This window comes from Pseudomonas sp. NUPR-002, assembly GCF_056322725.1.
In genome coordinates, this window is record NZ_CM150476.1 from 3,529,611 (window position 1) to 3,586,939 (window position 57,329).

The 57,329-nt window shown below is 60.4% G+C and carries 48 protein-coding genes and 2 pseudogenes (2 of these 50 cut by a window edge); 23 read left to right on the forward strand and 27 right to left on the reverse strand.

Annotated elements, in window-relative coordinates; genetic code table 11:
- On the reverse strand, positions 1-2,519 hold the 5' portion of the coding sequence (locus tag ACVWSC_RS15850; RefSeq protein WP_442107642.1) for a non-ribosomal peptide synthetase. The gene continues 298 nt to the left of window position 1, outside the view; only the first 2,519 of its 2,817 coding nucleotides appear in the window; it begins with the start codon at positions 2,517-2,519; its stop codon lies beyond the left edge, outside the window.
- 272 nt (positions 2,520-2,791) lie between these two features.
- Here ACVWSC_RS15850 and mexE point away from each other — a divergent pair, with 272 nt between their 5' ends.
- The 7 genes from mexE (at position 2,792) to ACVWSC_RS15885 (ending at position 13,089) form a co-directional block, all read left to right on the forward strand.
- Positions 2,792-4,033 (forward strand): multidrug efflux RND transporter periplasmic adaptor subunit MexE, encoded by a 1,242-nt coding sequence (gene mexE / locus ACVWSC_RS15855; protein ID WP_442107644.1) that lies wholly within the window; start codon positions 2,792-2,794, stop codon positions 4,031-4,033.
- A gap of 12 nt (positions 4,034-4,045) precedes the next feature.
- Complete coding sequence (locus tag ACVWSC_RS15860) at positions 4,046-7,225, forward strand: efflux RND transporter permease subunit (RefSeq protein ID WP_442107646.1); 3,180 nt, start codon at positions 4,046-4,048, stop codon at positions 7,223-7,225.
- Entirely contained in the window at positions 7,222-8,625 is a 1,404-nt protein-coding gene (locus ACVWSC_RS15865; RefSeq protein ID WP_442107648.1) for an efflux transporter outer membrane subunit, read from the forward strand. The genes ACVWSC_RS15860 and ACVWSC_RS15865 overlap by 4 nt, the downstream gene beginning before the upstream one ends.
- Positions 8,626-8,932: 307 nt before the next feature.
- Positions 8,933-9,988: a tetratricopeptide repeat protein gene (locus ACVWSC_RS15870; RefSeq protein WP_442107650.1), complete on the forward strand. Its 1,056-nt coding sequence runs from the start codon at positions 8,933-8,935 to the stop codon at positions 9,986-9,988.
- Between the two features lie 121 nt (positions 9,989-10,109).
- A complete protein-coding gene (locus tag ACVWSC_RS15875) occupies positions 10,110-10,931 on the forward strand; it encodes an endonuclease/exonuclease/phosphatase family protein (RefSeq protein ID WP_442107652.1) in 822 nt (273 codons plus the stop codon).
- Positions 10,928-12,139 (forward strand): cardiolipin synthase ClsB, encoded by a 1,212-nt coding sequence (gene clsB, locus ACVWSC_RS15880; RefSeq protein ID WP_442107654.1) that lies wholly within the window; start codon positions 10,928-10,930, stop codon positions 12,137-12,139. Before ACVWSC_RS15875 ends, clsB begins: the two co-directional genes overlap by 4 nt.
- Positions 12,136-13,089 carry a lysylphosphatidylglycerol synthase transmembrane domain-containing protein gene (locus ACVWSC_RS15885; RefSeq protein WP_442107656.1) on the forward strand — a complete coding sequence of 318 codons (954 nt, stop codon included), beginning with the start codon at positions 12,136-12,138 and terminating at the stop codon, positions 13,087-13,089. Before clsB ends, ACVWSC_RS15885 begins: the two co-directional genes overlap by 4 nt.
- Here the strand turns inward: ACVWSC_RS15885 and ACVWSC_RS15890 are convergent.
- Positions 13,080-13,541, reverse strand: a complete 462-nt coding sequence (locus ACVWSC_RS15890) for a nucleoside deaminase (protein WP_442107658.1) — start codon at positions 13,539-13,541, stop codon at positions 13,080-13,082. The two genes, ACVWSC_RS15885 and ACVWSC_RS15890, sit on opposite strands and share 10 nt — an antisense overlap.
- A gap of 152 nt (positions 13,542-13,693) precedes the next feature.
- Between ACVWSC_RS15890 and ACVWSC_RS15895 the strand changes: the two genes are divergently transcribed.
- Both ACVWSC_RS15895 and ACVWSC_RS15900 read left to right on the forward strand, forming a co-directional pair.
- Positions 13,694-14,398: a type 1 glutamine amidotransferase domain-containing protein gene (locus ACVWSC_RS15895; RefSeq protein WP_442107660.1), complete on the forward strand. Its 705-nt coding sequence runs from the start codon at positions 13,694-13,696 to the stop codon at positions 14,396-14,398.
- Between the two features lie 171 nt (positions 14,399-14,569).
- The gene (locus tag ACVWSC_RS15900; RefSeq protein ID WP_442107662.1) at positions 14,570-15,319 is read left to right on the forward strand and encodes a CSS-motif domain-containing protein; all 750 of its coding nucleotides are present in this window, start codon (positions 14,570-14,572) and stop codon (positions 15,317-15,319) included.
- Positions 15,320-15,835: 516 nt separating this feature from the next.
- On the opposite strand, the gene hppD is transcribed toward ACVWSC_RS15900, so the two are convergent.
- Positions 15,836-16,912: a 4-hydroxyphenylpyruvate dioxygenase gene (gene hppD / locus ACVWSC_RS15905; protein WP_442107664.1), complete on the reverse strand. Its 1,077-nt coding sequence runs from the start codon at positions 16,910-16,912 to the stop codon at positions 15,836-15,838.
- Between the two features lie 308 nt (positions 16,913-17,220).
- On the opposite strand from hppD, the gene ACVWSC_RS15910 reads away from it, so the two are divergent.
- Both ACVWSC_RS15910 and rarD read left to right on the forward strand, forming a co-directional pair.
- Positions 17,221-18,801, forward strand: a complete 1,581-nt coding sequence (locus ACVWSC_RS15910; RefSeq protein WP_442107666.1) for an EAL domain-containing protein — start codon at positions 17,221-17,223, stop codon at positions 18,799-18,801.
- Between the two features lie 32 nt (positions 18,802-18,833).
- Entirely contained in the window at positions 18,834-19,721 is an 888-nt protein-coding gene (gene rarD, locus ACVWSC_RS15915) for an EamA family transporter RarD (protein WP_442107668.1), read from the forward strand.
- Here the strand turns inward: rarD and ACVWSC_RS15920 are convergent.
- On the reverse strand, positions 19,684-21,255 hold the full coding sequence (locus ACVWSC_RS15920; protein WP_442107670.1) for a TerC family protein: 1,572 nt from the start codon (positions 21,253-21,255) through the stop codon (positions 19,684-19,686). The genes rarD and ACVWSC_RS15920 overlap by 38 nt on opposite strands.
- 285 nt (positions 21,256-21,540) lie before the next feature.
- Between ACVWSC_RS15920 and ACVWSC_RS15925 the strand changes: the two genes are divergently transcribed.
- The gene (locus ACVWSC_RS15925) at positions 21,541-22,128 is read left to right on the forward strand and encodes a LysE family translocator (protein ID WP_442107672.1); all 588 of its coding nucleotides are present in this window, start codon (positions 21,541-21,543) and stop codon (positions 22,126-22,128) included.
- On the opposite strand, the gene ACVWSC_RS15930 is transcribed toward ACVWSC_RS15925, so the two are convergent.
- Positions 22,117-22,902, reverse strand: a complete 786-nt coding sequence (locus tag ACVWSC_RS15930) for an AraC family transcriptional regulator (protein WP_442107674.1) — start codon at positions 22,900-22,902, stop codon at positions 22,117-22,119. The two genes, ACVWSC_RS15925 and ACVWSC_RS15930, sit on opposite strands and share 12 nt — an antisense overlap.
- 5 nt (positions 22,903-22,907) lie before the next feature.
- Positions 22,908-23,450, reverse strand: coding sequence for a helix-turn-helix domain-containing protein (locus tag ACVWSC_RS15935; RefSeq protein ID WP_442107676.1), 543 nt, complete (start codon positions 23,448-23,450; stop codon positions 22,908-22,910).
- A 159-nt stretch (positions 23,451-23,609) separates the two neighbouring features.
- Between ACVWSC_RS15935 and ACVWSC_RS15940 the strand changes: the two genes are divergently transcribed.
- From ACVWSC_RS15940 to ACVWSC_RS15950, 3 genes are all read left to right on the forward strand, one after another.
- A complete protein-coding gene (locus ACVWSC_RS15940; protein WP_442107678.1) occupies positions 23,610-24,392 on the forward strand; it encodes an aldolase in 783 nt (260 codons plus the stop codon).
- A gap of 38 nt (positions 24,393-24,430) precedes the next feature.
- Complete coding sequence (locus tag ACVWSC_RS15945) at positions 24,431-25,315, forward strand: dihydrodipicolinate synthase family protein (RefSeq protein WP_442107680.1); 885 nt, start codon at positions 24,431-24,433, stop codon at positions 25,313-25,315.
- Between the two features lie 224 nt (positions 25,316-25,539).
- Positions 25,540-27,015, forward strand: a complete 1,476-nt coding sequence (locus ACVWSC_RS15950; protein ID WP_442114313.1) for a catalase — start codon at positions 25,540-25,542, stop codon at positions 27,013-27,015.
- Positions 27,016-27,018: 3 nt separating this feature from the next.
- On the opposite strand, the gene ACVWSC_RS15955 is transcribed toward ACVWSC_RS15950, so the two are convergent.
- Positions 27,019-28,038: an AraC family transcriptional regulator gene (locus ACVWSC_RS15955; RefSeq protein ID WP_442107682.1), complete on the reverse strand. Its 1,020-nt coding sequence runs from the start codon at positions 28,036-28,038 to the stop codon at positions 27,019-27,021.
- Between the two features lie 168 nt (positions 28,039-28,206).
- Between ACVWSC_RS15955 and ACVWSC_RS15960 the strand changes: the two genes are divergently transcribed.
- The 3 genes from ACVWSC_RS15960 to ACVWSC_RS15970 are packed head-to-tail and all read left to right on the forward strand — an operon-like array spanning position 28,207 to position 30,862.
- Positions 28,207-29,391 carry an acetyl-CoA C-acyltransferase family protein gene (locus tag ACVWSC_RS15960; RefSeq protein WP_442107684.1) on the forward strand — a complete coding sequence of 395 codons (1,185 nt, stop codon included), beginning with the start codon at positions 28,207-28,209 and terminating at the stop codon, positions 29,389-29,391.
- Positions 29,392-29,408: 17 nt separating this feature from the next.
- Positions 29,409-30,257, forward strand: coding sequence for a 3-hydroxybutyryl-CoA dehydrogenase (locus tag ACVWSC_RS15965; protein WP_442107686.1), 849 nt, complete (start codon positions 29,409-29,411; stop codon positions 30,255-30,257).
- A gap of 11 nt (positions 30,258-30,268) precedes the next feature.
- Complete coding sequence (locus ACVWSC_RS15970) at positions 30,269-30,862, forward strand: TetR/AcrR family transcriptional regulator (RefSeq protein WP_442107688.1); 594 nt, start codon at positions 30,269-30,271, stop codon at positions 30,860-30,862.
- Positions 30,863-30,942: 80 nt separating this feature from the next.
- Here the strand turns inward: ACVWSC_RS15970 and ACVWSC_RS15975 are convergent, their stop codons facing one another.
- The 4 genes from ACVWSC_RS15975 to ACVWSC_RS15990 are packed head-to-tail and all read right to left on the reverse strand — an operon-like array spanning position 30,943 to position 36,990.
- The gene (locus ACVWSC_RS15975; protein WP_442107690.1) at positions 30,943-32,133 is read right to left on the reverse strand and encodes a hybrid sensor histidine kinase/response regulator; all 1,191 of its coding nucleotides are present in this window, start codon (positions 32,131-32,133) and stop codon (positions 30,943-30,945) included.
- Positions 32,127-32,702, reverse strand: a complete 576-nt coding sequence (locus tag ACVWSC_RS15980) for a chemotaxis protein CheB (RefSeq protein ID WP_442107692.1) — start codon at positions 32,700-32,702, stop codon at positions 32,127-32,129. Before ACVWSC_RS15980 ends, ACVWSC_RS15975 begins: the two co-directional genes overlap by 7 nt.
- Entirely contained in the window at positions 32,699-33,520 is an 822-nt protein-coding gene (locus tag ACVWSC_RS15985; protein WP_442107694.1) for a CheR family methyltransferase, read from the reverse strand. Before ACVWSC_RS15985 ends, ACVWSC_RS15980 begins: the two co-directional genes overlap by 4 nt.
- Positions 33,517-36,990, reverse strand: coding sequence for a response regulator (locus ACVWSC_RS15990; RefSeq protein ID WP_442107696.1), 3,474 nt, complete (start codon positions 36,988-36,990; stop codon positions 33,517-33,519). The genes ACVWSC_RS15985 and ACVWSC_RS15990 overlap by 4 nt, the downstream gene beginning before the upstream one ends.
- Positions 36,991-37,270: 280 nt before the next feature.
- On the opposite strand from ACVWSC_RS15990, the gene ACVWSC_RS15995 reads away from it, so the two are divergent.
- Together ACVWSC_RS15995 and ACVWSC_RS16000 are read left to right on the forward strand one after the other, a co-directional pair.
- Positions 37,271-37,660 (forward strand): response regulator, encoded by a 390-nt coding sequence (locus tag ACVWSC_RS15995; protein WP_442107698.1) that lies wholly within the window; start codon positions 37,271-37,273, stop codon positions 37,658-37,660.
- Positions 37,661-37,750: 90 nt separating this feature from the next.
- Positions 37,751-39,070: a glycosyltransferase gene (locus ACVWSC_RS16000; RefSeq protein WP_442107700.1), complete on the forward strand. Its 1,320-nt coding sequence runs from the start codon at positions 37,751-37,753 to the stop codon at positions 39,068-39,070.
- Here the strand turns inward: ACVWSC_RS16000 and cobF are convergent.
- On the reverse strand, positions 39,036-39,785 hold the full coding sequence (gene cobF / locus ACVWSC_RS16005) for a precorrin-6A synthase (deacetylating) (protein ID WP_442107702.1): 750 nt from the start codon (positions 39,783-39,785) through the stop codon (positions 39,036-39,038). The genes ACVWSC_RS16000 and cobF overlap by 35 nt on opposite strands.
- Before the next feature lie 68 nt (positions 39,786-39,853).
- Positions 39,854-41,143, reverse strand: coding sequence for an OprD family porin (locus ACVWSC_RS16010; RefSeq protein ID WP_442107704.1), 1,290 nt, complete (start codon positions 41,141-41,143; stop codon positions 39,854-39,856).
- Between the two features lie 363 nt (positions 41,144-41,506).
- Here ACVWSC_RS16010 and ACVWSC_RS16015 point away from each other — a divergent pair, with 363 nt between their 5' ends.
- From ACVWSC_RS16015 to ACVWSC_RS16025, 3 genes are all read left to right on the forward strand, one after another.
- Positions 41,507-41,866 (forward strand): histone-like nucleoid-structuring protein, MvaT/MvaU family, encoded by a 360-nt coding sequence (locus tag ACVWSC_RS16015; protein WP_442107706.1) that lies wholly within the window; start codon positions 41,507-41,509, stop codon positions 41,864-41,866.
- 218 nt (positions 41,867-42,084) lie between these two features.
- Positions 42,085-42,606 (forward strand): lactoylglutathione lyase, encoded by a 522-nt coding sequence (gene gloA, locus ACVWSC_RS16020; protein WP_442107708.1) that lies wholly within the window; start codon positions 42,085-42,087, stop codon positions 42,604-42,606.
- Positions 42,607-42,732: 126 nt separating this feature from the next.
- Complete coding sequence (locus ACVWSC_RS16025) at positions 42,733-42,981, forward strand: hypothetical protein (RefSeq protein WP_442107710.1); 249 nt, start codon at positions 42,733-42,735, stop codon at positions 42,979-42,981.
- A 9-nt stretch (positions 42,982-42,990) separates the two neighbouring features.
- Here the strand turns inward: ACVWSC_RS16025 and ACVWSC_RS16030 are convergent, their stop codons facing one another.
- The 14 genes and pseudogenes from ACVWSC_RS16030 to tssK all read right to left on the reverse strand — a co-directional run.
- On the reverse strand, positions 42,991-43,203 hold the full coding sequence (locus ACVWSC_RS16030; RefSeq protein ID WP_442107712.1) for a DUF3079 domain-containing protein: 213 nt from the start codon (positions 43,201-43,203) through the stop codon (positions 42,991-42,993).
- 70 nt (positions 43,204-43,273) lie between these two features.
- A complete protein-coding gene (locus tag ACVWSC_RS16035) occupies positions 43,274-43,969 on the reverse strand; it encodes an anaerobic ribonucleoside-triphosphate reductase activating protein (RefSeq protein WP_442107714.1) in 696 nt (231 codons plus the stop codon).
- Positions 43,966-44,130 carry an anaerobic ribonucleoside-triphosphate reductase gene (gene nrdD / locus ACVWSC_RS16040; protein ID WP_476461701.1) on the reverse strand — a complete coding sequence of 55 codons (165 nt, stop codon included), beginning with the start codon at positions 44,128-44,130 and terminating at the stop codon, positions 43,966-43,968. Before nrdD ends, ACVWSC_RS16035 begins: the two co-directional genes overlap by 4 nt.
- A 33-nt stretch (positions 44,131-44,163) precedes the next feature.
- Positions 44,164-45,879: pseudogene (locus ACVWSC_RS16045) on the reverse strand (ribonucleoside triphosphate reductase); the annotation flags it as partial.
- Between the two features lie 152 nt (positions 45,880-46,031).
- Positions 46,032-46,718 carry a DUF3592 domain-containing protein gene (locus tag ACVWSC_RS16050; RefSeq protein WP_476461702.1) on the reverse strand — a complete coding sequence of 229 codons (687 nt, stop codon included), beginning with the start codon at positions 46,716-46,718 and terminating at the stop codon, positions 46,032-46,034.
- Positions 46,719-46,860: 142 nt separating this feature from the next.
- The gene (locus ACVWSC_RS16055) at positions 46,861-47,298 is read right to left on the reverse strand and encodes a CopD family copper resistance protein (RefSeq protein ID WP_442107718.1); all 438 of its coding nucleotides are present in this window, start codon (positions 47,296-47,298) and stop codon (positions 46,861-46,863) included.
- A gap of 25 nt (positions 47,299-47,323) precedes the next feature.
- Positions 47,324-48,514 carry an NnrS family protein gene (locus ACVWSC_RS16060; protein WP_476461703.1) on the reverse strand — a complete coding sequence of 397 codons (1,191 nt, stop codon included), beginning with the start codon at positions 48,512-48,514 and terminating at the stop codon, positions 47,324-47,326.
- A gap of 44 nt (positions 48,515-48,558) precedes the next feature.
- Positions 48,559-49,584: pseudogene (locus ACVWSC_RS16065) on the reverse strand (oxygen-independent coproporphyrinogen III oxidase); the annotation flags it as partial.
- Between the two features lie 80 nt (positions 49,585-49,664).
- Entirely contained in the window at positions 49,665-50,108 is a 444-nt protein-coding gene (locus ACVWSC_RS16070; protein ID WP_442107722.1) for a CopD family copper resistance protein, read from the reverse strand.
- Between the two features lie 104 nt (positions 50,109-50,212).
- Positions 50,213-51,265 carry a serine/threonine-protein kinase gene (locus tag ACVWSC_RS16075; RefSeq protein WP_442107724.1) on the reverse strand — a complete coding sequence of 351 codons (1,053 nt, stop codon included), beginning with the start codon at positions 51,263-51,265 and terminating at the stop codon, positions 50,213-50,215.
- The gene (locus ACVWSC_RS16080) at positions 51,262-51,990 is read right to left on the reverse strand and encodes a PP2C family protein-serine/threonine phosphatase (protein ID WP_442107726.1); all 729 of its coding nucleotides are present in this window, start codon (positions 51,988-51,990) and stop codon (positions 51,262-51,264) included. The genes ACVWSC_RS16075 and ACVWSC_RS16080 overlap by 4 nt, the downstream gene beginning before the upstream one ends.
- Complete coding sequence (gene tssM / locus ACVWSC_RS16085) at positions 51,990-55,496, reverse strand: type VI secretion system membrane subunit TssM (RefSeq protein WP_442107728.1); 3,507 nt, start codon at positions 55,494-55,496, stop codon at positions 51,990-51,992. The genes ACVWSC_RS16080 and tssM overlap by 1 nt, the downstream gene beginning before the upstream one ends.
- 14 nt (positions 55,497-55,510) lie before the next feature.
- On the reverse strand, positions 55,511-56,380 hold the full coding sequence (gene icmH / locus ACVWSC_RS16090) for a type IVB secretion system protein IcmH/DotU (RefSeq protein ID WP_442107730.1): 870 nt from the start codon (positions 56,378-56,380) through the stop codon (positions 55,511-55,513).
- 5 nt (positions 56,381-56,385) lie between these two features.
- Positions 56,386-57,329, reverse strand: partial view of a type VI secretion system baseplate subunit TssK gene (gene tssK, locus ACVWSC_RS16095; protein WP_442107732.1) — the 3' portion only. It continues 388 nt past the right edge of the window; 944 of the gene's 1,332 nt are visible here — the last part of the coding sequence; the start codon falls outside the window, past its right edge — the gene reads right to left on this strand; its stop codon occupies positions 56,386-56,388.

The window sequence follows — 57,329 nt, forward strand, 5'->3', positions numbered from 1 at the left end:
TCGATGTAGCCGCGCAGTGTCGCCACCTGCAAGTGGTAACCAGCGATAGCGACGTAATCCAGCTCGCCGATCACCAACACCGCCACCGCGCTGGCCACCCATTTCTGCGCCGAGGAATGGGCGAAGTGAATCGCCATACCGAGTACCGTGATCGCCAGGAAGTGTTGCGGCACCCGGTTGTACAGGTGCGTGGCGTCGAACACCAAGCGGTTGAGGGCAATATCCAGCACCACCAGTGCGCAGGAAGCCAGCACCAGGCGCCGGAATGGATCGGCCATGATCAGTCTGCGCACGCGCTCGACCGACACCACCAAGCCGATGATCACGATCATCTGCAGCAGCACTTCGACGTACCAGGCATTGAAATGGCCGACCAGGTGCGGAGGGAACCAGTTGGAAATCAGCAACAGCGATTGCCAGTGCAGCTTGTCGAACAGTATCTGGGTCAACACCGTGTACAGAATGGTCGGCACGGCGATCGTAGCGATCGACTTCAGCAGCACACGCGCATCACCGCGCTCCTCGATGGCCTGGAACTGAAACCTGGCCAGGCTCAGGCCGGAGATCAGAAACAATAACGAAGTCTCACCTGCAACCATCCAGTTGGAAAACACACTGAAGTGGCCGATGACGATGAGGATGATCGCGATCACCCGCAGGCACACCGGCATTTCCATGGCCCGCAGTGACCACCTCGATACCTTGCCCGGCGACCCTTGGGCGGCGAGCTCGGCCAACTGGCGTACTGGGGTCAATTCCCAGCGCTCGGGTAACTGGCCGACCAGCTGTTCCAGCACCATAGACGCCTGAACAAACGACAGTGAATCGCCACCCAGTTCCACGAAGGTCAGGTTGGCGTCGACGCGCGGCACCTGAAGGATGCGCGCCCAGGCTTCACTAAGCTGTTGCGCGACCGGTGACAGCGGCTGGCTGTCACCGCTAGTGTGCACTGCCGGGCTGTCGAACGCCGGTGGCAGCGCGCGCTTGTCGATCTTGCCATTGGGCGTGAGTGGAATCGCGTCGAGGAAAACGAACAGCGCTGGCACCATGTAGTCCGGCAACTGGGCGGCGACTTCCTCGCGCAGTTGCGCCGCAGGCACTGGCTGTGATGCCACGCAGTAGGCCACCAGCCTGAGCATCGCGCTGTCCTGGTTGGCCAGCACCACGCATTGTTTGATCTGCGGGTGCCGGGCAATCGCAGCTTCGATCTCGGCCAGTTCGATACGATGGCCGCGTATTTTCACCTGACTGTCAGCACGCCCGAGAAAACTGACGTCGCCGCCAGGCAGATAGGTGCCAAGGTCGCCAGTGCGGTAGCACAGGTCACCTGCAATGCCCGTAAACGGATTGACCACGAACTTTTCCGCGGTCAGCGCAGCGTCGCCCCAATAGCCCAGCGACAGATAGGGGCTGCGGATCAGAATTTCCCCCACCTCGCCTTCGCCGACCTGTTGACTGGCCTCATTGACCACCAACAACTGTGCACCCTCGATACCAGTCCCCAAAGGAATTTTGCCGCTGTCGGCGAGTGGGTCAATTTCGTGGAACGCCATGGCTTGCGGCGTTTCCGTCGTGCCATAGAAGTTCACTTGAGCGGCCATGGGGGCGACCGCACACATCTGCTCGTGCAACAGCGGGCTAAGGGCATCGCCACCCCAGAACAGGTAGCGCACGCGATTGAGCACTTGCCCGTTAAGCCTCGCGCCGGTTTCGATCAGCTTGCCCAGCGGTGGTGTCAGGTGAATGACCGACACCTGCTGATGGTGCATCCACGCAGCCAGCACCGCCGGATTGATCAGGGTCGATTGCGCCGGGCAGACGATCGTTGCGCCGATCGACAGCGGGGTAAACACATCCCGGTACACCGGGTCATGACCCAGCCCCGACAGCAGCGAAAAGCGCTCATCACGGGTAAAACCATGGCGCCGCACATGCCATTCAATGAAGTGAACAAGGGGCGCGTGATGGGTCACGATGCCCTTGGGCTCACCGGTGCTGCCGGAGGTGAAGGTGATATAGGCTGGCTGGCCGGGATCAACCTCAGGCAGCGGCGTTTGTGGGCAGGCAAACTGCGCCAGCGATGCAGCGACTGCCTCAGGCACGCGGACGACCTGCGGCGGGCGTTCAACGTCGAGTTCGAGCTGAGCCTCACCGCACAGCAACACCACGCTTGGCTCGAGCGTACGGATGATCTGCGCGATACGCGCCGGTGGATAGGCCGCGTCGGCAATGCTGAAGGTCAGACCGGCACGCAGCGCACCGAGCATGGCGTACACAAGGCCTGCACAGCGGCTCGCCACAATCACCACGCGGTCGGAGCGGCCGCCTGCCTTTTCGCGCAGGCCGAACGCTATACCCCGGCTGATCTGCTCAAGCTGGCGATAGCTGCAGGTTTCATCATGCGCAATGATGGCCGGGGCGTCAGGCGTATCGACCGCCTGTTGCAGAAAATCCTCGAAAATCGGGCGCTCGGCACGGTAGTGCAAGCGCTGTGTCGGGTCTGGACGAAGATCCGGCATGTATTTTTCTGCTCCGCATGGTCGGTGCACGCCAGAGCACTGATAGCACCTGGCCGATGGGCTGAACGTTAGTGCACGCCACGGCTCGGCGCCAATGTGTTTGGGCAGTTGCATGCGCTGGAACCCCGTGCCCCGTGAAACGACCGGCGGGATCGACCCAATTGCGGGCGTCCTATCATTCCCAGTGATAGTTATCTTCGCCCCGTTCGATTCGTTGTTAATAGTTACAAATCGCAAAATCCGCCCACTCTCAATAAATTGGCGGATTTCCCATGGAACAGTCACTCAAACCTTTGCGTTACCCCTTGGCGTTACTGGCAGTACTGGTGATGAGTGCCTGCGGTCGTACCCCGGAAGCCGTGCAGGCGCCGGCCGCGACCAAGGTGAGTGTGGCCAAGGTACTGGAACAACCGATCAACGAATGGGACGAGTTCACCGGGCGCCTGGAAGCGCCGGAAACCGTGGAAGTACGCCCGCGGGTTTCCGGGCAGATCGACCAGGTAGCTTTCACCGAAGGCGCGCAAGTCAAGAAAGGCGATCTGCTGTTCCAGATCGACCCGCGCCCATTCCAGGCTGAAGTCCGCCGTCTGGAGGCACAACTGCAGCAAGCCCGCGCTACTGCTGCACGCAGCGATAACGAAGCCCGCCGTGGCGAGCGCCTGCGCAGCAGCAACGCCATCTCCGCAGAGCTGGCCGAGTCGCGCAGCAGTGCCGCCGCCGAAGCCCGCGCCGGTGTCGCCGCGATCCAGGCGCAACTGGACCTGGCGCGCCTGAACCTGAGCTTCACCCGCGTCACCGCCCCCATCAGCGGGCAGGTCAGCCGCGCTCAGTTCACGGCCGGCAACATTGTCAGCGCCGATGTCACCCCGCTGACCAGCGTGGTCTCGACCGACAAGGTGTACGCCTACTTCGACGCCGACGAGCGTGTGTACCTCAAGTACACCCAACTGGCCCGTGACGGCCAGCGCGGGCAAAGCACTCCGGTTTACCTGGGCTTGTCCAACGAAACCGGCAATCCGCACCTGGGTCAGATGAACTTTGTCGACAACCAGGTCAACCCAAAGACCGGCACCATCCGTGGCCGCGCTGTGTTCGATAACAGCAACGGGCAGTTCACTCCGGGCCTGTACGCACGCCTGAAACTGGTAGGCAGCGCCACGTATTCAGCGGTGTTGATCAATGACGAAGCGGTCGGTACCGATCTGGGCAAAAAATTCGTGCTGGTGATGGACAAAGACAACACCGCAGCTTATCGCGCCGTCGAACTGGGGCCCAAGCTTGAAGGCCTGCGTATCGTGCGCAGCGGCCTGAGCAAGGATGACCGCATTGTGGTCAAGGGCCTGCAGCGGGTGCGTCCGGGTTCGCCAGTCGATCCGCAAGACACGCCAATGGCCAGCGAGGCAACCATCGCCGCCCTCGCCCAGCAACGCCAGGCGCTGGAAGCCAGCACCCAAGGCAAACCTGCCGCCACTGCCAGCGTAAAACTTGCCAGTGCCTCGGCCCCCCGTAGCTAAGGAATCGGTCCGATGAATTTTTCCAAGTTCTTTATTACCCGGCCGATTTTCGCTGCCGTGTTATCGCTGCTGATCCTGATTGCCGGCAGCATCTCGCTGTTCCAGCTGCCGATCAGCGAATACCCTGAAGTCGTGCCGCCGACCGTGGTGGTGCGCGCCAACTTCCCCGGTGCCAACCCCAAGGTGATCGGTGAAACCGTGGCCGCGCCCCTGGAGCAGGCCATCACCGGCGTCGAGAACATGCTGTACATGTCCTCGCAATCGACTGCCGACGGCAAGCTGACCCTGACCATCACCTTTGCCCTGGGCACCGACCTGGACAACGCCCAGGTGCAGGTGCAAAACCGGGTAACCCGCACGCAGCCCAAGCTGCCTGAGGAAGTGACCCGCATCGGTATCACCGTCGACAAGGCCTCGCCCGACCTGACCATGGTTGTGCACCTGACCTCGCCAGACAACCGATACGACATGCTCTACCTGTCGAACTACGCCATCCTCAACATCAAGGATGAGCTGGCACGCCTGGGCGGTGTCGGCGATGTGCAACTGTTCGGCATGGGCGACTACTCGCTGCGGGTCTGGCTTGATCCGAACAAGACCGCTTCGCGCAACCTCACCGCCAGCGATGTGGTTGCCGCCATTCGCGAACAGAACCGCCAGGTGGCCGCAGGTCAGCTGGGGGCACCACCGGCGCCGGGCAGCACCAGTTTTCAACTGTCGGTCAACACTCAAGGGCGTCTGGTCACTGAAGAAGAGTTCGAGAACATCATCATTCGCTCCGGCGCCAATGGTGAAATCACCCGCCTCAAAGACATCGCCCGGATTGAACTGGGTTCCAGCCAGTACGCCCTGCGCTCGCTGCTGAACAACCAGCCGGCCGTCGCCATCCCGATTTTCCAGCGCCCAGGCTCTAACGCCATCGAGATCTCCGATGAAGTGCGCTCGAAAATGGCTGAGCTGAAGAAAGACTTCCCGCAAGGAATGGACTACAGCATCGTCTACGACCCAACCGTGTTCGTCCGTGGCTCCATTGAAGCGGTGGTCCACACCCTGTTCGAAGCCCTGGTGCTGGTGGTACTGGTGGTGATCCTGTTCTTGCAGACCTGGCGCGCCTCGATCATTCCACTGGTGGCCGTACCGGTTTCGCTGATCGGTACCTTTGCGGTCATGCACCTGTTCGGCTTCTCGCTCAATGCGCTGTCGCTGTTCGGCCTGGTGCTGGCCATCGGTATCGTGGTGGACGACGCCATCGTCGTGGTGGAAAACGTTGAACGTAACATCGGCCTGGGCCTCAAGCCGCTGGAAGCCACGCAAAAGGCCATGGGTGAAGTCACCGGCCCGATCATCGCCACCGCCCTGGTACTGTGCGCAGTGTTTGTGCCGGCGGCGTTCATTTCCGGGCTCACCGGGCAGTTCTACAAGCAATTTGCCCTGACCATTGCGATTTCCACAGTGATCTCGGCGTTCAACTCGCTGACCTTGTCGCCCGCATTGGCTGCCGTGTTGCTGCAGGAACACCACGCGCCGAAAGACCGCTTCTCGCGTGTGCTGGAACGCCTGTTCGGCGGCTGGTTGTTTGGCCCCTTCAACCGCTTCTTTGATCGCGCCAGCCACAGCTACGTCGGCACCGTTGGCCGGGTCATCCGCAGCAGTGGTATCGCCCTGTTCGTCTATGCCGGCCTGATTGGCATGACCTGGCTGGGCTTCTCGTCCACTCCGACCGGCTTCGTCCCGGCCCAGGACAAGCAGTACCTGGTGGCCTTTGCCCAACTGCCAGACGCCGCCAGCCTTGACCGCACCGAAGCGGTGATCAAGAAGATGAGCGAGATCGCCCTCAAGCAACCCGGCGTTGCCGACTCTGTGGCGTTCCCGGGGCTGTCGATCAACGGTTTCACCAACAGCCCGAACAGCGGCATTGTGTTCACCCCGCTCAAGCCCTTTGATGAGCGCAAAGACCCAAGCCAGTCGGCTGAAGCCATCGCCGCCGCGCTGAACGCCCAGTTTGCTGACATTGAAGACGCCTACATCGCGATTTTCCCACCGCCGCCGGTTCAGGGGCTGGGGACCATCGGTGGTTTCCGTCTGCAAATTGAGGACCGTGGCAACCTGGGCTACGAGGCGCTGTACAAGGAAACCCAGAACATCATCGCCAAAAGCCACAACGTGCCGGAACTGGCCGGGCTGTTCACCAGCTATCAGGTCAACGTCCCGCAAGTGGATGCCGCGATTGACCGGGAAAAAGCCAAGACCCACGGCGTGGCCATCAGCGACATCTTCGATACCCTGCAGATCTACCTGGGCTCGCTGTATGCCAACGACTTCAACCGCTTTGGCCGCACCTATCAGGTCAACGTCCAGGCTGAACAACAGTTCCGTCTTGAAGCTGAACAGATTGGCCAGCTCAAAGTGCGCAACAATCAGGGCGAAATGATTCCGCTGGCTACCTTCATCAACGTCAGCGAAACCTCCGGGCCTGACCGGGTCATGCATTACAACGGTTTCATCACTGCAGAAATCAACGGTAATGCGGCCCCCGGCTACAGTTCTGGCCAGGCGGAAAAGGCCATCGAGAAACTGCTCAAGGAAGAATTGCCCAACGGCATGACCTTTGAGTGGACCGAGCTGACCTACCAGCAGATTCTTGCCGGTAACACCGCGCTGTTCGTCTTCCCGCTGTGCGTGCTGCTGGCCTTCCTGGTACTGGCCGCCCAGTACGAAAGCTGGAGCTTGCCACTGGCGGTGATCCTGATCGTACCGATGACTCTGCTCTCGGCAATCACCGGGGTGATTCTGTCGGGCGGTGACAACAACATCTTCACCCAGATCGGCTTGATCGTACTGGTGGGGCTGGCGTGCAAAAACGCCATCCTGATCGTCGAATTTGCCAAAGACAAACAGGCTGAAGGGCTCAACCCGCTGGCCGCCGTACTGGAAGCCTGCCGTCTGCGTCTGCGGCCGATCCTGATGACCTCGATTGCCTTCATCATGGGCGTGGTGCCACTGGTGTTCTCCTCCGGTGCCGGTGCCGAAATGCGCCATGCCATGGGTGTGGCGGTGTTCTCCGGAATGATCGGGGTGACCTTCTTCGGCTTGCTGCTGACGCCGGTGTTCTTTGTCTTGATCCGTCGCTATGTCGAGCGCCAACAGGCCCGCAAGGCCGAGCGTGCACTGAAGCTGGAGAGCCATGCATGAACCGTTTGAAACAATGGGCACCCAGCCTGCTGGTGCTGGCCTTGTCCGCCTGCGCGGTGGGGCCGGATTACCAGGCCCCGGACACTGCGGCTGCGCAACTGAGCGCCGCCAACGACCCGGCAGCCAAGGGCACGTTTGACCGCAGCCACTTTGAAAGCATCTGGTGGAAGCAGTTCGACGACCCGATCCTCAACCAACTGGTCAGCCAGTCGCTGCAAGGCAACCGCGAGTTGCGCGTGGCCTTCGCCCGCCTCAAGGCCGCGCGGGCAATCCGCGACGACGTCAGCAATGATGCCCTGCCGACGGTTACCAGTCGGGTCAGCAGTGACCTTGGCAAAGGACAGATCCCGGGGCAGACCGAAGACCGGGTCAACAGCGAGCGTTACGACCTGGGCCTGGACATGGCCTGGGAGCTGGACTTGTTCGGGCGCATCCAGCGCCAACTGGAAGCCAGCGAGGCGCAGCAGGACCAGGCCCAGGCCGACCTGCAACAACTGCAGGTCAGCCTGATTGCCGAACTGGTCGATGCCTACGGCCAGCTGCGAGGTGCGCAGTTGCGCGAGAAGATCGCCCTGGCCAACCTCAAGACCCAACAGGACTCGCGGGGTATCACCGAAACCCTGCGTGATGCCGGGGTCGGCAATGACCTTGATGTGGTGCGCGCCGACGCGCGCCTGGCGCAGGTAGAAGCCACGGTGCCGCAGTTGCAAGCCGAACAGGTGCGGGCGCGCAATCGCATCGCCACCTTGCTCGGCCAACGTCCCGATGCCTTGAGCGTTGACCTGTCACCTGCGCAACTGCCGGCCATTGCCAAGGCCCTGCCGGTGGGCGACCCGGGCGAACTGCTCAAGCGCCGCCCGGACATCCGCAGTGCCGAACGGCAACTGGCCGCCGCCACCGCCAACATTGGCGTGGCGACCGCTGATCTGTTCCCGCGGGTCAGCCTCAGCGGTTTCCTTGGCTTTACCGCAGCGCGTGGCTCGCAGCTGGGTTCATCGGCGGCGCAAGCCTGGGCCCTGGGCCCGAGCATCACCTGGGCAGCGTTCGATCTGGGCAGCGTCCGTGCGCGTCTGCGCGGTGCCAATGCCGATGCCGAAGGCGCCCTGGCCACCTATGAACAGCAAGTGCTGCTAGCGCTGGAAGAGTCGGAAAACGCCTTCAGTGACTACAGCAAGCGTCAACAACGCCTGCTGGCACTGCTGCGCCAAAGCGAAGCCAGTCGCAAGGCGGCAGAGCTGGCTTCGGTTCGCTATCGCGAAGGAACCGTGGACTATCTGGTGCTGCTCGACGCCGAACGCGAACGCCTGAGCGCCGAGGACGCTCAGGCCCAGGGTGAAGTCGACTTGTACCGGGGTATCGTTGCCATCTACAAAGCGCTGGGTGGCGGCTGGCAAGCCTGACGTGCTGTTGTAGGAGCGGGCTTGCCCCGCGATAGCGGTCCAACTGTCACACCGCATCGCGGGGCAAGCCCGCTCCCACCGGTAGGGCCAGCACAGCCACCACACTGATGGATAAGCCCACATTCGCACACACAAAGCCAATCTCCCCCGCCAAAAAAACGCCGCGACCTCATCAGGGTCGCGGCGTTCCTCTTAATTGCACTGCATTACGGCAGATACCGGGCTTTATATACGGTCAGCATTTGACGCAAGACCCTCGCCTGTCCCAAGCTGATACTCTTGCCTGCCGTATGCCCCGGATCCACCCATGTCGAAACAACGCCAATTCACCCTTATCAGCCTGACCCTGCTAATCATTCTGGGCCTTGGCGGGTACTTTTGGCGCGATGACAGCCCGGCACCGACACCGGCACTCAAACACTCTTACTCCAAGGCACTGGCCATGGCCCATAACGGTCAGCCGGGTGCCGCCAGGGTGCTGTATCAGCAACTGGCACGCACTGATCTTTCCGCCATTCGCCGTGCCAGCCTGTACGAAGAACTGCCTAACTACCCCTCGCCACTAGCCTTGAAACTGGCCAGCGCTGACCTGCAGCACGCCGATCCGCTGGTGCGCCGGGCAGCAATCAGCGCTATTGCGGCGATGTTGCCCGACGCCCAGCGCAGCCTGGTACTCGGCCCGCTGCTCGAGGATGAAGAACAGCGTGTGCGCTTTGCCGTGGTCGATGCCTTGCTGGGACTGCGCCCCGACGATATCGGTCTGTACTTCGGCCCGTTCCAGCACACGCTGGAGCAGTATCAACAAGCGCTGGCACAACAAACCGACGACCTCGCGGCGCAACTGCACCTGGCCCAGCTGTACCTGCACGAGAACAGCCTAAAGGAAGCCGCTGAAGCCGTTGAAACGGTCTTGAAGCTGGACCCGGACAACCTTGAAGCCCTGGCCGTGCAGGTGCAGATACTGGAACGCCAGGGCCAGACCGACGCCTCGCGTCAGGTTCTGGCCACCGCCCTGCAGCAACGCCCGGACTCTGCGTTCCTGCAGCATGAACTGGGGCGCTGGCTGTTGCGCCACGATCAGGACGAATACGCACTGCTGGCGTTCGCCCGGGCTCTGGAGCTTGAGCCGGACAACAACGAATACCGCTACACCCTGGCAACCAGCCTGCATCAGCTGGAGCAAGTGGAACCGGCGCAAAAACAGCTGGAAGCGCTGCTCTCACGCGATCCGGCCAACCGCAAGGCGCGGGTATTGCTGATCGAGTACTGGAAAGAAACCGGGCAGATGCAGAACGTGCAAGTGCTGCTGGCTCAGCTTGAGCAGCTCAACCCCGACGATCCTCTGGTGCAGCAAGGGCTGTAGCGCTCTGCTGACCGTTGGGCACAAGGCATGAACCTGCGCCTCGATGCCGTGGTCCAGTGATAGTGCAGCAACAGTAACCGCCTCTGGCGAACACTGCCTGCCCTACCACAGGAGACTCCAGGTGAGCGACTCGTCACACGCCCGACAGCGCGACACGGCCACGCACCAGGCACAACCGGCAGACGCCCTGGCCAAAGCCGCTACGGTATCCCATCTACGTATTCTGACGGTCAACGCTCACAAGGGCTTCAGCCCGCTAAACCGCCACTATGTGCTGCCCGAACTGCGCGAAGCAGTGCGCAGTGAAGACGCTGATCTGGTGTTCCTTCAGGAAGTGCTCGGCAACCACCGCCGTCACGGTGCACGTCACCGCAACTGGTCGGATGTGCCTCAGTATGAGTTTCTTGCCGACAGCCTCTGGCCAGTGTTCGCCTACGGCCGCAATGCGGTGTACCCCGATGGTGAGCACGGCAACGCGCTGCTGTCCAAGTACCCGATCGTGCGTTACGACAACCTCGATATCAGTGTCAAAGGCCGCGAACAGCGCGGCCTGCTGCATTCAGTGTTGGCACTGCCGCATGCGCAGGAGCTGCATGCCATCTGCGTTCATCTGGGCTTGGACGAGCGCCAGCGTCAGCAGCAGATTCAGCTGCTATGTGCAGTGCTCGACAGCCTGCCTGATACCGCACCGGTTGTTGTCGCTGGCGACTTCAATGACTGGCGCCAGCGCGCAGATGCGCAATTAGAGCAGTGCGGGCTGCACGAGGTATTCAGCCGGGCCTATGGCCGCCCGGCGCGAAGCTTTCCGGCGCGCTGGCCGCTGCTGTGCCTGGACCGCATTTACCTGCGCAACGCTCAGGCCCACGCCCCCAAAGTCATGTCACGCAGGCCCTGGACGCATTTGTCCGACCACTTGCCGTTGACCGTGGAGGTGCGGCTGTGAACGCGCAATGGCGGGCCGACAATCAGGTGCAGTTGCTGATCAACGGCGAGGCGTATTTCCCCAGCGTTTTCGCCGCTATCGAACAGGCGCGCGAAGAGATTCTTCTGGAAACCTTCATCATTTACGAAGACAAGGTCGGTCGCCAGCTGCAGCAACTGTTGATCAGTGCCGCACAGCGTGGCGTGCGCGTGGAAATGCTGGTGGATGGCTATGGCACCGCTGACCTCAGCGCCAACTACATCAAGGCACTCAGTGACGCTGGCGTGCATCTGCAAGCCTTCGACCCGAGCCCCAAACGCCTGGGCATGCGCACCAATCTGTTTCGCCGCTTGCACCGCAAGATTCTGGTAGTGGATGGCGAAATCGGTTTTGTCGGTGGCATCAACTTCAGCGCCGACCATCTGAATGACTTCGGCCCGATGGCCAAACAGGACTACGCCGTGCACGTGCGCGGGCCGATCGTCACTGACCTGCGCAACGCTACCCTGGCACTCCTTGAGCAATGTACCCGGCTGCAACAACGCAGCCGCCGCTGGTGGCAGCGGGCATTGCCACTGGCAGCCGACAGCGATCAGGCCAGCATGATCCTGTGCATTCGCGACAACCAGGACCACCCCAACGACATCGAACGCCATTACCTCAAGGCGCTGGACGCGGCCCGTGAACGCATCACCATTGCCAATGCCTATTTCTTTCCGGGCTATCGCCTGCTGCGCACCCTGCGCAATGCCGCGCGCCGTGGCGTCAAAGTGACCCTGGTGCTGCAAGGCAGGCCGGACATGCCGTGGGTACGTCTGTGTTCACGCTTGCTCTACAACTACCTGCTGCGCGACGGCGTGCGCATCTTCGAATACTGCGAACGGCCGCTGCACGGCAAGGTCGCCTTGGTTGACCATCACTGGTCAACCGTGGGCTCAAGCAACCTCGACCCCTTGAGCCTGGCGCTGAACCTTGAAGCCAATCTGGTGATTCACGATGTGTCGTTCAACGCATGCCTGCATGAGCACCTTCAGGCGCTTTGCGTACAGCGCTGCAAGCCGGTAAGCCTGCAACGCGCGCTGCGTGGCCACTGGTGGCGCGCACCGCTGATTTTTCTGACCTTTCACTTCATTCGTCACTTCCCGGCCATGGTTGGCTGGCTACCGGCACACATACCGCGCCTGCAACCGTTGCTCCGCGAACAGCAACCAACCGGCAAGGCCACATGAACGCGCACGACGGACACTGGCATCGAGCCAGACAGTTGCTCACCCTGGGGTTCTTCGTTCTGGTACCGGTGCTGTTGTACAGCTTGCTGAAGGACCTGGACTGGCAAGAGCTTCGCCATGCATTGACCGCCTATCGCTGGCAAACGCTGGCGCTGGCCGCCCTGATCAGCGCCTGCAGCTTTGCACTATTCAGCAGCTTCGACCTGATCGGCCGACGCTACAGCGGACATCACTTGCCTGCGACTCAGGTACTCCCACTTGCCTTCGTATGCTACGCCTTCAACCTCAACCTGAGCGCCTGGGTCGGTGCCATTGCCCTGCGCTATCGCCTTTACAGCCGCCTTGGCCTGCCGGTGGCAACCATCACAAAGATTCTCAGCCTGGGCCTGCTGACCAACTGGACCGGCTACCTTTGCCTGGCAGGCACCTTGTTCCTTTGTGGATTGCCGCACCTACCGCCAGGCCTTGAGATGGGTAGCAGCGGGTTGCACCTGATCGGCTTGCTGCTGGTGTTGATGGTGCTGGGTTATCTGCTGGCCTGCCGCTTCGCCCGGCGCCGGGCCTGGCAACTGCGCCAGCATGAAATCACCCTACCCAGTTTGCCCATGGCAACACTGCAGCTACTGATGGGGGCCAGTAACTGGGCACTGATGGCGTTGGTGGTCTATACCCTGCTTCCGGACAAGGTCGGTTACCCGACGATACTGGCCGTGTTGATGATCAGCAGCATCGCCGGGGTCATCACCCACATACCGGCGGGCGTGGGTGTGCTGGAAACCGTGTTTCTCACCTTGCTCCACGGCCATTACAGCCAAGGTACGCTGTTAGCGGCGCTGATCGGCTATCGAACGGTGTATTTTCTCATGCCGTTGCTGGTCGCCGGTGTGGTCTATCTGCTGCTGGAGCGCCTGGCCAGTCAGCGCAGCGGTGCTGCGTCCAGTCACTCCTGACCGATGTCTTCGTTCCACAGTTCCGGCCGTGCGGCAATGAAATCGTTCATCATGCTGACACAGGCGGCATTGTGCTGAACCTCAAGTGCCACACCGCGCGACTTGAGCAACGCTTCTTCGCCCATAAAGGTCTGGTTTTCACCGACGATCACCCGCTTGATCCCGTACAGCAGAATCGCCCCACTGCACATCGCACAAGGGGACAAGGTGGTGTACAGCGTCGACTCGGCGTAAGTCCTCGCAGGCTGGCGGCCGGCATTTTCCAGCGCGTCCATCTCGCCATGCAAAATAGCGCTGCCTTGCTGCACCCGCCGGTTGTGCCCGCGCCCGATAATCTGCCCACGGTGCACCAGCACCGAACCAATTGGAATGCCCCCTTCACTCAGGCCCTTACGCGCCTCGTCGATGGCGGCCTGCATGAACTCATCCGTATGCGTTGTGCTACTGCTCATAGGGCGTTTGACTCCGATGTCAGCTTCAAGGTTACGACAAGGCTAGCACAGCGCTCGACGGCAATGGCAACCCGGCCAGGCACAACTATGCTGTAGGGGTTTACCTTGGCGATCCGGACAGGCCGGGTTCGCCCCATCAAGGGAGCCTGATGATGAGCAAGAAGATGCTGGTGGTGCTGACCAATACGGCCAAATACCCGACACTCAAGCGCGCCACCGGGCTTTGGCTGGGTGAGGCGGTGCATTTCGTCAATAAAGTTCAGGAAGCGGGCTACACCGTCGACTACGTCAGTCCAACGGGGGGCTATGTACCCATCGACCCCCACAGCCTGAGCATGGCCCAAGACATCGACTGGCAATGGTACAACGACAAGGCCTTCATGAATCGCCTAGGCACCACTTTCAGCCCGGGACAGGTCAAGGCTCAAGACTACGTCGCGATCTATTATGCTGGCGGACACGGCGTGATCTGGGATTTCCCTGACAATGCCGGCCTGCAAGACCTGGCTCGCCGTATTTTCGAAGCCGGTGGCGTTGTCGCCTCGGTGTGCCACGGCGCCGTCGGGCTGCTCAATATCAAGCTCAGCGACAACACCCTGCTGGTCAAGGACCGAGAAGTCACCGGTTTCTCCAACGTCGAAGAACAGCTGGCCGAACTGGACAAGGTCGTGCCGTACCTGACCGAGAACGAGCTTGGAGCCCGGGGTGGGCTGTACCTTAAAGCAGAGAATCCTTGGGAAGCCTTTGCTGTCGCCGATCAGAAAGAAGGCCGTTTGGTCACTGGCCAGAACCCCGCCTCCGGAGCCGCGGTTGCCGAACTGGTCATCAAGGCCCTGTCTACGGGCAAGCGCGCTTGACCTTGCCATCACGCTGAAGGGTACTACAACGGCTGAAAATAGCGCCTACAGGCGCCTAAGATCCAGTTCTCTATGCTGATCCTCCGTTCAGCATAGAGGCATCCCTACATGGTCCCACACTCCCACGCCGGGCGTAGCCTGATCGAGTTTCTGGTTACGCTTCTGATCGGAATGGCGCCGATCGCCTGCGGCCTGTTTGTACTGACGTTGCAAGTCGACCGTAAGCAAGAAGAAACCATTGACGTGACCGCACGCGAAGCCGTGTACATCATCGACAGGGTGATCGAGACCCTGCAAACCACTGGCACACAGGCCATGCGGCTGACCGGCCAGGCGTGCGACTCAATTTTGCCGCACCTGCGCGAAGAGGCGGTCAGGCAGCCAAACGTACGCTCGCTGGCGCTGGAGAAAGAAGGTCGAATCTACTGCAGCACCCTGTATGGCAGCACCGATATCTCGATCGACCCCAGTAGCTACGTCAATGGACGCCTGCGCATCTTTACCGGCGACCGTGCGACCCCTGGTTCTGCGATCTTGTTGTACCGGATGCAAGCAAGTGGCTATGCCACAGTCACCTCGGCAAACTTGCGTGCCCTGCAGGCCGAACTGCTGGGTTTTCAGAACGCTGTAGTGTTGAGCCTGGACTTTGGCGGGCATCACGTTTGGGCCACCGGCAACGGCGAGCGTTATCAAATACCCGATCACGCCGAAAACACGACGCAACTTACCTCGCAGCGATATGGCTATACGGTCACTGCGGGCTATCCCGCCGGTGAATCCTGGGATGTCATCAAGCAGTCGATGAAGGCCGTCATGCCCTCTCTGCTGTTGGTTGGAATCATGACCTCTGCCGCCGCCTATTGGGGGTTGTTCAGGAGAAACAAACCTCGCGCTCATCCGCGACCAGAAACACTTCGCTGAGATGCCTGGTAGGATTGGCCTGAGGGCTGCGGGCTTATCCAATTGCTGTGGTGGCACCATTGGCCCCTTCCGCCCTTACGGCGGCCTACTTTGCTCTTGGGCAAAGTAGGCAAAGCCGCTGGCTCCTGCATCTGGCCCTACGCTGCGCTTCGGGTTCCTTCCTTCCGGCATTGCTCCCGCGAGGACTGCCCGTCACCTCACTACGCAAAACCTCCACTCAGCCTCCTGAAGTCGCAAACTGTGTCGCCTGATCCACCGCAGAGGTGCCTTTAGGGCTTGACCCGGTAGGAGCGGGCTTGCCCCGCGATCTGGCGCGATACAGCAAATCGCGGGGCAAGCCCGCTCCCACCGGCAGGGCCGGATGCAGGGGCCAGTGGTGCCACCACAGCAAATGGATAAGCCCGCAGCCCTCGAAGCCAAAGCCAAAGCCAACCCGTCCCCCGACAATCCGTGAAGCACCAAAAAAAAGGCCACTGAGGAAACCCTCAATGGCCTTTTGCCGACTGCTGAACAGAATTACTCGACGTTCAGCACACCACGGCGCACCTGGTCACGTTCAATCGATTCGAACAGGGCCTTGAAGTTACCCTCGCCGAAGCCATCGTCACCCTTGCGCTGGATGAATTCGAAGAACACCGGCCCCATCAGGGTTTCCGAGAAGATCTGCAGCAGCAGACGCTTGTCGCCCGGCTGCGAAGAACCATCCAGCAGAATACCGCGCGCCTGCAGTTCGCCCACCGGCTCACCGTGGCCAGGCAAGCGACCTTCAAGCATCTCGTAGTAGGTTTCTGGCGGCGCGGTCATAAAGCGCATGCCCAGCTTCTTCAAGGCATCCCAGCTCTGCAGCAGGTCATCGCTGAGGAAGGCCACGTGCTGGATGCCTTCACCGTTGAACTGCATCAGGAACTCTTCGATCTGCCCGGCGCCCTTGGACGACTCTTCGTTCAACGGGATACGGATCATGCCATCGGGTGCAGTCATGGCCTTGGAGGTCAGGCCGGTGTACTCACCCTTGATGTCGAAGTAACGGATTTCGCGGAAGTTGAACAGCTTCTCGTAGAACGCCGCCCAATAGGCCATGCGCCCACGGTAAACGTTGTGCGTCAGGTGATCGATGATCTTCAGGCCGGCACCGACCGGGTGGCGGTCTACGCCTTCAATGAAGTTGAAGTCGATGTCATAGATCGAGCTGCCTTCTTCGAAACGGTCGATCAGGTACAGCGGCGCGCCACCGATACCCTTGATCGCCGGCAAGCGCAGTTCCATCGGGCCGGTCTCGATTTCCACTGGCTGAGCACCCAGTTCCAGGGCGCGGGCGTACGCCTCATGGGCATTGCGCACACGGAAGGCCATACCGCAGACCGAAGGGCCGTGTTCGGCAGCAAAGTAGGAGGCGATGCTTTTCGGTTCGTTGTTCAAAATCAGGTTGATGCCACCCTGGCGATACAGGTGCACATCTTTGGAGCGGTGGGTTGCCACCTTGGTGAAACCCATGATCTGGAAAATCGGTTCCAGGGCGCCTGGGGTTGGCGATGCGAATTCGATGAATTCGAAGCCCATCAGGCCCATCGGGTTTTCAAAAATGTCGGCCATGTTCATTACCTCATCATCAAAGCGCTAAAAACAGAAATTACTTGCTATCGATGTCGAGCGAAGATGGCGGCGCGCAGGAGATGCCCCTCACACTGCGTGCGAGGTAGTCACCATAAATCAGCTTGAACCCATGACACTTCATATGGACCCATTCTCGGCGGGTTGATTCTTCAATGGCGAAGAACCTTATTATTGTATGCGTAAGGTGATTCTACAGTGCGTAATAGATTTTGTCGCACTTTAAGTTCAAGCACGATCCCGACGTACGGCTATCCTCTGCACAGTGTGGTTCTTTCAGGTTAGTCGCTATGCCCTTCTCGGTAAAACGCAGGCCCACGCGTCTGTGGCGTACAGTCTTGCCCTGGCTGGTAGGCGCCTTGCCTATGGCGTTTGGCTTGTTGATCATGCACTGGCAAGCCGAGCGCGAGCTGCAAAGCCGCAGCGAGGCCAGTACACGGCAAGTGGTCGCGCAGATCGAGCACATCCTCGACAACATCTCCGACGCCGCCAAAGCACTGCTGCCAATCGCCGGGCAACCCTGTTCCGAGCAATCACTTGCGCTGCGCGAGCAGGTGGTTCGCCATGCCTATGTACGCTCTACCAACCTTGAATACCGCGGCGAGCTGTATTGCAGCTCACTGTTCGGTGACTACAGCGAGCCCGTCAACAGCAGCGACTACTACCACGGCCAGCTCTGGCTGATGGACGGTAATTCGGTAACCCCGGGCCATCCGTTGCTGGTGTACCGCACGTCTGCCAGCGATCGCGGTGCTATCAGCACTGCCGACGGTGAACATCTGGTTGGCGCGCTGCACCTGCTCGACGACGATACCCGGCTGATTCTGCAAGTCGGCCCGAACTGGATGAACCAGCGTGGTGAGGTTCACAAAGGCCCCAAACCTGAACCGCAAGTGGCCCTCAACGAGCTCAGCTCCTTGCGCTACCCCTTTTCGATCCACGGTGGATACGACCAGGGCAAGGTCGGCAAGCTGATGCGCAGCGAGTACCCGGCCTTGTTCGGCTTGCTGATTCTGCTCGGCGCCATGGCTGCCGTTACCTGCTACTGGCAACTGCGCCGGGCCAGTTCGCCGCGCGTCGAACTGCAGCGCGCCCTTGAGGCCGACGAGTTCGTGCCCTACTTCCAGCCGGTGGTGCGCAAGGGCGACTATCAATGGGCCGGTGTCGAGGTGCTGATGCGCTGGCAGCATCCACGCGAAGGTCTGGTCAGCCCGGACCTGTTCATTCCCTATGCCGAACATAGCGGCCAGATCGTGCCCATGACGCGTCAGCTCATGGAGCGTACTGCCCACGTACTGGCACCCTGCGTCGAACATATGGACAACGGCTTTCATATCGCCATCAACATTACTGCCGACCATTGCCAGGACCTGGCGTTGCTGGACGACTGCCGGGCATTTCTGGCGGCCTTTCCAGCCAATCGGGTAAAACTGACCCTGGAGCTGACCGAACGCAAACTCATCTCTCCCAGCGCGCTGACCCACTCGTTGTTCGCCGGGCTGCATGAACTGGGCGTGCTGATTGCCCTGGACGATTTCGGTACCGGGCAATCCAGTTTGGCGTACCTGCGCCAGTTTCAGGTGGACTACCTGAAGATCGACCAGAGCTTTGTCGCTATGATTGGCGGTGACGCCCTGTCCTTGCACATTCTCGACAGCATCATCGAGCTATCGAGCAAGCTGGGCCTGGGCATCGTTGCCGAAGGGGTCGAGACTGAAGCCCAACGTGACTATCTGGCTCGGCACAACGTCGATTTCCAGCAAGGCTACCTGTTCGCCCGGCCGATGTCGGCTGAGGCGTTTGTCGAGGCGCTGCAGGTACAAGGTCTGACGTCGGCACCTGATCAACCGGCGCTGATCAACAGTGGCTGAGCGCCGTTCTTTTTCCTGCTATAGAGGCCCTCGTGTCCAAAGGCATCATTTCATCGGTCACAGCGTCCTGCCTGTTTGCCGTCATGTATTTCTACACCTCGCTGCTGACCCCGCTGGACGGTGAAGAAGTGTTCGGTTGGCGCACCCTGCTGACCCTGCCCTGCCTGACCCTGTTCATGCTGCTGAGCAAAGACTGGCCACTGGTGACCGGCTTGCTCAAGCGCATTCGGCAAACACCGGTGTTGTTGCTGGGACAGATCGGCACCTCATCGTTGCTGGGTGTGCAACTCTGGCTGTTTCTCTGGGCGCCGTTGCACGGCCGTAGCCTGGAAGTGTCGCTGGGCTATTTCCTGTTGCCGCTGGCCATGGTGCTGACCGGCCGTGTGGTTTACGGCGAGCGCCTGTCACGCCTGCAGACCATTGCCGTGGCCTGTGCGGCGACCGGCGTCGGGCACGAGCTGTATCAGCACGGCAGCTTTGCCTGGGAGACCCTGGTGGTCACCATCGGCTACCCGCTGTACTTCGTGCTGCGGCGTAAATGTCGCACCGATCACCTGGGCGGCCTGTGGGCCGACATGTGCCTGCTGCTGCCCGCTGCGCTGTACTTTGTCATCCAGGGCCCATTGAGCGCCCAGGACCTGGTCGAACACCCGGCCCTGTACGCGTTGATTCCAATCTTGGGGGTGATCAGCGCACTGGCGCTGATCTGCTATGTGCTGGCAAGCCGCCAGTTGGCCTTCAGTCTGTTCGGCTTGCTCAGCTATGTGGAGCCGGTGTTGCTGGTGGCCGTGGCCCTGCTACTGGGCGAGACCATCGGCCCCGACCAGTGGCTGACCTACCTGCCGATCTGGCTGGCGGTGCTGGTGCTGATCCTTGAGGGCATCAAGCACCTGCTGCGCCATCAACGGCGCTCGGTGTAAGGCGCACTTCGCGCACGCGACGCTCCTCCACCGCGACCACCGTCATTCTCCAGTTGTTCCAGACCAGGCTGTCACCGACCACAGGCAGCCGGTCAAGCAGGCTCATCACCAGGCCCGCGAGGGTCTGGTAATCCTCGGTGGGTTTGGCGGCAAAGCCTGTGCGCGCCTGAATCTGGCTCAGGTTCAAGGCACCACTGACGACGAAGCCGTCAGCGTCCTCGATAATTCCAGGCCCCTCCACCTCACTGGCATCGGGCAACTCACCGGCAATCGACTCAAGGATGTCGGTCATGGTCAGGACACCGGTGAAATCACCGAATTCGTTGACCACAAAGGCAATGTGCGTCGACTCGTTGCGCATCTGTTCCAAGGCGTTGAGGATGCTGAAACTCTCCAGCAAATTCAGCGGTGCGCGCACCAGGCTTTCGAGGTCGGGTTCGTTGCCGGCCAACAGTTCCTTGAGCAGTTCCTTCTTGTGTACGAAGCCCAGCGGTTCTTCGATGCGACCATGACGGATCAGTGGCAAACGCGAATACGACGAGTGCATCAACGTTGTGCGAATGGCTTCAGGCGACTGCGCCAGGTCGATCGCGTCAACCTTGGCGCGCACCGTCATCAGCGTTTTGATCGGGCGTTCGGCAAGGTTCAGTACGCCACTGATCATCACCCGCTCACGCCGGTCGAACAGCACCTGCTCTTCACCACCTTCGACCAGATCGGCAATTTCCTCACCGACCTCGTCGGCCTCGATACGCCGCCCACCGAGCAGACGCATCACCGCATGGGCGGTACGCTCACGCAACGGCCGATGCTGCTGCAGGCTGCGCTTGCGACGAGCACGGGCGACCTGGTTGAACAGCTCGACCAGAATCGAGAAGCCGATGGCCGCATACAAGTAGCCTTTCGGAATATGGAAGCCCAGGCCTTCGGCGGTAAGGCTGAAACCGATCATCATCAAGAAGCCCAGACACAGCATGATCACGGTCGGGTGGCTGTTGACGAAGCGAGTCAGCGGTTTGCTGGCGACGATCATGATACCGATGGAGAAAATCACCGCGATCATCATCACCGACAAGTGCTCGACCATACCCACGGCAGTAATCACCGCATCCAGCGAAAACACCGCATCGAGCACCACGATCTGCGCCACGATCGGCCAGAACGCCGCATGGCGGGTGCTGCCGTTGCTCTGGGCGACATGGCCTTCAAGGCGTTCGTGCAACTCCATGGTGGCCTTGAACAACAGGAACACACCACCGAAGAGCATGATCAGGTCGCGGCCGGAGAAACTCTTGCCCAATACCTCGATCAACGGCGCGGTGAGCGTCACCATCCACGAGATACTGGCCAGCAGGCCCAAACGCATGATCAACGCCAGGGACAAACCGATTACCCGCGCGCGGTCGCGCTGATGAGGCGGTAGTTTGTCGGCAAGGATCGCGATGAACACCAGGTTGTCGATACCCAGTACCAGCTCAAGAACAATCAGCGTGGCAAGGCCCAGCCAGGCCGTAGGGTCGGCTAGCCATTCCATGGGCGAGTACTCACAGGGGCGAACAACGGGGAAACGTCACAAGGACGGGGGAATGGCCGGGACGGCCAGGTACTGGGGGGCTCCGAGAACGAAGTCATATCAACCTGAAATCAATTGGGGACGTGATCCTACAATTGCAGCAGGGATTTCTAATAGTGCGAAACTATTTCAAATTCTGTATCTGAACTCGCCCGCCGAGAAACAAGCTGCCAGGGTAATTTCCTTCAATACCCTTACCTGCTCAGCCCTCAGACTCAGTCACCCTCTCCCTAAGGATGAACCTTCATGAGCCTGACGCTTTCAATGGCCGCCTTTGCCCTGGCGGCCTCCATCTCCCCTGGCCCGGTCAACATCGTTGCCTTGGGCAGCGGCGCCCGCTACGGCCTGCGCGCAAGCTTGCGGCACGTCACAGGCGCTACCGTGGGTTTCAGCCTGCTGCTGTTGCTGATCGGCCTGGGCTTGCACGAGCTGCTGCGCCATTGGCCTGGCATGACACAGGTGCTGCATGCTGGCGGCGTGGCGTTCTTGCTGTACATGGCCTGGAAACTGGCCAGCGACCGCGGCGAACTGGCGCCCGGCAACACGCAGGCGGCACCGTCGATGCTGGCCGGTGCCACCCTGCAGTGGCTCAACCCCAAGGCGTGGCTGGCCAGTGTGGCCGGCGTCGGCGCCTACGTGGGTGAAGGTGAAACCGCCCTGCTCTGGCAATTTGTCGGGATCTATTTTGTGATCTGCTACCTGTCGGTCGCCAGCTGGGCCTGGGCCGGCAGCCTGATCAGCCAGTACCTGGGCAATGCGCGCCGCGTGCGTGTGTTCAACCGAGTGCTGGCGGCGCTGTTGGTTGGCAGTGCGCTGTACCTGTTAGCGGGCTGACCGGTAGTGCCCCGGGGTCGCGGCCAGGTGGCGTTTGAAGGCACGCTGCAGATGGGCCTGGTCGGCAAATCCGGACTCCAGCGCCACCTCGGCGATCAGCGCGCCGCGACGCAGCCGTGCGCGTGCGTACTGCACCCGCTGATCCAGCAGGTAACCGTGTGGCGTAAGGCCGAAGTGCTGTTTGAACGCCCGGATCAGGTATGAAGTGGACAGCCCTGCGGCTTCGCTGATGTCTTCGAGCCGCAGTGGCAAGGTGCAGTGTTCTCGGATATAGGCTGCGGCGACCAATAAGCCCGGATTGACCCCGCGCACCGCCGGTACATCGCAGGGCAGGCGCTGGATCAACTCACTGAAGAAAATACAGGCTGCGGCGTGCTTGCTGGCCACACTGCACTGATCGTCCACCAGCAAGGCGTGCAGCTGGCACAGCGCCTGGTACAGGTAAGGCGAGCGACTGCTGAGTACGTCGAACGGCTGAAAGCCAAGGGCGTGTAGCCAGGGCAGGTCCACATACAGCATCAGGTACGACCAGGGCTCATCTTCGATCGGGTTGCAGTGATGCACCACACCTGGATTCATCAGCACGACCGTACCTGCGTCGATCTGCTGATGCTGGTCGCCACTGACATAGGTGCTGCGCCCAGCCGTGATCGCGCCGATGGAAAAACCCTCGTGCGAATGCGGTGCATAACAGACCGTACGCCCATCCGCGACACTGCGCGCCTCGATGAAAGGCAGTGCCGGGTCACGCCAGAACCGCGACTGGCTGCTCATCGCCATCAATCCTCAGCGTCGTGCACCACCACCAGCAATTGCGCCTGCTGCTCACCCAGCGAGCGCAGACGGTGTGGGGTCTGGGCGTTGAAATACAAGGCATCACCGCGCTCGAGAATCACCCGCTCGCTCATGAAGTCCACCTCCACCTGGCCTTCGTGGACGAACAGGAACTCCTCGCCCAGGTGCTCCTTGAACGTCGAATCACTGAAGTCGCGCGGCGGGCTGATGATGAACGGTAGCAGGCTGCGGCTGCCGATGTGGTTCGCCAATACGGCATACCCTGGCCCCTGGGCGCTGCCCGACAGCGCCTGACGCTCACCACTGCGTACCAGGCTGAAACGTGCCTGGCCCGGTGTGTCCTCGGCAAACAGCTCTTCGACATTGACCCCCAAAGCCCGCGCCAGCTTCAACGCGGCGGCAATCGAGGGGGTGTTGAGGCCGCGCTCAACCTTGGAGAGGTAGCTTTTGGTCATGCCGGACTTTTCGGCCAACACTTCCAAGGTGATCCCCAGTTTTTTTCTCAGCAATTTCAATCGGATAGACATGCGGTGCAATTTTCCCAGTGCCACGGGCAAGCTTTTTCTTGCTAATGACACATTGTGTCATTTATCCTTTTTTGTGTCATCCGCTTGACCGCCCCTCCACCTTCCAAGTAGCCGGGGCGGGCCAGCCTGACATTTCTCTTCACCATTGAGGATATCCCCATGGCCAAGACTCTGGCACTGCCCAAGGACCAACTGATTAAGCAGGCCCTTACACAGATGCAAGGCTCGCTTGCCGATAATACGTGGACTGCACGGGAAAAGCTGGCCCTGACCTGCCGAATTCTGTTCGACAACGGTCACGACTCCGGCCTGGCCGGGCAAATAAGTACCCGCGGGCCGCAACCGGGCACCTTTTACACGCAACAACTGGGGCTGGGTTTCGATGAAATTACCACCAGCAACCTACTGCTAGTCAATGAAGACCTTGAAGTGCTCGAAGGTCAGGGTATGCCCAACCCGGCCAATCGCTTTCACAGCTGGGTATACCGGGCGCGTCCGGATGTGAACTGCATCATTCACACCCATCCGACCCATGTCGCCGCCCTGTCGATGCTGGAAGTACCGCTGCAGGTGTCACACATGGACCTCTGCCCACTGTATGACGACTGCGCCTTTCTGCAGGCCTGGCCGGGCGTGCCGGTCGGTAACGAAGAAGGTGAAATCATCAGCGCCGCCCTGGGCGACAAGCGCGCCATCGTGCTCTCGCATCACGGCCAACTGTCGACCGGCGCCAGCATCGAAGAGGCTTGTGTCATCGCCCAATTGATCGAGCGTGCGGCCAAGCTGCAACTGCTGGCCATGGCTGCGGGTGAAATCAAGCCGATTGAACCGGCACTGGGCCGTGAAGCCCACGACTGGATCTCACGCCCGAAGCGCCACAGCGCCGCCTTCAACTACTATGCGCGCCAGTGCCTGCGGGTGCATGCCGACTGCCTGAGCTGATTGTTCGCCCTATTTGCCTTCCTTGCGGAGTACTTTTCATGAGCACTAAATTTCACGGCATCATCGGCTACACCATCACCCCGTTCAGCAGTGACGGTCAGCACCTTGACCTGCCAGCCCTGGGCCAATCCATCGATCGTCTGATTGCCGGTGGCGTGCATGCCATCGCACCGCTGGGCAGCACCGGTGAAGGCGCCTACCTGAGTGATCGGGAATGGGAACAGGCCACTGAATTCAGCCTCGCACACATCGCCGGGCGGGTACCTACCATTGTCAGTGTCTCGGACCTCACCACCGCCGGCGCCATCCGCCGCGCAGGCTTTGCCCAGGCCCATGGCGCCGACGCGGTGATGGTGTTGCCAACCGCCTACTGGAAGCTCAGCGAAGCGGAAATCTTCGAGCATTACCGGGCCATCGGTGCCAGCATCGACATCCCGATCATGCTCTACAACAACCCCGCCACCAGCGGCACCGACATGTCGGTGGAGCTGATCTTGCGCATCGTGCGTGAGGTGGAGAATGTCACCATGGTCAAGGAGAGTACCGGCGACATTCAACGCATGCATAAACTGCAACTGCTCGGCGAGGGCAAGGTGCCGTTCTACAACGGTTGCAACCCCCTGGCCCTGGAAGCGTTCATCGCCGGTGCCAGCGGTTGGTGCACGGCCGCGGCCAACCTGATTCCCGAGCTCAATCAGTCGCTGTACAAGGCCGTGGTGGCCAACGACCTGAAAACCGCCAAGGCCGTGTTCTACCGGCAGTTGCCGCTACTGGACTTCATCCTCAAGGCGGGCCTGCCGGCAACGGTCAAGGCGGGTCTGGGCATTTGTGGTTTGTCGGTGGGCGAGCCACGCCGACCGGTGTTCGCCCTGAATCAGGCCGGGACCGATCACCTGCGCACGCTGTTGCAAGAACTGCGCTGATTCCAGCCTGGGTACCAGCCGCCTGTTGCGCGGCTGGTTCTACACCACGGCCTATCCTTTCAATCTTCAATGCCCTACACGCCTGGGCGATCTCCCCGATAGTTCACCCGCGTGCAGGTTTCTAGCATCGCTTGGGCACTTCCCCGATAAATTTGGAGCAGTAGTCCATGATCAAGAAGATCAACACCCACGCACGTTGCACACTGGGTTTACTCGCCTCGGTGATGATTGCCAGCAGCGCGGTCGCCACGCCATTGACCCGCGATAACGGCGCCCCGGTCGGCGACGACCAGCACTCGCAAACCGCCGGCAGCAACGGCCCTACCCTGCTACAAGATGTACACCTGATCCAGAAACTGCAACGCTTCGACCGTGAGCGAATTCCTGAGCGCGTGGTACATGCCCGTGGCACCGGTGCCCACGGTGAGTTCATGGCCTCTGGCGACATCTCCGATCTGACCCTGGCCAAGGTATTCACACCCGGTCAGAAAACCCCGGTTTTTGTGCGTTTCTCCTCCGTCGTACACGGCACCCACTCGCCCGAAACCCTGCGTGATCCGCGCGGCTTCGCCACCCGTTTCTATACCGCCGACGGTAACTGGGACCTGGTCGGCAATAACTTCCCGACCTTCTTCATTCGCGACGCGATCAAGTTCCCGGACATGGTCCACGCGTTCAAGCCCGACCCTCGCTCCAACCTCGGCAACGATGCCAGGCGCTTCGACCTGTTTTCACACATGCCCGAGGCAACCCGTACGCTGACGCTGCTGTACTCCAATGAAGGTACGCCCAAGAGCTATCGGCACATGGATGGCAACAGCGTGCACGCCTACAAGTTCATCAACGCAGCGGGCGAAACGACCTATGTGAAGTTTCGCTGGAAAACCCTGCAAGGGCAGGAAAACCTCGACCCTGGTGCCGTGAGCAAAATCCAGGGACAAGACTTCAGCCACATGACCAACGACCTGGTGAGCGCTATCAATCGTGGCGATTACCCGAAGTGGGACCTGTACATTCAAACGCTAAAGCCGGAACAACTGGCCGCGATGGATTACGACCCATTGGACCCGACCAAGATCTGGCCTGATGTCCCCGAGCAGAAGATTGGCCAGATGGTGCTCAATCGCAATGTTGCCAACTTCTTCCAGGAGACCGAGCAGGTCGCCCTGGCCCCGTCCAGCCTGGTGCCCGGTATCGAACCGTCCGAAGACCGTCTGTTACAGGGGCGGCTGTTCGCCTATGCCGATACCCAGATGTACCGGGTCGGCGCCAATGCCCTGAACCTGCCGATCAACCAACCGCGGGTCAAGGTCAACAATGGCAATCAAGATGGTGCGCTCAACGGGCAACGCACGGTGGGCAGTACCAACTATGCGCCGAGCCGCCTGCAGCCCCGCGCCACCACCGAATCAGCGCGTTACAGCCAGTTGCCTGTACACGGAACCACCCAGCAGCAGCCTCTGCACCGTCAGCAGAACTTCAAGCAGGCAGGCGAACTGTTCCGTAGTTATGACCACAAAAACCGTCAGGACCTGATCAACAGCTTCGGGCAGTCGCTGCTCAGCAGCGACGACGAAAGCAAGCACATTATCCTGTCCTTCCTGTACAAAGCCGATGCCGACTACGGCAAAGGGGTCACCAAGGTCGCCAAAGGCGATCTGGCCAAAGTAAAGCAACTGGCCGCTCAGCTGCAGGATTGAGCTTCAGCGCTGGCGCAGCGCTGCCATTCGTAGCCGGTAGCTGCCCGGGCTTTCGCCGGTCCATTTCTTGAACGCGCGATGAAACGCACTGGGTTCCTGAAACCCGGTGCGTTCTGCAATCTCGGCAATGCTCATCTCCGTGGCGCGCAAGCACTCGAACGCGGTGGCGCGACGCACTTCGTCTTTGATCTGCTGATACGAGCGGCCTTCGCGCTCCAGTTGGCGGCGAAAACTGCTGGCGCTCAGGCCTTGGCGCTTGGCCATGGCCACCAGCGTTGGCCACTCACCCTGCTCGCGCTCGCGCAGGTAGCGGTACACCTGGGCTACCTGGCCATTCTGGTTGCGATAGCGAATGACCAACCATTGCGGCGCGCTGCGCAGGAAGGTTTTCAGCCCCGCCAGGTCCTGGATCACCGGCAGGCGCAGGTAATCGGCGGCAAATTCGATTTCACTCACCCCGGCGCCCAACTGCAGGTTGGGGCCCCAGAGCAGCGGGTCGTCGTCCTGTGCCGGACGCAGGTCGGTCAATGCCGTGCGGTCGATCACCAGACGCTGGCCAGCCAGCCAGCACAGCAGGCTGATCACCAGGGCCAGGAAGGTTTCTTCGGCATACACCCGGGTCAGTGGGTCGTCGATGCTGGCTTGCACGCTGATCACCGCCCGAGCGCCCTTGATCGACACGCTGCCGCGCAGGTCACGCAGGAACAGGGCAAAATTGCTCAGGCACTGGCGCAGCGCCTTGCCCAGCGTTGGCTCCTGAATCAGGCCGCGGCAGATCAGGGCGAAACTGCCAATCGGCATGCCATGGCTGTCCAGATTGAAGAACTCGTCATCCAGGGCCTGGATCAGAATCAGCCACAGGCGGGTGAAGGCCGTGGCCGGCACCCGTGCAGTGGGATCGTCGAGCACCTGCGGATCGATGCCGGCCTCGCGCAACAGCTCTGCCGCGCGCTGTGGCTGGTCGCGCAGCGCGTGCAACATGCTATGAACGAAGTAAACCGCGACTGTGTCGTTGTCCCGCATGGCGGATCTCGAAAAGGTGTGGCAAAAAATACCAGTTTCGCTGAACAGTTAAGGCATAGGCCTGGCTGAAGGCTTTGCCTAGACTCGATGGCAACCTGAACTGGCGTGGCGCGCATTCTCTCAGAGCCTGCCCCCACCCCGCCATGCTTTCGCTTACTGGAGTCGATCATGAGCACCCCGGAAATCTACGTAGTCAGCGCCGTCCGTTCGGCCATCGGCAGTTTTGGCGGCACCCTCAAGGACCTGCCACTGGCCGACCTGGCCAGCACCGTGACCCGCGCCGCCATCGAGCGTGCCGGCGTGGCACCTGAGCAGATTGGCCATGTGGTCATGGGTACCGTGATTCCTACCGAAGCCCGTGATGCCTACCTGGCGCGGGTGGCGGCAATGAACGCTGGCGTGCCAAAAGAAACCCCGGCCTTCAACGTCAACCGCCTCTGCGGTTCGGGCTTGCAAGCTATCGTTTCTGCCGCCCAGAGCCTGCTGCTCGGTGAAGCCGAGGCCGTGGTCGCCGCCGGTGCCGAATCCATGAGCCGTGGCCCTTACCTGCTGCCGCAAGCCCGTTGGGGTGCGCGTATGGGCGACCTCGCAGGCGTGGACTACATGCTCGGTGTGCTGCACGACCCGTTCGCCGGCTTCCACATGGGTATCACCGCCGAAAACGTAGCCGAGCGCAATGGCATCACCCGTCAGATGCAGGACGAAGTCGCCCTGACCAGCCAGCAGCGCGCCGCCCGTGCCATCGCCGAAGGCCGTTTCGCCAGCCAGATCGTCCCGATCGACATTCCGAGCCGCAAAGGCACTGTGCGCTTTGAAATCGACGAGCACGTGCGTGGCAACGTGACGATTGAGCAACTGAGCGGCATGAAAGCGGCGTTCAAGAAAGACGGTACCGTGACCGCCGGTAACGCCAGCGGCCTGAACGACGGCGCCGGCGCACTGGTGCTGGCCACCGGTGATTTCGTCAAACGCCACGGCCTCAAGCCGCTGGCACGCCTGGTGTCTTACGCCCATGCCGGTGTCGAGCCTGAGCTGATGGGCCTGGGCCCGGTTCCGGCAACCCGCAAAGCGCTGGCCAAAGCCGGTATTGAAGTCGCTGACCTGGACGTTATCGAATCCAACGAAGCCTTTGCCGCACAAGCGTGTGCAGTGTCTGCAGAGCTGGGCTTCGACCCGGAGAAGGTCAACCCGAACGGTTCCGGCATTTCCCTGGGCCATCCGGTCGGTGCCACCGGTGCGATCATCGCCACCAAGGCCATTCACGAACTGCAGCGTATTGAAGGCCGTTACGCGCTGGCCACCATGTGCATTGGTGGCGGTCAGGGCATCGCCGTGGTCTTCGAGCGCGTCTGAATCAAGGAGCTTGCAAGGTGAGTATTGAAAACATTGCGGTAATTGGCGCAGGCACCATGGGCAACGGTATTGCCCAGGTGTGTGCAGTGGCCGGTTACCAGGTGACCCTGATCGATGTGTCCGACGCCGCGCTGGAGCGCGGCCTGGCCACCCTGCGCAAAAACCTCGAGCGTCAGGTCAGCAAACAGACCCTGACGGCTGAAACCGCCGCGGCGGCCGTGGCACGTATCCGCACCAGCACCGACTACGCCCAGCTGCAACAGGCGCAATTGGTGATCGAGGCGGCTACCGAGAACCTCGAGCTGAAACTGCGCATCCTGCAGCAGATCGCTGCCAGCGTCAGCAGTGAGTGTGTGATTGCTACCAACACCTCGTCGCTGTCGATCACCCAACTGGGCGCAGCGGTCAGCCATCCTGAGCGGTTTATCGGCGTGCACTTCTTCAACCCCGTGCCGATGATGGCGCTGGTCGAGATCATCCGCGGCCTGCAAACCAACGACAGCACCTACGCCACGGCGTTGGCCCTGACCGAAAAAGTCGGCAAAACGCCGATCAGTGCCGGTAACCGTCCAGGTTTTGTGGTCAACCGTATCCTGGTGCCGATGATCAACGAAGCGATCTTCGTGCTCCAGGAAGGCCTGGCCAGCGCTGAAGACATCGACACCGGCATGCGCCTTGGCTGCAACCAGCCGATCGGCCCGCTGGCATTGGCTGACTTGATTGGCCTGGACACCCTGCTGGCGATCCTCGAAGCCTTCTACGAAGGCTACAACGACAGCAAATACCGCCCTGCTCCGCTGCTCAAGGAAATGGTTGCCGCCGGCTACCTGGGGCGCAAGAGCGGTCGTGGTTTCTTCACTTACTGAGGAACAAGCCCATGAACGCCGCTTTGCGCTGTGCGAACTTCGATGAGCGGCGTGACAGGGCCTTGGCGCTGTTTGCCGAGAAAGGTTTTGGCCAGGTGAGCATGCGCGAACTGGCCAGCCACCTGGGCCTGACCGCAGGGTCGTTGTATCACCATTTCCCCAGCAAGCAGGACCTGCTGTACGACTTGATCGAAGAGTTGTACGAAGAACTGCTTGCCACCCTCAATCAAGGGCGTCGTAGCCATCAGCAAACCCTGGCGCAGGTGATTGCTGCGCATTGGGCGCTGCATGCCGAGCGGCCGTTGCAATTTCGCCTGGCCGAACGCGATCAGTGCTGTCTGACGCCGGAGCAGCAGGCGCGTATCGGCGCGTTGCGCCAAGAATATGAAACCGCGTTGCTGCGCCATATCGCACCCAAGGCGACGTTGCGCGGCAAGGCGCTGACGGCGACCGCGCATGTCATTGCCAATTTGCTCAATAGCCTGCCCGCGTGGTTGCAGGCTTCACAGCTGCCTCAGGCACAAGGGCTGGCCTTGATGGAAAGCATGGTGCTCGGCGGCATAGAGCGGACTTTGCGGGGTGAAAGCCTCAACACCATGGTGTGAGTTCTTGGTAGGAGCGGGCTTGCCCCGCGATTGCGGTGTGTCAGCCACATTGCAATCGCGGGGCAAGCCCGCTCCTACCGTCAAATCGCATTGCGCGGCAAGCGCACCGTGAAGGTTGCGCCCTCGCCTTCAGCGCTGTGCACGTCAATGCGCCCGCCATGCGCCAACACGATCTGCTCCGAGATGTACAAGCCCAGCCCAAGCCCGGCATTGCCCTGGTTTGAGGCCACACGCTCGAACTGCTGAAAGATGCGCTGCTGGTTCTGGGCGCTGATTCCAATACCCTGGTCACGCACCTCGACACAAGCCAACCCCTGCGCCTCGAAGGCCCGCACCTGAATGGGCTTGTGTGCCCCGTAACGCAGGGCATTGGTCAGCAGGTTGGCCACTACCTGTTCGATCCGGAACTCATCCCAGACGCCCGACAACGACGCCTGCGCGTTGAAGGCAATCGTCGAACCCGCCGCTACAGCCTGCGCGCTGAAGTTCTCGACCAGGCCCGCCACCAGTTGCGTCAAGTCAAACGGGCTGGGTCGGATGGACAGTTTGCCGGTGCGTATACGCGATACATCAAGCATGTCTTCAATCAAGCGGATCAGGCTATTGATCTGACGTTCATCGCGATCAACCATCGCCTGCATCTTGTCGAGGGTAAAGGCTTCGGCATTGCCACGCGCCAGGTGCAGCTTGCGCAGTTGGGTCTCCAGAATCAGGCCGTTGAGCGGCGTACGGACTTCATGAGAGACAATCGACATGAAGTCATCACGCATGCGCACCGCATGTTCCAGCTCTCGTCGGGCGCACTGCAGCTGGGTCAGCAACTGTTCCTGTTCCTCGCGGCTGCGCTCCAGTGCTTCGAGTTGTTGACCCAGAGCTTTGCGCTGGCGGAACAGGTCGACAAACACCGCCACTTTGCTTTTCACCGCCTGGGTGTCCAGCGGCTTGTGCAGAAAATCCACCGCGCCGCTTTCATAGCCCTTGAAGGCATAGTTCATCTCGCGCCCGGCGGCGCTGACAAAAACGATGGGGATGTTCTTGGTCTTCTCCGTGCCGCGCATCAGTTCGGCCAGTTCGAAACCGTTCATGCCCGGCATCTGTACATCAAGGATCGCCAGCGCGAATTCGTGTTCGAGCAACAACGAAAGCGCCTGGTCTGCGGACTGCGCTTGATGCACTTCAACGTCGTTGCCCTTGATCAACGCTTCCAGCGCCAGCAGGTTTTCCGGCAAGTCGTCGACGATCAGCAGTTTCGCTTGGATATGACTTAGCATTGCGCAAGTTCCAGTGTGGCGAGCAATTGCCCGATGCCGCTCAACGGCAGTATGTAGTCAGGATGATGCAAGGCCAGCGCCGCCTGGGGCATGGTCGCGACCTGTGCCTCGTGCGGGTCTTGAACGATGGTGTAACCGCCCTGCTGCTTGATCTGCGCAAGCCCCCGGGCGCCATCCTCATTGGCACCGGTCAGCAGCACCCCGAGCAGCGCCGGGCCATAGGCATCGGCGGCGGAGGCAAACAGAAAGTCGATCGAAGGGCGGGAGAAATACACCCGTTCCTCCTGACTCAACGAGAAGCTGCGGTCGCGCTCCACTGACAGGTGGTAACCGGGGCCAGCGAAATAAATCATGCCGGCGGCCACCGGCTGCTTGTCCTGTGCCTCACACACCGGGCGCCCCAGCCTGCGGCTGAACACTTCTGCCAACTGGCTGTGGCGGTCGTCGGGCAGGTGCAGCACACACACCAGCGGCAGGTGATAATCCAGCGGCAAGGCATGGAACAGGCTGAGCAAGGCACTGACGCCACCGGCAGAGGCACCGAGCACAACCGCCTCTATGCCGTTCATGACTTGCGGTAGATCCGTTCGGGTTTGGCCTGGGCCTGGAAACGATCGGCATAGGCGGAGAAATCCAGGGTTTCCTTGCTGCCCAACAGCAAAAAGCCACGGTGGCACAGCGACTCATGAAACAGGCCAAAAGCACGGTCCTGCAGGCGCTTGTTGAAATAGATCAGCACATTGCGGCAGGAAATCAGCTGGGTTTCGGAAAACACACTGTCGGTGGCCAGGCTGTGGTCGGCAAAGGTCACGTTGTCGCGCAGGCTGCTGTCGAGAATCGCGTTGCCGTAGGCACAGGTGTAGTACTCACTGAAGTCACGCTGGCCGCCAGCCTTGCGGTAGTTCTGGGCATACTCGCGCATGCTCTGCATTGAATAGATGCCCTGCTTGGCCTTGTCCAGGGAACTGGGGTTGATGTCGGTGGCATAGATGATGGTACGTTCCAGCAACCCCTCCTCGCGCAGCAGGATGGCCATTGAGTAGACCTCCTCACCGGTGCTGCAGCCGGCAATCCAGACTTTCAGCGAAGGCCAGGTGTGCAATAGCGGCACCACGTCGCGGCGCAAGGCCAGAAAGTGCTCCGGGTCGCGAAACATCTCACTGACGGGAATGGTCAGGAACTGCAGCAGGTGCATGAACGCGCCGGGGTCGTGCAGTACCCGCTCCTGCAGCGCTGACACCGTGCTGCAGTCGAACTGGCGCACCGCATGCAGGATCCGGCGTTTGATCGAGGCACCGGAATAGTCACGAAAGTCGTAGCTGTACTTGAGGTAGATCGCCTCGATCAACAGCCCTATCTCGATGTCGGTGTTATGTTCGATAGTCAAATGCGCTCCAGTTGCGGTAGCCAGACACGGATCAGCGAAAACAAGCGGTCAAGGTCAATCGGCTTGGCCAGGTAGTCATTGGCGCCGGCCTGCAGGCAGCGCTGTTGATCGTCCTTCATGGCCTTGGCCGTGACGGCGATGATCGGCAACTTGCGCCAGCGCGGTTGTTCGCGAATCAGCCGTGTGGCCTCATAGCCATCCATCTCCGGCATCATCACGTCCATCAGCACCAAATCAATGTCCGAGTGTTGTTCCAGGCGCTCGATGGCCTCGCGCCCGTTGCGGGCGATCTCGACGATCGCGCCCTTGTGCTCCAGCGCACTGGTGAGGGCGAAGATGTTGCGTACGTCATCATCTACCAACAACAGCTTGCGCCCTTCGAAGACCTTGTCGCGACTGCGCGCAGTCTTGAGCATGCGCTGGCGCTCATGGGACAACGTCGATTCGACTTTGTGCAAAAACAGGGTCACTTCGTCGAGCAAGCGTTCCGGTGAGCGCGCGCCTTTGATAATGATCGAGCGCGAATACTTGAGCAGATCGGCTTCTTCATCGCGGGTCAGGTTGCGCCCGGTGTAGACGATTACCGGTGGGAAGGCACAAATGTCTTCGGTCGACATGCGCTTGAGCAGTTCGTTACCAAGCATATCGGGCAGCTTCAGGTCGATGATCATGCAGTCGTAGAGGTTCTCGCGCAGCAGGTCCAAGGCCTCCTGCGCCATGCCGACGGCGGTGATCTCGATGTCGTCGTCGCCAATCAGGCGGGCAATGCTCTCGCGCTGCAGGTCATCGTCCTCTACCAGCAGAATGTGTTTGAGCTTCTGGGTCAGTTTGGCTTCCAGACGGGCGAACACCGCCTTGAGCTCTTCCCGGCTGGTGGGTTTCACCGCATAGCCGACGGCGCCCATATGCATGGCCGCCTCCACCCGATCCTCCACCGAAATGATATGCACCGGAATATGGCGAGTGCTGGCTTGCTCCTTGAGCCGTTGCAGCACGGTCAGGCCGGAGTGATCCGGCAGGCGCATGTCGAGCAGGATCGCATCGGGTACAAATCGGGCCGCCAGTTCAAAACCCTCGTCAGCGGCTTGAGCCACCAGGCAGCTGTAACCAAGCTCATGCGCCAGGTCGAAGAGAATGCGGGCGAAATTAGGCTCGTCCTCCACCACCAGAATGCATCGGTTACTGAATGGCGCCAGCTCACGGTCGTCGGCAAATGCCGGTGCACTGCGTGGCAGCAGCGCGCTGGTGAGTGGTACTTGCGGCTCGGCGGCCAGCATCTGGGCCGGTGGATGACTGAGGCGCGGCGCGGCCTCCTGGTTGATGATCGGCTCGTAGCGTTCCGGCACAATCAGACTGAACACACTGCCCTTGCCCAGACTGCTGTCAACGCTGATCTGGCCACCGAGCAGTTGCGCCAGGTCGCGGGAAATCGACAAGCCCAGACCCGTACCGCCGTAGCGCCGGTTGCTGGTGCCATCGGCCTGATGGAAGGCTTCAAAAATGCTTTGCTGCTGGTCTGCTGCGATACCGATGCCACTGTCGCGCACGGCGAAGACCACCCCTGCTCCTGGCTGGTAACTGACGGTCAGGTTGACCTCACCTTTCTCGGTGAACTTCAGCGCATTGGACAGCAGGTTCTTGAGGATCTGCTCCAGCCGCTGGCGATCGGTGAACAGGCTGTGCGGCACCTGCGGTTCGATGACGATGCTGAAGTTCAGCTGCTTGTCGCTGGCCAGCGGCTCGAACAGCGCTTGCAGGCCCTCGCACAAGCCTGCCAACGGTGTATTTTGCGGGCGCACTTCAAGCTTGCCGGCCTCGACCTTGGCAATGTCGAGGATGTCATTGATCAGGTTAAGCAGATCGTTGCCCGCCGAGTAGATCGACTCGGCAAACTTGACCTGCTCATCACTGAGGTTTTCTTCGGTATTTTCTGCCAGCAACTTGGCCAGAATCAGTGAGCTGTTGAGCGGTGTGCGTAACTCGTGGGACATGTTGGCGAGGAATTCAGACTTGTATTTGCTCGAACGCTGCAGCTCTTCAGCCCGCGTCTGCAGCTCTGCCTGCGCGTGCTTCAATTCGCCGTTTTTCCGGTTCAGCGCGTCACGCTGCTCGGCCAGTTGCTCATTGGTTTGCTCAAGCTCGGCTTGCTGCGTCTCAAGATGGGCTTGCGACTCCTTGAGCACCCGCGACTGCTCTTCAAGCTCTTCGTTGGCGGTTTTCAGCTCTTCCTGTTGTACTTGCAACTCTTCGTTGAGCTGCTGGGTTTCGGCCAGCACTTGCTGCAGGCGTTGACGATAGCGGGCGCTCTCAATCGAGGTACCGAGGTTCTCGGCAACCAGCTCAAGCAGCTCGATGTCACGCTCAGTCACCGGGCGCAAAAAGCCCAGTTCGACCACACCGTTAATCTGTCCGTCATTGTTCGCCGGCATCACCAGCACGCTGCGCGGCAAACCCTCGCCAAGGCCTGAACTGACCTTGAAGTAGTCTGCCGGCACATCATCAAGGCGCAGCAAACGCCCCTGATTCACGGCCTGGGCGAGAATACCTTCCTGATGGCCGATCACCTGCTCACGCGCTTCTTGCTCTCGAGAGAAACCGTAGCACGCCACACGATGCAGTCCGCCATGCTCATCACGCACGTACAGTGCCGCCACCACGCTACCCAGGTAGTGGGCAAAAAACCGCAGGACATTGCTGCCCAGCATCGGCAGGGTCAGTTGGCCAATCACTTGTTCGGCCAACTGCGTCTGGCCGCTGCGCAACCAGGCTTGTTGTTCCAGGCGTTGGGCCGAGCGCTGCTGGGCTTGCAGATTGCTGGTAAAGCTCGACGACAACGCCAACAGATCGCGCCGGCCACGGTAAGCCAACAGCGCGCTGAGCAAGACAATAAAGGCCAGGTACACGGAAATCGCCCACACCGTCTGGGTACTGACCTGTTCGTTGCGCGCCACCCGGAACTGCTGCTCCATGCCGATGAACGCCTCGAACTCCTTGCGGATTTCATCGGTGATACGTTTGCCTCGCCCTTCTTGAATCGGTTCGCGGAAGTCACCGTCTTCGCGGCGCAGGCTGATCACCTGGTTGGCGAAGGTGTTCCATTCCTGCTGTAGCGCCATCAAACGCTCCAGACGCTCAACCTGTTGCGGGTTGTCAGTGACCATTTGCTGCAAGTTCATCAAGCCCGTCAGCGCCTGCGGCTTGGCCAGCTCGTAGGGTTCAAGAAAGCGTTCGTCACCGGTGATGAGAAAACCGCGCATACCGGTTTCCATATCGATCGACAGTTTCACCGCCTCGTTGGCGTTGTTGATCACCCGATCGGTATGTTCCACCCACTGGATGGCCGACAACAGGTAGTTGATCACCACCACGAACACCACAGCGCTGAGCAAGCCAACCCCAAGGGGCAGACCAATGTTGCGGCTCAGCAACTTGCGAAAACTTTGCTGATCGATTGAGGCTGGTTGAATCATCGCGAACGTCCGGGCAAGTGAATCAATCAAAAGAGTGTGGCGGATTATTCGAGTATTTGTTCTATATTCCGCTGACTGAAGGCGCTCCAAGCAGCCTTGCAGTCATGAGTCTAAACAGCTTTGGCGCAGCCAACAGGGCATTTAGCCAGTATTTGAGGCCTGAATGCCATAATCGTTCCCTACAGGTATTACAGACTGCCATTGGTAAAACACCCGGGGAACTTCAGGCAACGATCGGCTTACAGAGTAAGTACGCACACCAAAAAACAGGACCTTGAACATGCTTCCACCCAACGCGCCCCTTCTGGTTGTTGAAGATGACGCTATCGTGCGCATGTTGATCATCGATGTGCTGGAAACCTTGGGTTATGCAGTGATTGAAGCCGAGGATGGTGCAGCGGCGCTGAAGATCCTGAATGATCCCGGGCAACCACTGGCATTGATGATGACCGATATCGGTCTGCCTGACATGAACGGCCGGGCATTGGCGGCCAAAGCACGCGAAGCACGGCCCTTGTTGCCCGTACTGTTTGCCAGTGGCTACGCCGAAAACACCGAGGTGCCGGACGGCATGTACCTGATTGGCAAGCCGTTCAGCATTGATCAGTTGCGCGACAAAGTGCAGAGCATCTTGTCAGTAGGAGCGGGCTTGCCCCGCGATGGGGTGTAACGGATCAAGTGCATCGCGGGGCAAGCCCGCTCCTACAAAGGGCATTAGAACCGGGTAGAATGCGCCTTTTTTCCAAGGCCTTTTCCGCTCATGCTCACGCCCGCTCTCAACGTCCTGGTCATTGGTTACGTCTGGCCTGAACCACGCTCCTCGGCTGCCGGCGGGCACATGATGCAGATCCTCGAAAGCTTCGTGCAGCGCGGTTGGCGGGTCACTTTCAGCAGCCCGGCAATGGTCGGCGAACACAAGGCTGACCTTGCCGCGCTGGGGATTGCCGAGCAGGCCATTAGCCTCAACGACAGCAGCTTTGACCACTTTGTCAGCGCGCTGGCCCCGGATGTGGTGCTGTTCGACCGCTTCATGATGGAAGAGCAATTCGGCTGGCGCGTGGAAAAACACTGCCCCAACGCCTTGCGCGTACTGGAAACCTCCGACCTGCAAAGCCTGCGTGATGCCCGCCAGCAACTGCTGCGCCGACGCCTAATCGAAGGGCTCGACCCCAACGACTTCCGCGCCTTGTTCGCCACCTCCGGGCCCGAGCTGTATCGGCAGATGGCCACGGCTGACCTGACCCTGCGTGAGCTTGCGGCGATCTACCGCAGCGACCTGAGCTTGATGATCTCCGATGTCGAAATCGACCTGTTGATCAACGGCTTCGGCGTACCCGAGCACCTGTTGCACTGGTGCCCGTTGATGGTCGATGTGCCGACCACAGCGTACAAGCCTTACGAAGAGCGCGCGCATTTCCTCAGCATCGGCAATTTTCGCCATGCGCCCAACTGGGACGCTGTGCTGTGGATGAAGAACAGCCTGTGGCCGATGATCCGTCGGCGCCTGCCGCAGGCCCAGTTGCACATCTATGGCGCCTACACGCCGCCCAAAGCCACAGCGCTGCACAAGCCGGTGGAAGGCTTTCACATCATGAACTGGGCCGAAGACGCCCTGCAGGTGATGAGCGATGCGCGCATCTGCCTGGCTCCGCTGCGCTTCGGCGCTGGGATCAAGGGCAAGCTGACCGACGCCATGCTCTGCGGCACCCCGAGCGTGACCACACCGATTGGTGCCGAAGCCATGCACGGTGCCCTGCCCTGGCCTGGCGCCGTGAGCAGCACTGCTGAAGGACTGGCCGAGGCCGCCGCGCAGCTGTACAGCGACCCAGTGCGCTGGCAGCAGGCGCAGCAACAGGGACTTCAGCTGCTGGGCGCACGCTACGACCGCCGCCAACACAGCGCAGCGCTGGTCGAACGCATCGAATATGCCCTGGGCGACCTCGACCAGCACCGCCTGTTCAACTTCACCGGTGCGATGCTGCGTCACCATCAACACAAGAGCACGCAATACATGGCGCAGTGGATCGAGGCCAAGAACCGCCTGGCTATAGCGACCGACGCAGCAGATAAGTGTCCATGATCCAACCCTTGCGCAAGCGCGCCTGCTGGCGCTGCTCAAGGATCTGCTCACGTACCGCGTGCAAAGGCCCGGCGATGAGTATTTCATCCGCTGTGCCGAGGTAGGCACCCCAGTAAATCTGCAACTGTGGATCGTCCAGCGCGGCAAACGCGCACTGGCCATCGAGCATCACCACCAGGTTGTCGATCTTCACTTGCTCGGCCAGGCGCCGCCCCGGCAATACCGTCAAGGGCTCGCCAATGCGGTTCAGGGGAATCTTATGACGCGCGGCCAGGGCCTGGACGCTGCTGATGCCGGGGATCACCTCAAGCTCGATGGCAACGCCGCGGGCCTGCACGTGATCAAGGATGCGCAAGGTGCTGTCATACAGCGTCGGCTCGCCCCACAGCAGGAAGGCCCCGCTCTCGCCATCGGCCAGTTCGCTTTCAATCAACCGGGCGTACAGTGCGGCGCGTTGCTGGTGCCAGTCTTGCACTGCGCCCAGGTAATCGCTGGCGTCGGCATCGCGCTGCGGGTCCTCAACCTGCACCAGGCGGTAGTCCGTATGTGGGATGTAGCGTTCAAGGATGTCCTTGCGCATCTGCAGCAGCTCGTCCTTGGCCGCGCCCTTGTCGAGGACAAAGAACACCTGGGCACGTTTGAGTGCATCGACCGCCTCAAAGGTAATCTGGCGCGGATTGCCCGGCCCGATGCCAATCAACAACAGCTGTTTCATTGCATTTGATTCCCTGTCTTGGCCAGCCGCCATTGTCGGCCGGTCAAGAAACAGGGGCAATGTACTGTTTACCAGATAGAGAAGTTGTAGCTGACGATCACCCGGGTTTCATCCATGTCCCGCGCCCACTGCTCGTAGTTGCTGCGATAGGTGGAGTTACGCAGGCGCACGCTGACGTCCTTGAAGGTTCCGCTCTGAACCTGATACTTGAGCTCGGTGTCGCGTTCCCACTCCTTGCCTTCAGCCAGGCTACCGGGCACTTTGATGTGGTCACCGTTGATGTACCGGGTAAAAAAGCTCAAGCCAGGCACGCCCAAGGCTTTGAAGTCATAGTCGTAGCGCAGTTGCCAGGAACGCTCCTGGGCAGCGGCAAAGTCGTTGACCTGCGCGTAGTTGACCAGATACGGATTGCTGCCATCCAGGTACGGCATAGCACTTTCACCGTACATGCGCTGCCAGCCGGCACTGACTTTGTGTCCGCCCAGGCTGTAACCGAGCATGCCACTAAAGGCACGATGGTCGATTTCACCGGCGCGGGCGTTGCCAATGTCATCACTTTTGATCAGGCGCAGATCTGCCGACACACTACCAACGTCAAGGGGTTGGCTGGCCACTACACCGAAGTAATGCTGACGGTAGATGTTCTCCAGCTTGGCAACCTGATACTGAGCGCTGAGCCGCTCATTGAAGCGGTAGTTGATGCCGGCCATATCGAAATGATCGGCAGTGGTGTTGCAGGCATAGCGCTTGTTTTTGCAATGCACACGAATGTCTTGGCGATCGGTCGAATCGCGCGCCGTGTACTTGTCCAGCCGGGCAGCCGTAAAGGTGAGGTTGTTGATTTCCTCGGAGGTGAGCAACGCGCCGTGAAACAGGGTGGGTAGCAAACGGCCGTCGTTGTACTTGAGCAAGGGCATGTCGGGCATCAGCGCACCGTACTTGAGGACGCTGCGCGAATAGCGCAACTTCCCGGTCACGCCGAGCTTGGCATATTGGTCCACCGATTCCCGCGGGTCGTGGCCAGTGGACGGCATCAAGCCACTGTTGCTGTCGGCCGGGCTGGAATCAAGTTTGATCCCGAGCATACCCACGGCATCAACGCCAACACCCACTGGGCCCTGGGTATAACCAGACTGCACGTTGAGAATGAATCCCTGAGCCCACTCTTCGCGTTTCGAAGCGCCCTGGCTGGAGCTGACATGGCCATCACGAAAGTCGCGATTGAAATAGACATTGCGTGCTTCGACTTTAGCGCTGCTGTCTTCGAGAAATCCGCCGGCTTCAGACGAAGCGGCAGCCAACATCGCAAGCAAGCCAGCCAGGCTGCGACCGGGTGCAAGTGGGAATGGGGCAAACATGAGAAGCGCAATCCGAAAGAATGACAAAACACAACCGGCACCGTTCTTGGCCCCGGCAACACAACCGGCGCTCATACATCTTGAGGCCGACCATGAATTATCTCGAAACCGCTCTATTACGGCCCATTGGACCATGGTCTAAGGAGACGACGGGATATTGACTAGTTATTTCCTATTAACGCGCAGGTAAGTAAGAAAGTTCCATTGCAGCAACGTTAAATTTCAAATGTTTACCCGCTGCCGTCGGACTACTACACTCTTTAGTAGTGCCATGTTGTACCCACCCAGTGCTGGCTGCGTTATTCAGACCGTTCCTTGTGTTTACGTATGCCGGGTCACTGCTGACATAAAGGAGTGATGACAGTGTCCAGACTTGCAGAGTTTCGTGCTGCCGAAAAAGCGCTTCAAGAACAGATGGCGCAATTGGAGGCGCTGAAAAAGGACGCCGGCCTCAAGCGCGAAATCGAGTTCGAACAAAAACTTGTCGGGCTGATGAAGAATTATGGCAAGAACCTGCGCGATATCATTGCAATCCTCGACCCCAAAGCCGTGGCCAAAGGGGCGGGAGCTGCACCGAAAACGCGTCGCGCCCGGGTGGTTAAAGTGTATGAAAACCCCCACACCGGCGAGCTGATCGAAACCAAAGGCGGCAACCACCGCGGCCTCAAAGCCTGGAAAGAACAGTACGGGGCAAAAACGGTCGACGGCTGGTTGCGTCAGTGACGGTGTTCTTCACACTTTTTTCACAACCACTCACTCAGGATGAAGACCGCTAAAGGAATAGCGCCCCATACGCCCGCTTCGGCGGGCTGCTAATGCTTGCGCCCCGCCCTTGCCAGGCGGGGCGCTTTTGCTTTGCGCAATGATTTGAGTTCCGTATCATGTGGCCCTGACTGTTTTGCTGGCACTGCAGTTGCCAGCCTCTTGAAAGCGGAGTGCCCATGAGCCTGAACCATCTCGACACCCTCCCGGGTGTCACCGCGCAACCGGATGCCGCGACCCAGAACTTTGTCTTCAACCACACCATGCTGCGGGTCAAGGACGTCGCCAAGTCGCTGGACTTCTACACCCGCGTCCTGGGCTTCAGCCTGGTGGAAAAACGCGACTTCCCAGAAGCCGAGTTCAGCCTGTATTTCCTTGCCCTGGTCGACAAGGCGCAGATCCCGGCTGACGCCGCCAAGCGTACCGAATGGATGAAGTCGATCCCTGGCATCCTCGAACTGACCCACAACCACGGCAGCGAAAACGATCCGGACTTTGCCTACCACAACGGCAACACCGATCCTCGCGGCTTTGGCCACATTTGCATCTCGGTGCCAGACATTCGCGCCGCGTGCGAGCGCTTTGAGCAACTGGGCTGCAACTTCCAGAAGCGCCTGAGTGATGGCCGCATGAAGCACCTGGCCTTTATCAAGGATCCGGACGACTACTGGGTCGAGATCATTCAGCCGACCGAGTTTTAACGAAGCGCTCGCGTTCGTCGGCCCGGCGTCCTCCGGGCCGATGCTGTGGTATACCCGAAAGAGCACCTGAACGAGGAGTGCTTGAGAACGGCGAACGACCGATACCCCAGTAGCGAGGTCAGGACGATGAAAACCCTTCAGTGCACGCATCGCAATTACACCATCACCGCCAGCGTCGAAACCCATGACGGCATCCCCACACCGTTTGCCGGCGGCTGCTTGATCACCGATCCCGAAGGCCACACCAGCAGGCGCTTGTCACTGCCGGTGAAGATGGCATTCATGGCCGACCTGGAAAACGCCCAACATGCCTCGCTTGCGCATGGTAAATGGCTGGTCGATCAGCAGTTGGACAGGCACCAGCGCGTGTTCTGAGCGGTATGTTCAATCGCGGGGCAAGCCCGCTCCCACCCTGGGGGCTGGCTCGCCCAGGCCATAGTCCTTCGGCATATTCCAGTCTTCACCGAACAGCTCTGCCGGGTGCAAGGTCCGTTCGGCACCATTACCGCAAGCCAGAGCGTTTGCCGCGCAATAGCGGTCGCAACCCCAACAGATACGCTCGGGATGCTTTGGGTTGACGGGAAAGGGCTTGGCCATGAAATCTCCCAGACAGACAATGGGCGAGCTTCCACGTTAGTACTTCGCTACCGCGCTGCCTTGATTCACATCAACTGCGCACCTCAAGCTCCGGAAATATCTCGCCAAGGCTGTCCCACAACGCGGACAGCGCGTTTTGCGTCGAAACCTTTGCCAGGCTTGCATCCAACATCTGCGCAGTACGTACCGGCTGTACCACGAAACGTTTGACCCCACGCTCGCTCAGGCGCTGGCCCAGCACCAATAGCCGTGCAGGATCGATCAGTTGCCAATGCACCGTAGTACGGCATTCATAATCAACATCACTGGCCAACAGTAGCTCAAGACTGCGCCAGTTGGCCGCCCCACTGCCCCGCACCCGGGTTATCAGTGCGCACTCTTCGGCTAACGCCTTGACATCGAAGCCAACCCAATCAGCCATCGGCAGGGCCCGGGCAAATGCCTCCGGTTTGATACCCGCACTGTGCAGGCCAACACTGAAACCCATTTGCCGGACTTCTGCCATGGCATCAGGCAATTGCGCTTGCAAGGTCGCCTCACCGCCGCTGAATACCACCGCATCGAGTAAACCGATGCGACGCCCAAGAAACGCCTGCACCTGCTCCCAGGCCAGCTCATGACAACTGCGCGCGGCGATCAATTGTGGGTTGTGGCAATACCGGCAGCGCCAGGCGCACCCCTGGCAAAACAGCACGCAGGCCAACTTGCCCGGGTAGTCGAGGGTGGTCAGGGGCACCATGCCCCCGACCCGTAATGCTCGGCTCATTGGCGCGTCGATGCCGGGCGTTCGGTGAAATGCTGGCGTTCGCGGTGCTCGGTCTGTTTGCCCGGGTTGAACGCCGATACCGGCCGGTGATAGCCCATCACCCGCGTCCAGACTTCGCAGCGCTGGCGTTGTGCTTCAGGCAGGGTATGCAGTGCAGTCATGATTACAGCTCCTTGTGCTCAGGTTGAACGAAATCAGTGCGCCGCAGCCGATTGCTGCGCCCACACCAGCGCCTCATCACATTTGGGGCAAAACTCATGTTCACCCGCCAGATAGCCATGCACCGGGCAGATGGAGAACGTCGGGGTCACCGTCAGGTAAGGCAGGCGGAAGCGACTCAACGCCTTGCGTACCAATTGTTTGCAGGCCTGCGCTGAGGAAATCCGCTCGGCCATGTACAGGTGCAGTACCGTGCCGCCGGTGTACTTGCATTGCAGTTCATCCTGCAGCTCCAGTGCCTCGAACGGGTCATCGGTGTAGCCCACCGGCAACTGTGACGAGTTGGTGTAGTACGGCGCCTGCGCACAGCCCGCCTGGAGAATGTCGGGGTAGCGCTTGCGGTCTTCTTTGGCGAAACGGTAAGTGGTGCCTTCTGCAGGTGTCGCTTCAAGGTTATAGAGGTGGCCAGTCTGCTCCTGGAAGCGCACCAGCGTGGCCCGCACGTGGTCCAGCAGGTTTAGCGCAAAGCGCCGGCCTGCTTCAGTGTGCAGGCCCATCTGGTCATCACTGAAGTTACGCAGCATTTCATGCAGGCCGTTAACGCCAATGGTCGAGAAGTGATTACGCAACGTCCCCAGATAGCGCTGGGTGTAGGGATACAAACCAGCGTCCATATGCTGCTGGATGACCTTGCGCTTGACCTCAAGGCTTTCCATGGCCAGTTCCATCAAGCTGTCCAGGCGTTCGATCAGGCCGTTGCTATCGCCTTTGAACAGATAGCCCAGGCGCGCGCAATTGAGGGTGACCACGCCCAGTGAGCCCGTCTGCTCGGCCGATCCGAACAGCCCGCCGCCCCGCTTGAGCAGTTCCCGTACATCCAGTTGCAAGCGGCAACACATTGAGCGCACCTGGTTGGGCAGCATGTCGGAATTGAGAAAGTTCTGGAAATACGGCAGGCCGTAGCGCGCGGTCATCTCGAACAGGCGCTCGGCGTTGTCGCTGTCCCAGGGGAAATCATGGGTGATGTTGTAGGTCGGAATCGGAAAGGTGAACACCCTCCCCTTGGCATCGCCAGCCTGCATCACTTCAATGTAGGCACGGTTGAGCAGGTCCATTTCAGCCTGCAGCTCACCGTAGGCAAAGGGCATTTCCTCGCCACCGATTACCGGTATCTGCTCGCGCAGGTCCTGCGGACAGACCCAGTCGAAGGTCAGGTTGGTAAAGGGCGTCTGGGTCCCCCAACGCGACGGTACATTGAGGTTGTAGATGAACTCCTGAATGGCCTGACGTACCTGCTCATAGTCGAGCTGGTCCTTGCGCACGCAAGGTGCCAGGTAGGTATCGAAGGAACTGAAGGCCTGGGCACCGGCCCATTCGTTTTGCAGCGTACCGAGGAAATTGACCATTTGCCCCAACGCACTGCTCAGGTGCTTGGGCGGCCCCGCCTCGACCCGACCGGGAACGCCATTGAGCCCTTCGTGCAACAGGGTGCGCAGCGACCAACCGGCGCAATAACCGGCGAGCATGTCGAGATCGTGCACATGCAGATCGGCCTCACGGTGAGCCCGACCAATCGCCTCGCTGTAGACCTCATCGAGCCAATAGTTGGCGGTCACCTTGCCCGCCACATTGAGCACCAATCCGCCCAGCGAATAGCCCTGATTGGCGTTGGCCTGGACCCGCCAATCTTCGCGGTCGAGGTACTCGTTCATCGAGCTCGCCACCTCGATCAGCGTCTTGCTGTCGCGCTTACGCATCCATCCCCCTGGCACTACATATAGGTGTTAATTTTCAAAAAAACACAATATGCAGTGCAGGCTACGGCTAAAGCCAAGGAACAGAATTGATCGACATCAAGCTTGTAGGAGCCGGCTTGCCCCGCGATACGATCAAACGGCCCGACTCAAACCGCACTACCGGGAAGAAATGAAATATCAACGTGATACCTCGTAGGGTCCTTGCTATCGACAAACACGCTGATCGACTGATCCTTGAGATAGCCGGAAGGATCGAACCAGATATTGTCACTTTCAAACACATGAACCTTGGAGGTACGTGGATTCAGCCATTGGCTGCGGATCATGTAAGGGTGCTGGCCGTTGATTGCAAAACGCGGGTTCGTTTCCACCGACTGAATGTCCGCCTTCACCAACTGGCCATGCTTGCGCAAATCGGCTTGCTTGCGCGATTTCCGGCGCCCCATCAGCACCATGATTATGCCAACCGCCAGCAACACTGCACCGAGCGCAGCGAGAATAATCGTCGCGAGCCACACGGTGATTCCTGCAATTTTCCCATCCGCCGGGGCACCTGCTGAATACACCACCTCAACCCGATCACCCACCGAATAGGCTGGTGGGTTGCTGGAAAAGCTGGAAATCAACTCGAAAGGCTTGCCCTCACGGTCAACATAGGCGATGACCGGCGCATAGCCACCTTGATTGTTCAACAACGCCACTACCGAGCCTGTCGCAGATTCAGCCTTGGCCAGGAACTCATCGGTACTTTTATAAGAGACACCTGCTCCCAATAGCAGCAAAGCGCCGATAGCCAAAAATGAACATTTTATGATGCCGATTGCTTTCATCATCCCCCCTGAGCACGCTGATTGAAATGCCACTTCGCTTTTTGCGCTGGCATTAGGCCAATCAGTTAGGGGATCTGAAAGAAGACCTTTCTCAGGTGTTGGTGGGAAACTTCTGAATGGCAGCGTTTCCCTGTGTGCAGCCGGCTCAATGCCCGTAAAACATCGCCTTGGCCAGGATCACGATGAGCAGCATGTGCCCGAGGATACTGCAGCGAATCCAGCGCGCTCGGCCTTCGCTCAAGCGCCCCCGCTGCAACCAGTAGGCCAGCAACAAGTAATGGCCGATGATGCTCAGGGCGAGGACGATCTTCAGGCTCAACAGGCTGGCAAAGCTGCTGGCCAGCGGTTGACTGAGCGCGCCGCGATGGTGCCAGGCCAGGCCAATGCCAGCGCCATACAGCACCAGCACCACCCCATGCAGGACCTTGCGTGAGCGCGAGGCGATGGCCTGGTCTGCCGCAGGTCGGGCAGTGGCTGATAGCTGCCCGCGTGCCGCATACCAGATGAACACTTCAAAGAATAACGAGCCGATGAAGGCAATCGCCGCCAGTAGGTGGATGATCAGTAAATAGGGATACACCATCGTTCGCCTCCTGCCTGGCTAACGGTTATCCGGGATGTCCATCGACCCGGGGGCGCAGCAGCATCGGCGCATAGCGCCAGGCATACAAGGCAAACGCCCCCACCCAACACAGCGCAGCCAGCCACAGCCCCATCAATGGCCACCACAACACCAACAGCACGCGGCTCACTGCCGCCAGATTGAGCAGAATGAACGCCAGGGTCAGCCCCGCTGGCGGCTGCAAGGGGCGCCCGGTATGGCCCAGGCTGACCCGAGCGATCATCGCCAGAATCAACCCGGCCATCGCCCCGACGGTCAGGCAATGCACTGCAAGGCTGGGGTTCAATGCAACGCCGAAATGCCACAAGGCCATACCCAGACAGGCCAATGCCAACCAGCCATACGCCAAGTGCAACGACCACAGCAACGGTACACGCCACAGCCCGCGATCATGCCAGCGCCACAAACGCACCCCGTGCCCCAGTGTCAGCGCAGCGAACAGCGCGCCGATCCAGGCGTTGGCCGACAGCGCCGGGCCAGCGGCATACAGCAAGGCCACCAGGATGGCTCCCGCCAGCAACACGCCGTCAAGCCAGGGCCAGGGGGCAACGCCTTCGACCCGGCCCAGGCCACGCTGGGTAAAAAACGGAATGACCCGACCACCGATCAGGCCCATCATCGCCGCCACCAGCCAGATAGCACTGAACACGCCCTGACGCTGCCAGCCGTCGTGTCCCAGGATCAGTCCGTACAGCGACATAGCATCTGCGCCTGTCAACAGCAGCAATACCAGCACTACCGGGTAGTTTCGCTGCTGCCGGACACGCCAGAGCATGGCGCCCATCAACAGCGCCACAACAAGCGGAAACACCAGTTCCAACAGCGCCAGCAACGGCCACGACAGATTGACCAACCAGGCAATCCGCGCGGCCAGCCACACCAACGCCAATGCCGCCAGCGGTTTGCCACTCAACCCCGGCTGGCCGGTCCAGGTCTGCCCGGCGGTGAGCAAAAAGCCGGCGATAATAGCCAGGCCAAAGCCGAACACCAATTCATGGCGGTGCCAGGCCAGCCAGCCGCCAGCAGGCTGCCAGTCGCCCAGCGCACCACCCAATGCAAACAACCATAACGGCACAGTGACCAATGCCAAGCCACAACCGGCCAGAAAGAACGGACGGAACGCCAGACGCAACACTGGCGTGATGGCCAAGGCTTTACGGCGATCAAGCACTTGCATAGGTCGACTCCTGCCCAATGCTAGGCGGTCGTGGTGGGCACACACCAGCCACGGCAAGTGGCCAACTGCCCCTGTTCGAGCTTTTCCAGATATAGGCCAAGTACCTCGGTGTTTTGTGCGTACAACCGTTCAAACTGGCTGACCGCGCCGAGGCCAAAGCCAATATGATCGCAATCACCATAGCGGGTAAAGCCCAGCGCATTACGGTGCAGACGGCCACGCTCCTGAGCAATGGCCAAGTCATCATCGGGCCGTACAAACAACCCCAGACCGATATGCTGATACCCAGCAGCCAGCAAGCGCTCAAAGCAGATTTGCCGCATCAACGCCGTGTCTGGCTGATGACCTGCCTCGGCTTGAGCACCGTGCATGTACCGTAACGGCGGCTGGGCGTAGTCGAACACCTGCAGGCGGTCGGGCTCCAGTTCGATCAGGGTGGTCAGTTTGCGCGCAACACTCTGTGGGGTTTGCCAGGCATGGCCATAACCGATGTCGACGCTGACTGTATGGTAGCCAAAGGTGCGCGCGGCATCGATCAGCGACTGAATAGGCGCCGGGTTCTGAAAGCCTGCCACCGACAGCCCGTTGCTGATGTTCGGAACGCCGATGCTGACATGATGAAAACCCAGGTCGCGCAGCAGGCCCATCGTCGCCCACGTCGTATGGTGCAGATCAACATCAACGCTGTAATCAGCGCTTTCATGGCTGAGAAAATTGAAGCGACGGCGCAGCTGGCTCATCAATTGCTGCAGCATCGCGGGCTCCGGCGTCATCCCAGCCAGGTGAAACTGTTCAACCCGCTGCTGCATCGCCACGTGACAGCCGACCCGCTCGATCTCCCGGGCCAGGCCTTGGTAATACGCATCGATACCGGGTTCAGCGCTGGCCGGCACCTGCAGGTTCAACGCCAGCGAACGTTGCTGCTGGCGGCTGCGGCGTAGCGCGCGCAGTACATCCAGTGAACCGACACCAGAGTGGTATGCGCCAACATCGACATGGCAATTGCCATCGAGCACGCCTTCATCGTGTCGATCAAAGGGCTCGTTGTGGGCGTGAAGGACGTCGAGCATGACGGGGCTCCGAGACGGGCTGCGGAGTTTCAGTGTCTGCCGAGAATGGCTGATAGGCCTTGATTTGTATCAAACCCAGGCTACCAAGTCAGGTAGAACATGCCTTTGGCCAGCAACACGATCACCACCATATGCGTAAACACACTGGTGTGAATGAACTTCACCCAAGCGGCGCTCATGCGCTGGGTCTTGAACAGCAGCATGGCCCCCAGAAAGTGCAACAGCACGCTGACAGCAAGCACGATTTTCAGCAGCAGCAAGGTGCCGAATGACGAAGTGAATGGATGTTCGATCAGCGGCAGATAACGCAACCAGACCATCCCGGCCCCGGCACTGAACAGTACCAGCAACACCCAAGGCATCAGCTGCCGGGCACGACGGCCGATCGCCTGCTCCAGCAGCACCATCAGCCGGGCGGGCAATTGTTTACGAATAGACTCCAGAAACAGCACTTCGAAGAACACCGTGCCGATAAAGATCAAGGCGGCGAACAGGTGCAGGGTCAGCAGTATTGGATAGATCATCAGGCCCTCTCGGCGCACAGCCTATGCCTGGCATTCAACCTACAGGCCTGGCAGATGAACGAGGTTGATGTTGATCAAGGAAAGCCGCAGCAGCTTGCCGGACATCAGCGCCGATATCGCCAGCGCTGGTACCACGGCAACGGCTCGCTGAACACATCCCGTAACTGCACAACCGAGGCCCGACGGGCAGCGGGATCAAAAGCCAGCGCCCTCTGCAAAACAGGCCAACAATGCTTCGGCAGGTTCGGCGGTGCTTGCAGTTGCTGGTCAAGACGCTCATCACGCGCCTGAGTCGAAGGCAATCGTTGGAACGGGTGCTTGCCGCCGGCCAGCTCATAGATCACACACGCCAGCGAATACAGATCACTACTGATCGACAGTGAAGCCCCCTCCAGCAACTCCGGAGCAGCATAACTGGGCGTCCAGGCGTTGAAACGACTGCGGCTAAGCTGCGGTAACCCGGTCAGAATGCCCTCCTCTGCCCGGCTGAGACCGAAGTCGAACAGGCGTACACCGTCCTCGCACAGCATCACGTTACTCAGCTTCATGTCGCCATGCAGTACGCCGCAAGCGTGGCTGTATGCCAACGCCTCAAGCAGCGGCAACACCACATCGCGCAGCTCGTTCCATGGCAACCCCAACGGCCGTTCGCAGAGCAACTGGTCCAGGGCCAGACCACGCATTAGCTCCATGGTGAAGAAGGCACGCCGACACTCGGTGTCGACCTCGAAACTGTGCACACGGACGATATTCGGGTGACGCAGGCGTCGGCTCAGGGCGAACTCGCTATAGAGCAAGGCGCTGGCATCCGGCGTCTCGGAGAATGCTTCGCTCATGACCTTGAGCGCGATGTAAGGGTCCGGATCGCCGTACTGTTCGTGCAACAGATCCCGTGCACGGTATACCGCCCCCATGCCGCCCGCCCCAAGCAGGCGCTCAAGGCGGTAACGTCCGGCCAACACATCCGGCAGTTCGCCCACCGACGCCACCGTTTTGTTACTGCGGCTACAGTGCTTGCTGGCGCGCTTGCGGCCTTTGCCCTTGGTGGCCAGTCCAGCGGGTACTGCAAGGGCGTTGGCGAAAGCGAAATAGGTCAAGTTACCGACCGCTTCCTCGTCGCTCTGACTGTCGTCGAGCGCTGGTTTGAGCTCGCTCATTGGCGGATCACCACAGCCGTCATGTTGTCCCGTGCGGCCCCGCGCAGGGCGTCGTCGAACAGACGCGCCAGTGCCTGCTGCGGCGACGCCAGGTTCAAGGCTTCGCCCAGGGCATCGCTGCTCAGCCCCTGATACAAGCCATCACTACACAGCAAAAAGGCGTCGCCGGGATAGACCTGCAGCTCCAGGATCTCCAGCGCCAATTGCTCGCGGGCACCCACGGCCCGGGTCAATGCGTTGGCCGCCGGATGCGCGCGCGCCTGCTCGATGCTCATCTGTTGCCCGTCGATCAATTGCTGCATCAGCGAATGGTCTTTGGACAGCTGGTACAAACGCTGCCCGCGCCACAAGTAACAGCGACTGTCGCCGGCCCAGATGCACGCCGCGCGGTCGCCTTTGAGCAACAAGGCAACCACGGTGCTGCCCATGATGCTGTCCTGGCGTCCGGCGCCCACGGTCAACTCCTGGCTGAGGCGTCGGTTAAGCCAGTGCAGGCACCGACGCAGGCCCTCAAGCTGATGCTCGAAACTGTCCTGCGCCGGTAGCTCGGCCAGGCTGGCAACGATCAACTGGCTGGCAATATCGCCGCCCTGATGCCCGCCCATGCCGTCGGCAACCACCCAGAGCCCTTGCCCCGGGCAGTCGAGGAAGGCATCTTCGTTGCGCGCCCGAACCTTGCCTGGATCGGTGCGCGCCGCGCTGCGCCAGACACGGTTATGCGCCATCAGAGCGCTGCCGGCATGCGGAACGTGCGCAACACCCGCATATCAAACGGGTTCGGTACGCGCTGGCTCATCAGCAGATAATTGGCGCGCAGGCCTGCCACCTCAGTCTTGAGAACCAACACATCGCGCCCCGTCAGGTACTCGGTCTGCATCAGGTCGAGCAAACGGAACAGCGACCAGGGCCCGGTGTTTTTTTCGATGCCGATCGAGCGCCCGACCCGCTTTTCCAATACCAGGCTGGTGCGGCCGTCCTCAGCATCGGTTGGCCACTTGAACGCCATCGGTACGATCGGGCCGTGACGGTACTCCAGGGTCTTGTCACCGAAACGGAATTCGGCACGGCTGACTGCCGGATCAAGGGTGTACGGCTCCAGCTTGAACTGCACCTGCGGCTGCGTCGGATTCTGCGCGAAGAAACTCTGGCGGATCACCTGGGCTGCGCCCATCTGATCGAGGTAAGCCCTGGACACCGGCAGACTGTGACCGTCGATACTGCGCAGACGGTAGTTGCCTGAATCGCCACTGACGAACGGGCGCATGTAGGTGTCAAAGAAGCGATCGGCGACGCCTTGCGCCTTGAAGAACTCGCGGAAGTCGCTGATGGCAACATCGCTGGCACTGTGGGCGTTGAACGGATAGCGCTTGCTGATGGCCTTGCCATAGAAGCTGTACAGCTCGCTCTGATAGCGCTGGTTCAGGTACTGATAGGCGTCGCTGAGCACCAGGCGCCAGGCGTCCTCCGCCAACAGATTGAACCAGGCACTGACCGGACGCGGCAGGCGCCCCGAGGCACTGCGCAGGTTGTTCAACGCGTCGCGCTGGCCGCCCATGCGCATCTTGGCCATCTCATACGCCGCCTGCTCGGGTAAGCTGGCGCGGGCCAGGCCGGCCAGTTGCAGCTGCAGGTCATTAAGCGCCTGCAGCACTGGCGCCAGATCCGCTGCCGGGCCGTTGTGCTCATCGAGCAGACGGTGCAACGGCTCGAAGCGACGCTGCAGTGATTTCTTCGCGGTGTCCGGCTGGTGCTGGCCGAGAACCCCCTGCATCTTGCCGGCAGCCGCCGTGGCCACCTTGTCCAGCGCCCCGCCCTTGGCGACGGCTTTGTTCGCTGCGGCGCCAAGCGCTTCAACGTCTGTGCCGATGACCTGGAAACGGGTGTTGTCTCGGACCGCCACCAGCAACTGCACGACCGGCGAGTTGGCCGAAATCAAGCTGGCGAGCTGATCGGCGCCTTCGCCGGCATCATTGAACGGTTGCAGGCCAACCTGGCCGACGGCTTCACTCCAGTAGTTGGCGTAGTCGCCGAAATACAGCTGCTCAAGCGCTACCATCAGGCGGCGCAAATCCATGGCGCTGATAGCGCTGCTTTCACCCAACACCCAGTTATCACGCAGGATGTCGCTGACCAGCGCGCTGCCCTGAACCGAAAAGTACTGCTGGTAGCCCTGCTGGGTGTAGAAGCCCGGGATTGCATAGTCAGTGCCGTAGAACAACTCAGCCTGTGACCCCAGGTGCTGGCTCAGGCGATACTCCGGCAGGCTGCGCCCCTGTTCGCGCAACGCGCGATACACCACGTTGGCCAGCGATTCACTGCGCAGCACCTGACGGGCCTGGGCTACCAGGGTGTCGTTGAGCGGGTAACTGAACGGCAGTGCGAGCAGGTGTTCAAGGTGCAGGTTCAGGCCATTCTGTGCTGCACTGTTGCCGGCATAGCGGGTAGACCAATCGCTGGCGACCCAGTGCTTCAGCCAGGCACGATCGCGACGATCCTCCAGGTTCAGCATCAGGTACGCCCGCAGGCTGTTGAGCAACAGTTCGCGATCGCCCATGCTTGCGCGGATCTGCCCTTCGAGCCTCTGCGCCAGCCGTGGCAGCAACTGTTCCTGCAGCTCACCTTCATAAGCACGGAGCACCACCGGGTTGCTTTCATTACCCTGGTACAGGCCGACCCGCTCGTACAACGCCACCTCCTGCGTGCCCGGGAAGACGCGGGTGGACTCGAATCGGGTGTCGAGGGATTTCAGTATCGCCAGCGCATCGTCGCCTTCACTCAGGCTGCTGCGCTGCTGAATCCAGCCCTGCGCCAGGACGCGCAGCTTTTCCAGTCGCTCGTAGTTGACCGAAAAGCCGCCGGCCCAGAGCAGGCCGAACAACACCAGCGTCACCAGCGCGCCACCGTACAGGGCACGCTGGCCCCAATGGATACGTTTACGCTCGCGCTTGTCCAGACCGGCCAGATTGGCTTCCGGGAAGATCACCCGGCTCAGCAGGTGGTGAATGAAGCGTGTACGACCACTGGGCAGAGCGCCGTTCGGTTCGGCGCCACTGGCGTCATCACCGTCAGGCTTTTCTGTCAGGTGCGGTGCACTGGTCAGATAGAATCCGCGCAAGGCGTTAGCCCGCTGGTAGCGATTGCCAGCGAACGCTTTCTCGACGAACAGGCACAGGTGCGCACCGATCTGTTCCAACTGATGCGGGAAATCCAGAATACGGCCACGGCGCTGCGTGTCGCGTTCCTGGTGCATGCGCATGATCACCTGGCTGTTCAAGCGCAGCAGCAAGGCTTCAAAGGCCTGGCGCAGTACGTCGACGTCGGTGCCGTTCTGCTCCTTGGCAAAGCTGGTGCCGAGTACCTGATCACTTTCCTCGCGGCTCAACTGATCGAAAAACGCGTCGAAGCCCAGCAACTGGTCGGCCTTGCTCAGTACCAGGTACACCGGCACTTTGACGTGCAGTTTCTGCTGCACCTGCTGCAGACGCAGGCGCACCACGCCCGCCAGGTCCTGGACCTTCTGCGCAGTGCCATCGAGCAGTAGTTCCACCGGTACAGTCACCAGCACACCGTTCAGCGGCCGCCCGCGCCGGCGTTTGCGCAGCAGCGTGAGCAAGGTGTTCCAGCCACTACCGTCGACGGCTGCATTGTCCTGGCTCAGGTAGCGGCCCGCGGTATCGATCAACACACCGTGGTCAGCGAAGTACCAGTCGCAGTAGGGGGTGCCAGCGGTGGCGCGCGTGAGCTTGCGCTCGTTCGTATTGATCGGGAACTCCAGCCCGGAGTAATCCAGCAGGCTGGTTTTGCCACTGCCCTGCGGGCCAATCAACAAGTACCAGGGCAGCTCGTCACGCCAGCGTTCGCTACGCCCGCGGTACAGGCTCGAGGTCTTGAGGGTGCGCAGGGCCTGCTTGAAGCGCTTGCGCAGTGCTTGGCGCTCGGCGTCGATCTGCGCTTCACGCTGCAGCCGCGCCTGGCCGTCTTCGCTGTCCTCGCGTTGTTTTTTTCGCACCCCGGCGCGCCAGCTGACAAAGACCATGCTCAGGCCCCAGATCAGAAACAGCACGCTGATGCTGAGCAGGCGCGAGGTCGCGCTTTCCCAGAACTTGTAATCGTTGACCGCCAGCAGCGGCCCGACGCCCCACACCAGCAGCGCCACAGCAAGCACCAGCAAGAGTGTCCAGAGCCAGGTCTGGCGCAGCAAGGAAGCGGTTTTGTTGAAGAAGTTTTTCATTACACGTACCTGTATTACTGCTGCAGCTGGGCCACGGTGGGGTCAAGCTGCTGGTAAAGTTGCAGAACGCTGTCGCGCTGCTCGCCCAGCACCCAGGCGAATCCCGAATACATCACTGCCAGGCTGACCACCGTGAACAGCCCGACCATCCACCACGGCACAATGCGCACCAGGCTGCGGCGCTTGTCGCGCAGGCCCTGCCAATGAGGCGACAACTCACGCGGCACATCACCACGCAACTGGCGAATCTGCCGGTACAGCCCATCACGGATATCGTCCAGCTCGCGTACGCCGCGCGGTATGATCCGGTACTTGCCCTCGAAACCCAGCGCCAGGCACAGGTACATCAACTCCAGCATTGGCAGGTGCCGGACCGGGTCCTTCGACAGCCGATCGAGCAACTGGAAGAATTTCTCACCACCAAAGGTCTCGCTGTGGAAGCGACTGAGCAGACTCATCTGCGACCACATGCTCTCTTCGCCCTGCCTGGTGATGACCACCGCCTCGTCGACCACGGTACACAGCAGGTAGTGGGCGGTGGTGACCTGGCTAGCTGACACCCCGCTATGGCGGGCTCGCGCCTCGAACTCCTTCAGACCATTGGCTAGCCGCTGATTGAGCGCAGGCAAATCTTCATCGGTGTTACTGTGCTTGAGGCGAACCACTTCAGAGAGCACGTCGGAGGCCGCCGCCACCAGCGTATTCAGGCTGATGTTGAAGGTCTCGGCCGGGCGCAGGCGCGCGGCGTAAACCATCCGTTGTTCGAGTTGTTCAACACGCGGCGACGCAGCGACATCCGTCACCGGTGCCTGCGTCGGGCCATTGCCCTGGTGGTCGAGCAGGACGGTTCTGTCATCCTGGTTGTGTTCCACGTCATTGTTCATGTCGGTCAGCCCCTGATGGCCCAGAATTTCAGTTCGAGCTCGGCGAACTCGCCAGACACATGGAAGGCAAAACCGCCCGAACGTTGCAGTTGCGCCAGGTCTTCGGCAGTGAGGTCGAGGATGAAATAGGATTTGTTAGCGTGAAAGGCGATCTGCCGCGGCGCCACCGGCAAGGGTTTGACCTTGAACCCTGGCAGGTGCAGGTTGACCAGGTGCCGAATCTGCTCCACCGCACCAACCTTGAGGTGCGCCGGCAAGCGCTGGCGTAACGCCTCAGCATCGCAGTTGGCACTGGCTGCCAGGACGAACGAGGCCGCCCCCAGCAGGTTGCGGTCGTGCAAGGGCGCGACGCGGATCCCGTACTCCCGCGTCTGCAGCGCTAACTCGATGGCATGCTGTTCGAGCACCATCGACAGCACCTGACGGATTGCGTCCATCAACGTGCGGAAACATGCGCCCTGGTCACTGTGCTGGTAACTGCTGTCCAGGCGCGGCCGCTTGCTGTCGCTGGCAAAGGTGGCCAGGTCACCGAGCATGGTCAGCAGCGCGCGATACAGTTGTTCCGGCTGCACCTGTTCCAGGCCCAGGTCATGGCGCAGCAACAGCTCGGTGCGGTTGATCAGTTGCAGCATCATGAAGTCGCCGACCTCTGCACCGCCGACCTTGCCATTGGCGCGAATCCGCTCGGCAATGGTGTCGCCGCGATGGGCGAGCATGCTGATCACTTCCTTCAGGCACGACAACAGATAGCTCGAAGCATGCACATGGATGAAGGTCGGGACGAAATCAGGGTCGAGGCTGATCACCCCGTCCGGCGTGGTGTCGAGCACTTCGCAGACTTTCAGCTTCACATAGGCCTGGTCGCTCAGTTGCTCGCCGAGCAACAGGCGCAGGTTCGGTCGCGCGCAACTGACCTGACTGCTGGTGTCTTCGCCAGCGTTGGAGTCGG

What these genes read in the sequence shown, in the direction of transcription:
- mexE (WP_442107644.1), top strand. Translation starts at nt 2,792, where the DNA reads ATGGAACAGTCACTCAAACCTTTGCGTTACCCCTTGGCGTTACTGGCA.
- ACVWSC_RS15860 (WP_442107646.1), top strand. Translation starts at nt 4,046, where the DNA reads ATGAATTTTTCCAAGTTCTTTATTACCCGGCCGATTTTCGCTGCCGTG.
- ACVWSC_RS15865 (WP_442107648.1), top strand. Translation starts at nt 7,222, where the DNA reads ATGAACCGTTTGAAACAATGGGCACCCAGCCTGCTGGTGCTGGCCTTG.
- ACVWSC_RS15870 (WP_442107650.1), top strand. Translation starts at nt 8,933, where the DNA reads ATGTCGAAACAACGCCAATTCACCCTTATCAGCCTGACCCTGCTAATC.
- ACVWSC_RS15885 (WP_442107656.1), top strand. Translation starts at nt 12,136, where the DNA reads ATGAACGCGCACGACGGACACTGGCATCGAGCCAGACAGTTGCTCACC.
- ACVWSC_RS15890 (WP_442107658.1), bottom strand. Translation starts at nt 13,541, where the DNA reads ATGAGCAGTAGCACAACGCATACGGATGAGTTCATGCAGGCCGCCATC.
- ACVWSC_RS15895 (WP_442107660.1), top strand. Translation starts at nt 13,694, where the DNA reads ATGAGCAAGAAGATGCTGGTGGTGCTGACCAATACGGCCAAATACCCG.
- ACVWSC_RS15900 (WP_442107662.1), top strand. Translation starts at nt 14,570, where the DNA reads ATGGCGCCGATCGCCTGCGGCCTGTTTGTACTGACGTTGCAAGTCGAC.
- hppD (WP_442107664.1), bottom strand. Translation starts at nt 16,912, where the DNA reads ATGGCCGACATTTTTGAAAACCCGATGGGCCTGATGGGCTTCGAATTC.
- ACVWSC_RS15910 (WP_442107666.1), top strand. Translation starts at nt 17,221, where the DNA reads ATGCCCTTCTCGGTAAAACGCAGGCCCACGCGTCTGTGGCGTACAGTC.
- ACVWSC_RS15920 (WP_442107670.1), bottom strand. Translation starts at nt 21,255, where the DNA reads ATGGAATGGCTAGCCGACCCTACGGCCTGGCTGGGCCTTGCCACGCTG.
- ACVWSC_RS15925 (WP_442107672.1), top strand. Translation starts at nt 21,541, where the DNA reads ATGAGCCTGACGCTTTCAATGGCCGCCTTTGCCCTGGCGGCCTCCATC.
- ACVWSC_RS15930 (WP_442107674.1), bottom strand. Translation starts at nt 22,902, where the DNA reads ATGAGCAGCCAGTCGCGGTTCTGGCGTGACCCGGCACTGCCTTTCATC.
- ACVWSC_RS15935 (WP_442107676.1), bottom strand. Translation starts at nt 23,450, where the DNA reads ATGTCTATCCGATTGAAATTGCTGAGAAAAAAACTGGGGATCACCTTG.
- ACVWSC_RS15940 (WP_442107678.1), top strand. Translation starts at nt 23,610, where the DNA reads ATGGCCAAGACTCTGGCACTGCCCAAGGACCAACTGATTAAGCAGGCC.
- ACVWSC_RS15945 (WP_442107680.1), top strand. Translation starts at nt 24,431, where the DNA reads ATGAGCACTAAATTTCACGGCATCATCGGCTACACCATCACCCCGTTC.
- ACVWSC_RS15950 (WP_442114313.1), top strand. Translation starts at nt 25,540, where the DNA reads ATGATTGCCAGCAGCGCGGTCGCCACGCCATTGACCCGCGATAACGGC.
- ACVWSC_RS15955 (WP_442107682.1), bottom strand. Translation starts at nt 28,038, where the DNA reads ATGCGGGACAACGACACAGTCGCGGTTTACTTCGTTCATAGCATGTTG.
- ACVWSC_RS15960 (WP_442107684.1), top strand. Translation starts at nt 28,207, where the DNA reads ATGAGCACCCCGGAAATCTACGTAGTCAGCGCCGTCCGTTCGGCCATC.
- ACVWSC_RS15970 (WP_442107688.1), top strand. Translation starts at nt 30,269, where the DNA reads ATGAACGCCGCTTTGCGCTGTGCGAACTTCGATGAGCGGCGTGACAGG.
- ACVWSC_RS15975 (WP_442107690.1), bottom strand. Translation starts at nt 32,133, where the DNA reads ATGCTAAGTCATATCCAAGCGAAACTGCTGATCGTCGACGACTTGCCG.
- ACVWSC_RS15980 (WP_442107692.1), bottom strand. Translation starts at nt 32,702, where the DNA reads ATGAACGGCATAGAGGCGGTTGTGCTCGGTGCCTCTGCCGGTGGCGTC.
- ACVWSC_RS15990 (WP_442107696.1), bottom strand. Translation starts at nt 36,990, where the DNA reads ATGATTCAACCAGCCTCAATCGATCAGCAAAGTTTTCGCAAGTTGCTG.
- ACVWSC_RS15995 (WP_442107698.1), top strand. Translation starts at nt 37,271, where the DNA reads ATGCTTCCACCCAACGCGCCCCTTCTGGTTGTTGAAGATGACGCTATC.
- ACVWSC_RS16000 (WP_442107700.1), top strand. Translation starts at nt 37,751, where the DNA reads ATGCTCACGCCCGCTCTCAACGTCCTGGTCATTGGTTACGTCTGGCCT.
- cobF (WP_442107702.1), bottom strand. Translation starts at nt 39,785, where the DNA reads ATGAAACAGCTGTTGTTGATTGGCATCGGGCCGGGCAATCCGCGCCAG.
- ACVWSC_RS16010 (WP_442107704.1), bottom strand. Translation starts at nt 41,143, where the DNA reads ATGTTTGCCCCATTCCCACTTGCACCCGGTCGCAGCCTGGCTGGCTTG.
- gloA (WP_442107708.1), top strand. Translation starts at nt 42,085, where the DNA reads ATGAGCCTGAACCATCTCGACACCCTCCCGGGTGTCACCGCGCAACCG.
- ACVWSC_RS16025 (WP_442107710.1), top strand. Translation starts at nt 42,733, where the DNA reads ATGAAAACCCTTCAGTGCACGCATCGCAATTACACCATCACCGCCAGC.
- ACVWSC_RS16030 (WP_442107712.1), bottom strand. Translation starts at nt 43,203, where the DNA reads ATGGCCAAGCCCTTTCCCGTCAACCCAAAGCATCCCGAGCGTATCTGT.
- ACVWSC_RS16035 (WP_442107714.1), bottom strand. Translation starts at nt 43,969, where the DNA reads ATGAGCCGAGCATTACGGGTCGGGGGCATGGTGCCCCTGACCACCCTC.
- nrdD (WP_476461701.1), bottom strand. Translation starts at nt 44,130, where the DNA reads ATGACTGCACTGCATACCCTGCCTGAAGCACAACGCCAGCGCTGCGAA.
- ACVWSC_RS16050 (WP_476461702.1), bottom strand. Translation starts at nt 46,718, where the DNA reads ATGATGAAAGCAATCGGCATCATAAAATGTTCATTTTTGGCTATCGGC.
- ACVWSC_RS16055 (WP_442107718.1), bottom strand. Translation starts at nt 47,298, where the DNA reads ATGGTGTATCCCTATTTACTGATCATCCACCTACTGGCGGCGATTGCC.
- ACVWSC_RS16060 (WP_476461703.1), bottom strand. Translation starts at nt 48,514, where the DNA reads ATGCAAGTGCTTGATCGCCGTAAAGCCTTGGCCATCACGCCAGTGTTG.
- ACVWSC_RS16070 (WP_442107722.1), bottom strand. Translation starts at nt 50,108, where the DNA reads ATGATCTATCCAATACTGCTGACCCTGCACCTGTTCGCCGCCTTGATC.
- ACVWSC_RS16075 (WP_442107724.1), bottom strand. Translation starts at nt 51,265, where the DNA reads ATGAGCGAGCTCAAACCAGCGCTCGACGACAGTCAGAGCGACGAGGAA.
- ACVWSC_RS16080 (WP_442107726.1), bottom strand. Translation starts at nt 51,990, where the DNA reads ATGGCGCATAACCGTGTCTGGCGCAGCGCGGCGCGCACCGATCCAGGC.
- tssM (WP_442107728.1), bottom strand. Translation starts at nt 55,496, where the DNA reads ATGAAAAACTTCTTCAACAAAACCGCTTCCTTGCTGCGCCAGACCTGG.
- icmH (WP_442107730.1), bottom strand. Translation starts at nt 56,380, where the DNA reads ATGAACAATGACGTGGAACACAACCAGGATGACAGAACCGTCCTGCTC.